The 55997-nt window shown below is 65.7% G+C and carries 54 protein-coding genes and 1 tRNA gene (1 of these 55 running past the window's edge); 33 read left to right on the top strand and 22 right to left on the bottom strand.

Annotated elements, in window-relative coordinates; genetic code table 11:
* The 3 genes in view from ACOJSI_RS03145 to ACOJSI_RS03135 are tightly spaced (each overlapping or abutting the next) and all read right to left on the bottom strand, a layout consistent with a single transcriptional unit that may run on beyond the window.
* Positions 1-128: the start of an AAA family ATPase gene (locus ACOJSI_RS03145; RefSeq protein ID WP_420136802.1), read on the bottom strand. Its footprint begins 829 nt before the window's first position; the window shows 128 of its 957 coding nt (coding positions 1-128); its start codon is at positions 126-128; the stop codon falls past the left edge of the window.
* Positions 125-1378: a hypothetical protein gene (locus ACOJSI_RS03140; protein ID WP_420136801.1), complete on the bottom strand. Its 1254-nt coding sequence runs from the start codon at positions 1376-1378 to the stop codon at positions 125-127. Before ACOJSI_RS03140 ends, ACOJSI_RS03145 begins: the two co-directional genes overlap by 4 nt.
* The gene (locus ACOJSI_RS03135) at positions 1375-2028 is read right to left on the bottom strand and encodes a DUF4129 domain-containing protein (protein ID WP_420136800.1); all 654 of its coding nucleotides are present in this window, start codon (positions 2026-2028) and stop codon (positions 1375-1377) included. Before ACOJSI_RS03135 ends, ACOJSI_RS03140 begins: the two co-directional genes overlap by 4 nt.
* A 284-nt stretch (positions 2029-2312) precedes the next feature.
* On the opposite strand from ACOJSI_RS03135, the gene ACOJSI_RS03130 reads away from it, so the two are divergent.
* The 3 genes from ACOJSI_RS03130 to ACOJSI_RS03120 are packed head-to-tail and all read left to right on the top strand — an operon-like array spanning position 2313 to position 4961.
* The gene (locus tag ACOJSI_RS03130; RefSeq protein ID WP_420136799.1) at positions 2313-3059 is read left to right on the top strand and encodes a hypothetical protein; all 747 of its coding nucleotides are present in this window, start codon (positions 2313-2315) and stop codon (positions 3057-3059) included.
* Positions 3060-3070: 11 nt separating this feature from the next.
* Positions 3071-3643: a DUF2585 family protein gene (locus tag ACOJSI_RS03125; protein ID WP_420136798.1), complete on the top strand. Its 573-nt coding sequence runs from the start codon at positions 3071-3073 to the stop codon at positions 3641-3643.
* 10 nt (positions 3644-3653) lie between these two features.
* Positions 3654-4961 carry an amidohydrolase family protein gene (locus tag ACOJSI_RS03120; RefSeq protein ID WP_420136797.1) on the top strand — a complete coding sequence of 436 codons (1308 nt, stop codon included), beginning with the start codon at positions 3654-3656 and terminating at the stop codon, positions 4959-4961.
* Positions 4962-4971: 10 nt separating this feature from the next.
* Here the strand turns inward: ACOJSI_RS03120 and pbpC are convergent, their stop codons facing one another.
* Together pbpC and ACOJSI_RS03110 are read right to left on the bottom strand one after the other, a co-directional pair.
* Positions 4972-7023: a penicillin-binding protein 1C gene (gene pbpC, locus ACOJSI_RS03115; protein ID WP_420136818.1), complete on the bottom strand. Its 2052-nt coding sequence runs from the start codon at positions 7021-7023 to the stop codon at positions 4972-4974.
* Between the two features lie 86 nt (positions 7024-7109).
* Positions 7110-12812, bottom strand: a complete 5703-nt coding sequence (locus ACOJSI_RS03110) for an alpha-2-macroglobulin family protein (protein ID WP_420136796.1) — start codon at positions 12810-12812, stop codon at positions 7110-7112.
* A 262-nt stretch (positions 12813-13074) separates the two neighbouring features.
* On the opposite strand from ACOJSI_RS03110, the gene ACOJSI_RS03105 reads away from it, so the two are divergent.
* Positions 13075-13290, top strand: coding sequence for a hypothetical protein (locus ACOJSI_RS03105; RefSeq protein WP_420136795.1), 216 nt, complete (start codon positions 13075-13077; stop codon positions 13288-13290).
* A 16-nt stretch (positions 13291-13306) separates the two neighbouring features.
* On the opposite strand, the gene fumC is transcribed toward ACOJSI_RS03105, so the two are convergent.
* Positions 13307-14695, bottom strand: a complete 1389-nt coding sequence (fumC, locus tag ACOJSI_RS03100; RefSeq protein ID WP_420136794.1) for a class II fumarate hydratase — start codon at positions 14693-14695, stop codon at positions 13307-13309.
* A 136-nt stretch (positions 14696-14831) separates the two neighbouring features.
* Between fumC and ACOJSI_RS03095 the strand changes: the two genes are divergently transcribed.
* From ACOJSI_RS03095 to ACOJSI_RS03085, 3 genes are read left to right on the top strand one after another with little or no spacing between them, the layout of a single operon-like run.
* Positions 14832-15224, top strand: a complete 393-nt coding sequence (locus ACOJSI_RS03095) for a PRC-barrel domain-containing protein (RefSeq protein ID WP_420136793.1) — start codon at positions 14832-14834, stop codon at positions 15222-15224.
* A gap of 5 nt (positions 15225-15229) precedes the next feature.
* Complete coding sequence (locus ACOJSI_RS03090; protein WP_420136792.1) at positions 15230-15904, top strand: HAD family hydrolase; 675 nt, start codon at positions 15230-15232, stop codon at positions 15902-15904.
* Between the two features lie 57 nt (positions 15905-15961).
* A complete protein-coding gene (locus tag ACOJSI_RS03085) occupies positions 15962-16957 on the top strand; it encodes a cupin-like domain-containing protein (protein WP_420136791.1) in 996 nt (331 codons plus the stop codon).
* Here the strand turns inward: ACOJSI_RS03085 and ACOJSI_RS03080 are convergent, their stop codons facing one another.
* Both ACOJSI_RS03080 and ACOJSI_RS03075 read right to left on the bottom strand, forming a co-directional pair.
* Positions 16958-17305 carry an antibiotic biosynthesis monooxygenase family protein gene (locus ACOJSI_RS03080; RefSeq protein ID WP_420136790.1) on the bottom strand — a complete coding sequence of 116 codons (348 nt, stop codon included), beginning with the start codon at positions 17303-17305 and terminating at the stop codon, positions 16958-16960.
* The gene (locus tag ACOJSI_RS03075) at positions 17302-17631 is read right to left on the bottom strand and encodes an NIPSNAP family protein (protein ID WP_420136789.1); all 330 of its coding nucleotides are present in this window, start codon (positions 17629-17631) and stop codon (positions 17302-17304) included. The genes ACOJSI_RS03080 and ACOJSI_RS03075 overlap by 4 nt, the downstream gene beginning before the upstream one ends.
* 111 nt (positions 17632-17742) lie before the next feature.
* Between ACOJSI_RS03075 and ACOJSI_RS03070 the strand changes: the two genes are divergently transcribed.
* Positions 17743-18417 carry an ArsR/SmtB family transcription factor gene (locus ACOJSI_RS03070; protein WP_420136788.1) on the top strand — a complete coding sequence of 225 codons (675 nt, stop codon included), beginning with the start codon at positions 17743-17745 and terminating at the stop codon, positions 18415-18417.
* Complete coding sequence (locus ACOJSI_RS03065; RefSeq protein WP_420136787.1) at positions 18401-19003, top strand: hypothetical protein; 603 nt, start codon at positions 18401-18403, stop codon at positions 19001-19003. Before ACOJSI_RS03070 ends, ACOJSI_RS03065 begins: the two co-directional genes overlap by 17 nt.
* A gap of 22 nt (positions 19004-19025) precedes the next feature.
* Here ACOJSI_RS03065 and ACOJSI_RS03060 read toward each other — a convergent pair whose 3' ends face one another.
* Positions 19026-19502 carry an SspB family protein gene (locus ACOJSI_RS03060; protein WP_420136786.1) on the bottom strand — a complete coding sequence of 159 codons (477 nt, stop codon included), beginning with the start codon at positions 19500-19502 and terminating at the stop codon, positions 19026-19028.
* A 74-nt stretch (positions 19503-19576) separates the two neighbouring features.
* Between ACOJSI_RS03060 and hisB the strand changes: the two genes are divergently transcribed.
* From hisB to ACOJSI_RS03025, 7 genes are all read left to right on the top strand, one after another.
* A complete protein-coding gene (gene hisB / locus ACOJSI_RS03055) occupies positions 19577-20173 on the top strand; it encodes an imidazoleglycerol-phosphate dehydratase HisB (RefSeq protein WP_420136785.1) in 597 nt (198 codons plus the stop codon).
* Positions 20166-20786 carry an imidazole glycerol phosphate synthase subunit HisH gene (gene hisH, locus ACOJSI_RS03050; protein WP_420136784.1) on the top strand — a complete coding sequence of 207 codons (621 nt, stop codon included), beginning with the start codon at positions 20166-20168 and terminating at the stop codon, positions 20784-20786. The genes hisB and hisH overlap by 8 nt, the downstream gene beginning before the upstream one ends.
* Positions 20787-21527: a 1-(5-phosphoribosyl)-5-[(5-phosphoribosylamino)methylideneamino]imidazole-4-carboxamide isomerase gene (gene hisA / locus ACOJSI_RS03045; protein WP_420136783.1), complete on the top strand. Its 741-nt coding sequence runs from the start codon at positions 20787-20789 to the stop codon at positions 21525-21527.
* Entirely contained in the window at positions 21524-22291 is a 768-nt protein-coding gene (hisF, locus tag ACOJSI_RS03040) for an imidazole glycerol phosphate synthase subunit HisF (RefSeq protein WP_420136782.1), read from the top strand. Before hisA ends, hisF begins: the two co-directional genes overlap by 4 nt.
* Positions 22292-22411: 120 nt before the next feature.
* Entirely contained in the window at positions 22412-22729 is a 318-nt protein-coding gene (locus tag ACOJSI_RS03035) for a phosphoribosyl-ATP diphosphatase (protein WP_420136781.1), read from the top strand.
* 60 nt (positions 22730-22789) lie between these two features.
* The gene (locus tag ACOJSI_RS03030) at positions 22790-23167 is read left to right on the top strand and encodes a histidine triad nucleotide-binding protein (protein ID WP_420136780.1); all 378 of its coding nucleotides are present in this window, start codon (positions 22790-22792) and stop codon (positions 23165-23167) included.
* A gap of 83 nt (positions 23168-23250) precedes the next feature.
* Positions 23251-24852, top strand: coding sequence for an amino acid permease (locus ACOJSI_RS03025; RefSeq protein WP_420136779.1), 1602 nt, complete (start codon positions 23251-23253; stop codon positions 24850-24852).
* 122 nt (positions 24853-24974) lie between these two features.
* Here the strand turns inward: ACOJSI_RS03025 and ACOJSI_RS03020 are convergent, their stop codons facing one another.
* Together ACOJSI_RS03020 and ACOJSI_RS03015 are read right to left on the bottom strand one after the other, a co-directional pair.
* Positions 24975-25988 carry an SDR family oxidoreductase gene (locus tag ACOJSI_RS03020; RefSeq protein WP_420136778.1) on the bottom strand — a complete coding sequence of 338 codons (1014 nt, stop codon included), beginning with the start codon at positions 25986-25988 and terminating at the stop codon, positions 24975-24977.
* Between the two features lie 91 nt (positions 25989-26079).
* Positions 26080-27075, bottom strand: coding sequence for an adenosine kinase (locus ACOJSI_RS03015; RefSeq protein WP_420136777.1), 996 nt, complete (start codon positions 27073-27075; stop codon positions 26080-26082).
* A 148-nt stretch (positions 27076-27223) separates the two neighbouring features.
* Between ACOJSI_RS03015 and ACOJSI_RS03010 the strand changes: the two genes are divergently transcribed.
* Positions 27224-27424, top strand: coding sequence for a zinc-finger domain-containing protein (locus ACOJSI_RS03010; RefSeq protein ID WP_420136776.1), 201 nt, complete (start codon positions 27224-27226; stop codon positions 27422-27424).
* A gap of 44 nt (positions 27425-27468) precedes the next feature.
* Here ACOJSI_RS03010 and ACOJSI_RS03005 read toward each other — a convergent pair whose 3' ends face one another.
* Positions 27469-27783 carry a GIY-YIG nuclease family protein gene (locus ACOJSI_RS03005; protein WP_420136775.1) on the bottom strand — a complete coding sequence of 105 codons (315 nt, stop codon included), beginning with the start codon at positions 27781-27783 and terminating at the stop codon, positions 27469-27471.
* A 226-nt stretch (positions 27784-28009) separates the two neighbouring features.
* On the opposite strand from ACOJSI_RS03005, the gene tldD reads away from it, so the two are divergent.
* Genes tldD through ACOJSI_RS02965 form a run of 8 tightly spaced genes read left to right on the top strand, consistent with a single transcriptional unit; the run spans position 28010 to position 37382 of the window.
* Positions 28010-29434 carry a metalloprotease TldD gene (gene tldD / locus ACOJSI_RS03000; RefSeq protein ID WP_420136774.1) on the top strand — a complete coding sequence of 475 codons (1425 nt, stop codon included), beginning with the start codon at positions 28010-28012 and terminating at the stop codon, positions 29432-29434.
* Positions 29434-29619, top strand: a complete 186-nt coding sequence (locus ACOJSI_RS02995; protein ID WP_420136773.1) for a DUF2007 domain-containing protein — start codon at positions 29434-29436, stop codon at positions 29617-29619. Before tldD ends, ACOJSI_RS02995 begins: the two co-directional genes overlap by 1 nt.
* A gap of 21 nt (positions 29620-29640) precedes the next feature.
* Complete coding sequence (locus ACOJSI_RS02990; RefSeq protein WP_420136772.1) at positions 29641-30489, top strand: patatin-like phospholipase family protein; 849 nt, start codon at positions 29641-29643, stop codon at positions 30487-30489.
* 37 nt (positions 30490-30526) lie between these two features.
* On the top strand, positions 30527-30856 hold the full coding sequence (locus ACOJSI_RS02985; RefSeq protein ID WP_420136771.1) for a hypothetical protein: 330 nt from the start codon (positions 30527-30529) through the stop codon (positions 30854-30856).
* A 57-nt stretch (positions 30857-30913) separates the two neighbouring features.
* Positions 30914-32170: a TolC family protein gene (locus ACOJSI_RS02980; RefSeq protein WP_420136770.1), complete on the top strand. Its 1257-nt coding sequence runs from the start codon at positions 30914-30916 to the stop codon at positions 32168-32170.
* A complete protein-coding gene (locus tag ACOJSI_RS02975) occupies positions 32167-33321 on the top strand; it encodes an efflux RND transporter periplasmic adaptor subunit (protein ID WP_420136769.1) in 1155 nt (384 codons plus the stop codon). The genes ACOJSI_RS02980 and ACOJSI_RS02975 overlap by 4 nt, the downstream gene beginning before the upstream one ends.
* Positions 33322-33324: 3 nt before the next feature.
* On the top strand, positions 33325-36537 hold the full coding sequence (locus tag ACOJSI_RS02970) for an efflux RND transporter permease subunit (protein WP_420136768.1): 3213 nt from the start codon (positions 33325-33327) through the stop codon (positions 36535-36537).
* Between the two features lie 20 nt (positions 36538-36557).
* On the top strand, positions 36558-37382 hold the full coding sequence (locus ACOJSI_RS02965; protein WP_420136767.1) for a protein phosphatase 2C domain-containing protein: 825 nt from the start codon (positions 36558-36560) through the stop codon (positions 37380-37382).
* A 1-nt stretch (position 37383) separates the two neighbouring features.
* Here the strand turns inward: ACOJSI_RS02965 and ACOJSI_RS02960 are convergent, their stop codons facing one another.
* Genes ACOJSI_RS02960 through ACOJSI_RS02945 form a run of 4 tightly spaced genes read right to left on the bottom strand, consistent with a single transcriptional unit; the run spans position 37384 to position 40070 of the window.
* Entirely contained in the window at positions 37384-38832 is a 1449-nt protein-coding gene (locus ACOJSI_RS02960) for a B12-binding domain-containing radical SAM protein (RefSeq protein ID WP_420136766.1), read from the bottom strand.
* Positions 38829-39110: a hypothetical protein gene (locus tag ACOJSI_RS02955; RefSeq protein WP_420136765.1), complete on the bottom strand. Its 282-nt coding sequence runs from the start codon at positions 39108-39110 to the stop codon at positions 38829-38831. Before ACOJSI_RS02955 ends, ACOJSI_RS02960 begins: the two co-directional genes overlap by 4 nt.
* Complete coding sequence (locus tag ACOJSI_RS02950) at positions 39107-39472, bottom strand: transcriptional regulator (RefSeq protein ID WP_420136764.1); 366 nt, start codon at positions 39470-39472, stop codon at positions 39107-39109. Before ACOJSI_RS02950 ends, ACOJSI_RS02955 begins: the two co-directional genes overlap by 4 nt.
* Positions 39459-40070 (bottom strand): hypothetical protein, encoded by a 612-nt coding sequence (locus ACOJSI_RS02945; protein ID WP_420136763.1) that lies wholly within the window; start codon positions 40068-40070, stop codon positions 39459-39461. The genes ACOJSI_RS02950 and ACOJSI_RS02945 overlap by 14 nt, the downstream gene beginning before the upstream one ends.
* A 278-nt stretch (positions 40071-40348) precedes the next feature.
* Here ACOJSI_RS02945 and ACOJSI_RS02940 point away from each other — a divergent pair, with 278 nt between their 5' ends.
* Together ACOJSI_RS02940 and ACOJSI_RS02935 are read left to right on the top strand one after the other, a co-directional pair.
* Positions 40349-40687 carry a P-II family nitrogen regulator gene (locus ACOJSI_RS02940; RefSeq protein WP_420136762.1) on the top strand — a complete coding sequence of 113 codons (339 nt, stop codon included), beginning with the start codon at positions 40349-40351 and terminating at the stop codon, positions 40685-40687.
* A gap of 16 nt (positions 40688-40703) precedes the next feature.
* The gene (locus ACOJSI_RS02935; RefSeq protein WP_420136761.1) at positions 40704-42164 is read left to right on the top strand and encodes an ammonium transporter; all 1461 of its coding nucleotides are present in this window, start codon (positions 40704-40706) and stop codon (positions 42162-42164) included.
* Positions 42165-42406: 242 nt separating this feature from the next.
* Here the strand turns inward: ACOJSI_RS02935 and ACOJSI_RS02930 are convergent, their stop codons facing one another.
* Positions 42407-42823 (bottom strand): TIGR01244 family sulfur transferase, encoded by a 417-nt coding sequence (locus ACOJSI_RS02930; RefSeq protein WP_420136760.1) that lies wholly within the window; start codon positions 42821-42823, stop codon positions 42407-42409.
* A 108-nt stretch (positions 42824-42931) separates the two neighbouring features.
* On the opposite strand from ACOJSI_RS02930, the gene ACOJSI_RS02925 reads away from it, so the two are divergent.
* From ACOJSI_RS02925 to ACOJSI_RS02905, 5 genes are all read left to right on the top strand, one after another.
* Complete coding sequence (locus ACOJSI_RS02925; protein ID WP_420136759.1) at positions 42932-43702, top strand: ImuA family protein; 771 nt, start codon at positions 42932-42934, stop codon at positions 43700-43702.
* On the top strand, positions 43674-45368 hold the full coding sequence (locus ACOJSI_RS02920) for a Y-family DNA polymerase (protein WP_420136817.1): 1695 nt from the start codon (positions 43674-43676) through the stop codon (positions 45366-45368). The genes ACOJSI_RS02925 and ACOJSI_RS02920 overlap by 29 nt, the downstream gene beginning before the upstream one ends.
* Positions 45365-48898, top strand: a complete 3534-nt coding sequence (locus ACOJSI_RS02915; RefSeq protein WP_420136758.1) for an error-prone DNA polymerase — start codon at positions 45365-45367, stop codon at positions 48896-48898. Before ACOJSI_RS02920 ends, ACOJSI_RS02915 begins: the two co-directional genes overlap by 4 nt.
* A gap of 31 nt (positions 48899-48929) precedes the next feature.
* Positions 48930-49006: transfer RNA gene (locus ACOJSI_RS02910), tRNA-Pro, on the top strand.
* A gap of 226 nt (positions 49007-49232) precedes the next feature.
* Positions 49233-49769, top strand: a complete 537-nt coding sequence (locus ACOJSI_RS02905; protein WP_420136757.1) for a cupin domain-containing protein — start codon at positions 49233-49235, stop codon at positions 49767-49769.
* Between the two features lie 56 nt (positions 49770-49825).
* Here ACOJSI_RS02905 and ACOJSI_RS02900 read toward each other — a convergent pair whose 3' ends face one another.
* The 3 genes from ACOJSI_RS02900 to ACOJSI_RS02890 are packed head-to-tail and all read right to left on the bottom strand — an operon-like array spanning position 49826 to position 54100.
* Positions 49826-50056, bottom strand: a complete 231-nt coding sequence (locus ACOJSI_RS02900; protein WP_420136756.1) for a hypothetical protein — start codon at positions 50054-50056, stop codon at positions 49826-49828.
* A 43-nt stretch (positions 50057-50099) separates the two neighbouring features.
* Positions 50100-52745, bottom strand: coding sequence for a DUF6493 family protein (locus ACOJSI_RS02895; protein WP_420136755.1), 2646 nt, complete (start codon positions 52743-52745; stop codon positions 50100-50102).
* Positions 52742-54100, bottom strand: coding sequence for an SWIM zinc finger family protein (locus tag ACOJSI_RS02890; RefSeq protein ID WP_420136754.1), 1359 nt, complete (start codon positions 54098-54100; stop codon positions 52742-52744). The genes ACOJSI_RS02895 and ACOJSI_RS02890 overlap by 4 nt, the downstream gene beginning before the upstream one ends.
* A gap of 91 nt (positions 54101-54191) precedes the next feature.
* Between ACOJSI_RS02890 and ACOJSI_RS02885 the strand changes: the two genes are divergently transcribed.
* Positions 54192-54677, top strand: coding sequence for a hypothetical protein (locus tag ACOJSI_RS02885; RefSeq protein ID WP_420136753.1), 486 nt, complete (start codon positions 54192-54194; stop codon positions 54675-54677).
* A 14-nt stretch (positions 54678-54691) separates the two neighbouring features.
* On the opposite strand, the gene ACOJSI_RS02880 is transcribed toward ACOJSI_RS02885, so the two are convergent.
* Together ACOJSI_RS02880 and ACOJSI_RS02875 are read right to left on the bottom strand one after the other, a co-directional pair.
* Positions 54692-54931: a DUF3253 domain-containing protein gene (locus ACOJSI_RS02880; protein ID WP_420136752.1), complete on the bottom strand. Its 240-nt coding sequence runs from the start codon at positions 54929-54931 to the stop codon at positions 54692-54694.
* A gap of 72 nt (positions 54932-55003) precedes the next feature.
* Positions 55004-55997 (bottom strand): autotransporter outer membrane beta-barrel domain-containing protein (locus tag ACOJSI_RS02875; protein ID WP_420136751.1); only part of this gene is annotated, 994 nt, incomplete at its 5' end.

The raw sequence follows: 55997 nt of genomic DNA, 5'->3' as shown, positions 1-55997 counted from the left end.
AAAAGGATATGGCCGCCTGCGAACAAGGCGACTAGCATCAGATCGACAGTCTCCTCCTGGCCGACGACCGCCTTGGCAACCTCGGCCCGGATGGAGGCGGCGAGCGCCTGTACTTCGTCGACCGTCACCTTTGTCTCTCCTTCTGCCACTTGTAGAGTGCCTGGGCCGCCTCGATCATCGCGGTGCGATCCGCCGCGTCCGTGGCAGCCCGCGCCAATTCGCTGAAGCGCCGGCCGCGCGGGCCGCTCAATTTGTCGAGATGCGCGTCCAGCGCGGCATCTTTCAGCCGGGTGGGTATGCCGAAGATCGCGACGGCCCGGTCGCGGATGACCTGCACATAGCGACTGCCCAACAGGCGTTCCCGCCCCGCGCGCCGGATCAGCTTGGCGCTGTTTTCGACCAGCACCGCTTTGCCGAAGCCCATCGTGCGGGTTCGCGGCCGCACCGGGCCGAACCGGCCGACCGCGTGCCAGCCGGTCAGCAGCAACACCACGACCAGCGCCAGGGTTGCAGCCAGGAAGGGCGGCGTGAAGGCGAGCTTGAGCGGGCTGGACGACCGGCCGAAGCCATTGGTCGTCACGTCGAAGGAGATGGACGAGGCATTGGTGGCGTTCAGCCAGTCCAGCATCGACAGCGTCTGTTCGACCTGACGCAGATTGGTGATCCCGGCGTTCGACATCAGATCCGGGTCGGCCAGCAGATAGAGCGGGCCGCGGCCGTAGCGGGCCAGCACGATCCCGCCCTGCCGGTCCGTCAGAAGAGGTATCAGGTCGGCGACCTCGCCGCTGCGCTGCCGCTGCCCGGTAATCACCTGCAGCACGCGGGGCGCCGCCGGGCGGATGGTCGGATCGAACCCGTTCGCGGGCAGAAGAAGGTCGCGCCCGCTCGTCCGCTTGCGCGCGATCTGGAAGAGGACTTGCGGCGCAAGCATCCGCGCCGGATCGGCGGCGGGCAGCAAGGCATCGACATGGACCCACCCGATATGCTTGCGATCCGGCGAAACAGCCCATTTTGGGAAGATGAGCAGGGTCGGCTTGCGAGACCGCCCCTGCAGCACCGGCGACAAATCCTGGATGCCATGATCGGGCGTCGCCACGAGCAGATCGCGCGTTCCCAGCTGGTGCACGTTGCGCACGATGACAGGATTGCGGCCGGTTTCCGCGGCGAGCCGGACGATGCCCTTGAAACCGTTCGCCGCATTGGAAAGCGCGTGGGCGCCGCCGTTCCGCCCCGAGCGCAGATCAGGCGAATAGGCGGCCAGGACAAGCATGCCGGCAAAGCCCAATATGCCGATGATCAGCATCAGCGCGACGGTGCGCGTCCGGAAGGCGTCGCCACCGCCGTTCCGCGCGGCGCGGCCGATCGGGACATCGCTCATGCTGCCCCCGTCCAGCTTGGCTGGCGCGCAAAGTCGGCATAGGCCGCGCGGCACGATGACCATTCGTCCGCTTCGACCGGACGCCCGCCAAACAGGCTGCGTTCGACCACCGCCGCGATCGTCGCGAACAATTCACGCGCCCGCGATGGCACGGCGGGGGCCTGCGCCAGATCCCGGCTCGTCAGCGCCGGCTTGACCAGGCCCGGCCGACGCTGGCCGATATCTTCAACGCTGCGCAGCAGCAGGTGGTGGGCTGCCTCGGCATAGAGCCCACGTGCCGCGAGCGCATCTGCCTCCTCCAGCCACGCACGCGCAGGCGCTGCCTCCGGTCGCCATTCCTCCTCGTGCGCCGCCTCCTCTTCGCCGGTCGCCTTGCGACGCCGCCATTTGGGCCAACGCCAGCCGCCCTCACGGATCCGTGTGACGATCATCCACAGCAAGGCCGCGGCCGCGGCGATCAGCACCAGCCACAGGATGATCTGCGCATAAGGCAGATCGGGAAAGATGCTGCCGATCCACCGGAAGAAGCGGTTGATCGGCGCGAAAAAATCCTCAAGCCATTGCGCGAAATGGCCCTTGCCCGCCGCGGGTGGCTTGGGCGGCGGAGGCCGCCGCTGCAGCGTGAATTGGATGTCGGGATCGGCGCGCAAGGCGCGGTGGGCCGCTGCCAGGCGTTCGGCGGCCGTCAGCTGATTCGGTTCCGCGATGACCTGCCCCCAAGCTCAGCTTGCAAGCCTGTGTATCGCAAGCCGGCCCGACCGCAACGTAGAAAATAGACACTATCCAAAAAAGCCGCAGAAAGTGCGTATGAATGGCGCCTTGCTGACCTCTCATTTTATGGGCAGATCACTGTTGGCAGCCTCGTCCTCCCCAACGTCGCGGTTGGCTTTGGAGAAGAAATCGGGTGGCAACGCAGGCTTCAAGCGGCGGAACGATGCTGATCAGCGATGTCATCCGCCGCACGACGAACCTCGTGCGGCACAATCCTTTAGCGGTGTTCGGCCCTGTCTGTCTGCTGGAAGCCCTGCAAGCCTTGATCGCTTCGGATCCCTACGCGCTTTTGGCCTATCAGGGTTTTTACGGCGGCAGCCTGACGGTCGCCACGCTCCTGTCCTTGCTGGCGATCCTGATCGGCCTGGTGACGCAGGCCGTGGTGCAAGCCTGTGTCACTGCGGCCATGTTGGCGGAGGGGGAGGGCCGCAAGGCGAGCCTGGCGGAGTGCCTGCGCCTTGCCACGCGCCGCTTCCTGCCCCTGATCCTTGTGAGCACGCTTACGTCGCTTGCCATCGGATTGGGCGTGCTGATGCTCGTGGTTCCGGGTCTGCTCATCGCGACCATGTGGTTCCTGGCCGCGCCCGTCACCGCCTTCGAAGACGCGAGCATCTCCAAATCCTTCAACCGCAGTCAGGATCTGACCCGCGGCTCCCGCTGGAAAATATTCGCGCTGCTCCTGATCATCCTCTGCGTGATGATCGTCCTTGCCGCGGTTGAGACGCTTCTGGAATCCTTTGTCGGGTTGATCAGTCCCAGCCTACGCATGATTGCCAGTCCGGTACTGACCGTCGTCCTGGCCTGCTTCACGACGAGCGTACCTGCCATCGTCGCCAGCGCCACCTATGTCGAGCTGCGCGATCTTCACGGCGGTGGTCCGACGGCCGTGCTCGGGAGGGTCTTCCAGTAACCCATATTTCCATGACCTGGGGCCGCAAGTCGCCCTCGCGGACATTTACTGCCGTCGCGATCCTGATCATTTTGCTGGCAACGGCGGCGATCCTGTTCGCGATGGGGCGGCCGCCGATCTGCACCTGCGGCCATGTCGCCCTGTGGCATGGCGCGATCGACGCCGGGAACAGCCAGCATCTGCTGGATTATTACTCCGCCAGCCACCTTATCCACGGTTTCCTTTTCTATGGCGCCGGCGCCTTGCTGCTCCGCCGCGTCGGTGCACCGCTCCGCCTGATCCTTGCCACGCTGGTGGAAGCGAGTTGGGAGTTGCTGGAAAATTCGCCGATGGTGATCGACCGCTACCGCTCCGCCACGATAGCGCTGGGGTATAGCGGCGACAGCATCGTCAACTCGCTGTCCGACATCGCCTTCATGATGGTGGGCTTCGCCCTGGCGCGGCGCCTGCCGATCTGGGCGACCATCGCCATTGCGGTGGTACTTGAGCTGGTGACTCTGGCGCTGATCCGCGACAATCTCATGCTCAATATTCTGATGCTGCTCTGGCCGATTGAGGGGATCCGGCAATGGCAGGCAGGATGAAGGGGGTAAGATGAAACTAAGTTTGGCAATCACCGGCGCGCTCGCACTGGTTCTGGCGGCATCGGCCTCGGCGAAGGATATCGTCATCCACGCGGGGACGCTGATCGACGGCACCGGCAGCGCGGCGCGGCGCCAGGTTTCGATCCTGATCCATGACGATCGCATCCAGGCGATCCAGCCGGGCTTCGTCACGCCCGCCGGCGCCGAGGTGATCGACCTGTCGCAAAAGACGGTGCTGCCCGGCCTGATCGATTGCCATGTCCACATCCTGTCGACCTGGCATGGCGGCGATCCGATCCGGCTGGCGGTGACGACCAGCGATTACGATATGCTGATCGATGGCGTGAAGGATGCGCTTGCGACCCTGCTTGCCGGCTTCACCAGCATTCGCGACGTCGGCGGATCGACCACGGCCGTGGTCGCGCTGAAGAAGGCGGTGAATGCCGGCAGCATTCCGGGCCCACGCATGTGGGTCGCCGGCAATCCGCTCGGGCCGACCGGCGGCCATGGCGATCCCGCCAACGGCCTCCTGCCCGAATTCGGCGATATTCCCGGCTGGCGGCAAAGCCTGATCGACAGCCCGGAAGAGGCCCGCACCACTGTGCGCCGGCTGTGGCGTGCCGGCGTCGATCTTATCAAGATCATGCCGTCGGGCGGCGTCATGTCGATCGGCGACGATCCCAAGCTGCAATTGATGGAGGATGACGAGATCAAGGCGGTCATCGAAACCGCCCATTCGCTCGGCATGAAGGTTGCGGCCCACGCCCATGGCAAGCAGGCGATCGACCATACGATCGCGCTCGGCGTCGATTCCATCGAGCATGGCAGCTATGCCGATGCCGAGAGCTATAAATTGTTCAAACAGCACGGCACCTACCTCGTGCCGACGATGCTGGTGGGTCAGCGCGTCTACGAACGCGCCAAGGTCCATCCCGAACAGCTCAACCCCTCCACCGCCGCCAAGGCGCTGATTATCGGCCCCTTGCTCCAGAAGAACCTGCACGATGCGCATGCGGCCGGCGTGAAGATCGCGTTCGGCACCGACACGTTCGGCCTGTCGGCGCATGGCGAAAACGCGCAGGAGTTCGCGATCGAGGTGGCCGCCGGGATGACGCCGATGGACGCGATCCTCACCGCGACGCGCAATGCCGCCGATCTGATCGGCGCCAGTGCGGACATCGGCTCGGTCCAGCCCGGCCGCTATGCCGACATCATCGCGGTCAGCGCCGATCCCCTGAAGGAGGTTCGCGCGCTGGAGCAGGTGGAGTTCGTGATGAAGGGCGGGGCCGTGGTGAAGGCGGGCGGCAAGCCGCTCTGACGCCGGCCGGCTATTTGATCGTGAAGAGGATCTGATCCGCCGCCTTGCCGTCGCTGCCGACCAGCGCGAGCCGATGCGCGCCGGGCGGCGGCAGGATGGTCGGGGTCTCCGTCGCGTCCCCCAGATCGTGGGCATCCAACCGCCAGCGTTGGCCGGGGCTTACCCCGACGGCGGCAAAGCGGATGCGCTGATGCGCGGTCGGGATATCCGGATCCAGTGCGTAGACGCTGCCCGAGACGGGGCTGACAATATGCGGCCGCCGCGCAGCTGGCGGCGCCTGGGCAAGGATCGTCTGCCCGGTATTGCCCAGGAAATATTCCGGGCGCGCCGGCTCGACCGCGCCCGCGAAGCGCACCATCCGCGCATGGACTTGCGGCACCATTGCCGGCGCGCGGCCCGGCCGGTCGCGATGCAGCGCCAGCATGATCTCCCGCCAGATCGGCGCGGCGCCGCTGGTGCCCGAGACATGCGTCATGCTGTCGCCTTCGGCATTGCCGACCCATACGGCAACGGTGAAGCGATCGGAAAAGCCGACGCACCAATTGTCCCGCATCGCCTTCGACGTACCCGTCTTGGTCGCCGCCCAGAAGGGCAGGCGCAGGGCGGAATCCAGACCGAACGTCACCGATCGGGCATTGGCGTCCGCCAGGATGTCATCGACGATCCAGGCCGCGCCCGGCGCCATCACGGGCCGGCGTGTGCCAACCGGATCATCCAGGCGCAAGCGTAGCGGCCGGTAAAAGCCGGCATCGGCCAGCGTGCGATAGGCCGCCGCCTGTTCGAGCAGGGTAACCTCGGCCGATCCGAGCGCCAGGCTGAAGCCGTAATAGGCGCCATCCTCGGTCAGGCCGCGATAGCCCAGGTCCCACAAGCGGTCCCGGAAATCCTCGACGCCATCGACCAACAGCGCACGAACGGCCGGCACGTTCAGCGATCCGGCCAAGGCGGTCCGCACGCTGACCGGCCCCTTATATTGATGGTCGTAATCCTTGGGCACATACAGGCCGGAAGCGGTGTCCAGTTCGACCGGCAGATCGTCGAGGATCGATGCGGCGGTCAGGTAGCCGCGCTCGATCGTATGTCCGTACAGAAAGGGCTTCAGCGTCGATCCGGCTTGCCGCGGCGCCGCGGCATTGTCGACATGCGACGCGGTGGAGGAGCCGCCGTCGACCCCGCCGACATAGGCCAGTACGTCGCCGGTGCGATTGTCTACCACGATGACCGCGCCGTCGCGCACACGCTCGCTCCCCAGACCTAGCAGTTGGTGCCGCAGCGCGGTGGCGGCGATCACCTGCACGCCCGTGTCGAGCGTGGTGGTCACGGTCTCGCCGGGCTTGGACAGAAGCCGCACCGCCAGATGCGGCGCCAGATTGGGATCGTCGGCGCCGCTTTGCATGCGCGCGACCATCCCTTCGGCCTCGGCCAGCATCATCGTGCAATCGGCGCGTTTGCCGATGCGGCAGGCGCGCCGCGCAATCCGTCCCGCATCGGCCTGCGGCGCGGGCAATTGTGCCGCCAGCAACAGCGCCTGATCGCCATCCAGCATGTCCGGCGCCTTGCCGAACAGCGCGCGCGACGCCGCCCCGATCCCCTGATTCTCCCCCCGGAAGGAGGCGAGGTTCAGATAGGCCTCCAGGATCTGATCCTTCGACCAGCCGGCCTCGATCGCGTGCGCTGCCCGGATCTGGCGAAGCTTGCCGCGCAGCCCGCGCGTCCCGGGGTCGCCCAGCTCCGGTGCGAGAAAGCCAGCGAGCTGCATCGTAAGCGTGCTCGCGCCGCGGGCATGGCGGCCCCGCACACTCGCCCAGGCCGATCCGATCATGCCGGTCCAGTCGACCCCGCCATGCGCCCGGAAACGGCGATCCTCGCCCGCAACGATCGCATCGCGCACCGCCGGGGCGATTTTGGCGAGCGGCACCCATTCCAGTCGCCGCACCGAATAATCAACCCGGATCATATCCAGCAGCCGGCCGTGGCGATCGCGCAGCCAGGCTTCGCTCGACCGCCAGTCGCTGCGCGCCTGTGCATAGTCCGGCATGGCCGGCGGGTGCGTCCACACCATCAGCCCGATGATCGCGAGCACGGGCAGCACCAGCCAAAGGGTCGGCCGGCGCCGCAGCCAACCCAGCCCGGCCAGGAGGGGATCGATCACGGCACGATGGTCAACGGCCGGTTGGGCAGGGCCGCGTGGATTTCGGGCGAATACATCGCCTCGACCTTGGTCGGCGGCAATTGCAGGCGCCCGGTGCCGTTCAGCCGTACCGCATATTCCACCGTCGATCGGCCCTTTGGCATCCAGCCGAAATAGCCGCGCCAGGCATCCAGACCCTGCTCGACATAGGAAGGATAGGCCGATCCGCCATTCGCCTGCGCCGCGAGCAACGCCGATTGGCCGCCATTGGCACCCAGGATCGAGGCGCCGGCGGGGATCGGATCCTCCACCACCACCCAGGTCCGGTCGACCGGTGCGTCCACCGTGATCCGAACGCGGATGACGTCGCCGCGGCTGATCTGGTCCGGGCGACGGCGCTGCAGGAAAGTCACCTCCCGGCTGACGCGATAGCCAGCGAACAGCGGGGCCTTCAGCGGCACTGCGGCGCGCACCGACACCGTCGCCCACGGACCGGCGCCACCATCATGGCGCAGCAAGAGCGATCCTGGTGCCGCGGGCAGCGGGAAGCGCAGGGTGGGCGGCTGCAGTCCGCTGCTGGTCAGGCTGCGCCCGCCCAGGCTGGCGGTCGTCAGGCCGCTCCCCGAACCGGGATAGGCGGTTGTGAACCGGTGGGCCGCAATCGTGCCCCAGGCATTGGCGGGCGTCGTATCCCAATGGCCTTGCCGTTGCCGCAGCGCCACGCCCACCATCATGCGTGCCGCTTCGGACTCCCACCCGGGGCGGCCGGTGACGGCAAGCAGCGCCTTGATCGCCATTTCGTCGTCGCTGACCATCATCCACCAGGGCGCGGCCGCCCCATCGGTCAGGTCGAGGCGCGTGCCTTCATAGACGATCCGGCTGCGTATCGCGGCTTCGGCGGCGGCGATCCGGGCCGGATCGACCCCGTTGGTGCGGCTCAGGGTCACCAGCCAGTCGGCGAGTGTCGCGGTCGGCATGTCGCCAAGCGGCATCGCCAACTGATCGATCATCCCCGGCGTGGCCGCTCCGTTGCGGGCGAGCGCCGCAAGCGCCGCGATCCGAAGCAGGCGGCTATCCCCACGATTGGTGCCGTCTTCGGTCACGCGGCCCTCGACGACGCCACGCAACGCCTCGATCAGGGACGCCTTGGGTCCATCGGGCCACGGCAGCCCGGCATCGGCGGTGATGGACAGGGCATAGGCCGTGAGCGCGATGGAACCCGGCTCTTCCGGTGAGGGCCAATAATGGAGCAGACCATTCCGCGCCACGTAGAGCGGCAGAGCATCCATCTGCTTGGCCCAGGCGGTGCGGTCGTTCAGCGCGATCGCCTTGGACAGCCGCTGCTCGAAGCACCCGTAAGGATAGGCCAGCATATAGCTGCGGACACCTGCCAAGGGCGGCGCCGGGGATGCCATCAACGCGACATCGACGCCGCCGCGACCGGGGAGCGATCCGCCGGGCGCGCCGACCGGCACGCTGGTGCCGCCGCCGACACGCACCAGCGTCGCCGCCCAGACCTGATCCGGCACGGCCGGCACGATCTGCTGATCGACCGCGACGCGATCATTGGCGCGTCCATCGGCCGATCGAGCGGTCACTGTCCAGCGCAAGCTCGCATGGGCCAACGGCGCGGTCAGCCGCCACGTCACCGGAACCGCGCCGCCCGCCGGCACTGTCACCGTCAGCGCACCGCCCCGGGCGATCGCCGGCGCCAGCGCGACGTTGGCGGTCACCGTCATCGGCCGGTCGGTGCCGTTACGCAGCGTGAAGGTCGCGCCGTAGAAGTCGCCTGATCGCACCAGCGGCGGCAGGCCGGCATAGATGGTCAGATCCTGTACGGTGCGGATGTTGGCACTGCCGGTGCCGAACAGATTGTCTCCCGCAGTGGCAATCGCGACCAGCCGGTAGGAGGAAAGCGCATCGGCAAGCGGCACATCCAGAAGCGCACGCCCCTGTCCGTCCAGCTTGACCCGCCCGCGCCACAGCAGCACCGGCCGGAAGTCCGATCGTGTCAGCGAAGACAGGTCCCCGCCGCCGCCGCCGCCGCTCGCAACCGCCTTCAAACCATAATGACGCTTGCCGACCACCTGCATCTGCGCGGTCGACGTCAGGACCGACAAGGGGCGTTCGCCCATCATCTTCGACAGCACATCCCAGGAATCGTTGGGCGACAGCTGCAGCAACGCCTCATCCACCGCCGCGAAGGCGATTTCAGCCGACTTGGGCGGTTTGCCGTCCGGTCCGAGCACACGCACGCCCACCCGGGCATGATCCCGCACACGATAGCGTGTATGATCGGGCTGGACGGAGACGCGTAGCTGGTGCGCCTCCCATCCGACCGCGACCTTGGCCATACCGATCCGGTAGGCGGGCTTGGCCAAGTCGACCAAGGCTGTTGGATAGGCGCCGTCTCGACTGAAGAAGGGCAGATTCCAACGCCGTGCCAGATCGGCGAGCCACAACCGCCATCCGGCAATCCGCCCCCGGACCGCCATGACAGAGATATAGACGTCGGGCGCGTAGGCGCCTGGCAGCGGCACATCCACCACCGGATCCTTGCCGGAGATGGTCGTGACGAAGGAGGAGAGCACGCCTTCGCGCTCCACCGTGACCAGCGCCGTCGCCTTGCGGAACGGCATGCGCACCTGGACATGCGCGGTCGCGCCGGCGCGATAGGATTTTGCATCGGCGATCACGTCCATGCGATCGCCATTATCGCCGCCGAACCACCAATCGTCATCGCCGGCGAGCCAGACGGAGGTGACCGCGCGTGCCTCATTGCCCTGATCGTCCTGGGCTGTCGCCACCGCGATCACCTCGCCGGACACGCCAGGATCCAGCGTGCATTCGGCCAGGCCCTGGGCATCGGTCTTGGCACTGCACTTCGCGCCGATCCGGGTCGTCTTCGCGCTATTGTCGAAGGCGTAGAAGCCGCCGATCAGCCGACGCCGCGCCGATATCACCTCACGCGTATAGAGCGTCACCGCGACGCGCCGGCCAGCCAGCACCTTGCCATCGGCGCTCAGCGCCACCAGCTTGAGGCGCATCTCGCCCTCCCGCTGCATCCAGCCGTCGGGCTTGACGCCAAGGCGCACGGCGGACGTATAAAGTGGAATCGTGGTCGAGGTGGTCAGCGTCTCGCCATTGGCATCGTCATAATCCATCTCGACCGTCATCTTGGTCGCATCGGTCAGCTTGGGCAGATCGATCGTGGTGCGCAGCGCGCCATGCGCATCAAGCGCGAGCGGTAAGGTGCTGGACGAAGGAGGTGTTGGCTGACCCAGATCATTCTGGTCGTCGTCCAGCGGGACCGTGCCTTCCTTCACCGCCGCGCCGCCGAAGGTCCAGCCATCCCATCCCGCCGGCGCGTCGGATAAGGTTTCATATGCGGTACGCAAACGCACGGGCGCATTGGCCGCCCCGCCACCCGACAGATACCCGACATACAGATCGAGTGGCAGGCGCTTGGGCTGGACCGCAGGTGTACGGGGGCCGCTGATGCTCGCCCGCATCGTCGGCAGACGATATTCGTCGACCCGGATCGATTGGCCGGTGCTCTCGCTCGCCTCGCCGATCTTTAACGTCAGATCATAGTCACCGGTGGGCGCCCCCTTGGGGGGCGTCCATGCGCTCTCGCCAATCCCGGCGCGATCGAGCGTGACCGGCACATCGAATTCCATGTCCGATCCGCGATGCTTGAACTGCAGCGTACCGCGCACCGCACCGCCGGAGCGGAATCCGGTGAGCGTCTGCCGACGATAGACATGCTTCATGTGCACGGTTTCGCCCGCGCGCAGCAGCGTCCGGTCGAAGATCGTATGGAGGATCGGTTCGGGCGCGCTCCAGCCATACGGAAGGTCGAAATTCCACGGCCGGATGCCGTCCCCCCAACTCGTCATCACGAACGACAAATCGCCGTCCTTGCGCGCCACGACGATCAGTGGCGACCCATCGCTATCGCACGAGTCGGTCGTCGACGGGTCGGGCAAGTTGCGGATCTGCAGGCGGCCGGTCTGATCCGTCTTGGCAGAGGCGAGTTTGCGACCGCTGCAACTGTCGGTCACGCTGATCAGCGCGTCCGCCACCGGCTTGCCCGTATCCAGCGCGGTGACCCAGGCGAGCGAAGTCCCCCGGCCCCATTTGAAATGGACCGCCATGTTGGTCACGAGCGCGGTTGCCGCAACATAGCGGGTCGCGCGTCGCCCGAGCAGCGCCTGACCCAGCTTCGGGCTGGCCAATTCGACGACGTAGAAGCCAGACTTTTCCAGCGGAATGCCGACCACTTCCATCTTGCGGCCGCCGGCGGGGAGCGGAAGAGTGAGCGGCGTCCCGCGATCGCGTCCGGTTAGAACGGGCCTGTCGCCGGTATGGTTTATCGCGACGCTTTCGCCGTCGCCCTTCTTTTCATATTTATAGTCATCCGCCTGCGCCTTGGTCACGCGCTGGAGCCAGCGGGCGATCGCGGCATCATCGTCGTCGGCCACACGAACCTTGGCGCCCGAGACCGCAGCGACATTGCCCATCAGGCGCGGCTCGACACTACGCACGGTCACCGGCAGCACGCCGCCTTCGCGCGCTTCCAAGATGCCGAACGGCGCAGCGAACTTCACGAGGGGCGGCGATTCGGCGATCTCGAAGTCGAGCGGAAACCGCTCGGCATTGGCGAGAGGTCTGCCGCTTTGATCCCGCAGGTCCGTGGGGACGATCAGCTTCGCGGTGATCGACGGCGGGAAGGGCGCGGCAAAGCTCACCGACTCCACTGTTGGCGTGCTCGATTTATCGGCGGTGGGCGCGACCTGCTTCTGCCCGGTCGCGATACGCAGCTTCATGGCATCGGCACGCGCGACCGGCGCGCTGAATTCGACCGTGATCGCCTCGACCGGGCTGCAGCCGGCATTGGCATTGACCCGCGAACAGGTCAGCCGCGCGGTGAACTGCTTGCGGACGCTGAAATCGAAGCGATGATCCTCGCCCACGGCATGGCCGCTCGGGCTGCGGATCGACGCGCCCCACACCAAAGCCATGTCACGCCCCGGCGGCAACGGCCGGCGACATTTCAGCGCGACGATATTGGCCAGCGCCGCCCGGCGCAGCTTGGGATCCTGGGGCAAAGGTTGCGGCAGGCCGGCCGTTTCCAGGAAATTCCGCGCCTGCCAGCTACTGCCCAGCGCCGGCAGGATCTTCCCCGGCGTGTCGGGGGGAAGCAGATCTACCGCGATCCGCTCGCCGATCCCGTCGACCGCACAATAGGCGCCGGCGGCGACGGAGGCGCGATCGACCGGTCCATTGGCAGCCACGAAGAAGGTCTGATTTTCCTCGATCTCGCCGCCGGACGGCAACAACGCCAATGCCGCTGGCCCACCGCTGTCGATCGGGAAACGGCGCGTGCCCGTTACACTGGCGCCGGTGACATCCGTCAGATCGTCGCGCAGCGTCGCAGCGCAGGACAGACCGGCCGGCAACGGCCGGGCAAATTCCCAGACGAAGGTCTGCGGATCGACCCAGCGTCCGCTCCCCTCCACCGGGCATGTCACGGTAAGCGGCGCCGGCCCCTGGCCTAACGGTACCATCGCGCCCGAAAAGCGCAGTGTGAAGCGGGTGATGCCGGCCATATCCCGGCCGATAATCGCGTTTATGACGCTGGGAGGGTTGCTGCCGAACACCCCCAGCGGCAGGATCAGAGCCAGCATCAAGATGACCCAGCTCAAGCCCTTGCGCATTCTATTCTCCCCCTGCGCGATCACCTTGCGCGCAAACGCTTTGCCCGTCTAGACGGCGAACCGTGTATTTTTAGAGACAGAATGCATCGATCGGGCCATTATCGTGGCAGCGCAACATGTTGGGAGAAACTCACTCCATTTGCGACAAGTCGTCGGAACTATCACGCTGCGACAGGCGCTTGTCAAAGCGGTGGCCTAGACCGGCTGCCTTATTTGTGGCGCGATGCCGCGCTAAGGCGCGGAAAAGATTGAAGGAGGCGGCATGGCTGACACGCGCAGCAGCGAAAACAGCAAGAGCGATGGACAAAGCGACAAGCGACGCTCTCGCAACAAGAATGTCGGCGCCGCGGCGACCGGTGTGGCGATCGGGATCGGATCGGCGGCACTAGTCGCAGCCTTGCTCTATGCCAACCGACCCAAGGATGACAAAAAGGCCGAGACGCTGACCGATCCGCGGTTCGAACCTCGCGAGTCCTGATGAATGTCGGCCGCGCCTAGCGGCCGATCATCCGCTCCGGCAGGACCACCCGGTCGAAGGTTTCCGCATCGACCAGCTCCAGCGCGAGGCCCGCTTCCTTCAGGGTCAGCCCTTCATAGTGGGCGTGCTTGGCGATCTTTGCGGCATTGTCATAGCCGATCTCCGGCGCAAGTGCCGTCACCAGCATTAGCGATCGATCGAGCAGCGAAGCAATCCGTTCGCGGTCCGGCTCCAGCCCCTCCAGCGCACGCTCGCGGAAGCTTTCCATGCCCACCGCCAGCAGCTCGACCGAGCGCAGCACGTTGGCGCCGATCAGCGGCTTGAAAACGTTCAGCTCCATATGGCCCTGCAGGCCGCCGACCGTGATCGCGACATTATTGCCCATCACCTGCGCCGCCACCATGGTCAGCATCTCGCACTGGGTCGGGTTCACCTTGCCCGGCATGATCGAGCTGCCCGGCTCGTTTTCCGGCAGCTTCAGTTCGCCAAGGCCGCAGCGCGGGCCGGAGCCCAGTAGCCGGATATCGTTGGCGATCTTGCTAAGCGCGACCGCCAGCACATTGAGCGTGCCCGAAAGATGCACCAGCGCGTCGTTCGAAGCTAACGCTTCGAACTTGTTGGGGGCGGTAACGAAGGGGAAGCCGGTGATGGCCGCGATCTCGGCGGCAATCTCTTCGGCAAAGCCTGGGGGTGCGTTCAAGCCGGTCCCGACCGCGGTGCCGCCCTGTGCCAATTGATACATGCCGTTGGTGATGACCGGCTCGATCCGCTTGCGGCTGCGCGCGACCTGCGCCGCATAACCGGAAAATTCATCCCCCAGCGTCAGCGGCGTCGCATCCTGCAGATGGGTGCGGCCAATCTTGATGATATCGTCCCAGGCGCGGGCCTTGTCCTCCAGTGTCGCCAGCATGCCGTCCAGCGCCGGGAACAACCGGTCGTTCACCGCGCGCGCGGCAGCGATGTGCAAGGCCGTCGGAAAGCTGTCGTTGGACGACTGGCTCATGTTGACATGATCATTGGGGTGGACCGGCGTCTTGCCGCCGCGCGTACCCGCCAGTGCCTCGTTGGCGATCCCCGCGATCACTTCGTTGACGTTCATATTCGATTGGGTGCCGGAGCCGGTCTGCCAGATTACCAGCGGGAATTGATCGTCATGCTGGCCGGCAACGACAGCCGCAGCCGCCTGCTCGATCGCGTCGGCAATCCGGCCGTCCAGGCCATGCTTGCGATTCACCCGCGCCGCCGCCTGCTTCACGATCGCCAGCGCATGGATGATGCCGATCGGCATCTGCTCGCGCGGGCCGAACGGGAAATTCTCGATCGAGCGCTGGGTCTGGGCGCCCCAATAAGCGTGGGAGGGAACTTCGATTGGGCCGAAGCTGTCGGTTTCCGTGCGTGTGGTCATAAGGGTCCCTCGCGATCCTGGGCTGCCTTAGGTAGGTCATCCCTCGCCAATGGCGAGGACAAAAAGCACTAACCCCCGATCCCGCTGCCGGGAACACGGCCGAGCGCCCACAGTTGAAGCGGCGAGGAGACCAAGGATGGACCAGAGCGAGAGCAGCGCGCCGCAAACCGAACCCGCGGTGGCGGCGACCGAGACATCGTCACTGATCGCGTCGAACCGTATCGAAGGAACGAAGGTGTTCGGACGCGACGGCGACAAGATTGGCGTCGTCCACAATTTCATGGTCAATAAACGCACCGGACAGGTCGCCTATGTCGTTATCTCGACCGGCGGCTTCCTCGGTCTCGGCCAAGCCTATCATCCCCTGCCATGGTCGGCTTTTTCCTATTCCGAAGACCAAGGCGGCTATGTGGTCAAGCTCGACAAAAGGATGCTGGACGGCTCGCCCAGCTTCCGGATCGATAATGCCCCGGTGTTCGATGATGCATATGGCCGCCGCATCACCGATTATTTCGCCGGAGCGATCTAAGCATCGTGGGAGAGGCCCCCAAGACGATCCGCGCGGCGCTGTTCGATATCGACGGCACGCTGATCGACAGCAACGACCTGCACGTCTGCGCCTGGCAGGACGCGTTTGCCGAGGAGGGCCTCGTGATGCCCTCGGACCGAATTGCCGGGCAGATCGGCAAGGGCGGCGACAATTTGGTGCCTGCGCTGGCCCCCGACCTCGACGAAGCAACGCAGAAGCGGCTCGGTACGCGGGAAGGCGACATTTTCAAGCAGGGTTATATCGGCCGGGCCAAGCCCTTCCCGCATGCGCGCGACCTGCTCGCCCGGTTGTGCGACGCCGGCGTGAAGGTCGTCTTCGCCTCCTCGGCCGCACAGGAGCAGCTCGATCATTATCTCGATCTGATGGAGGCGCGCGATCTGGTTACCGCCACGACCAGCATCGACGACGTCGAAACTTCCAAGCCCGCACCAGACATTTTCGCGGTCGCGCTCAAGAAACTAGACGGGCTGCAGCCCGACCAGGTTCTGGCGGTCGGCGACACACCCTATGATGTCGCCTCTGCCGGCAAGAGCGGGATCGGCACGGTCGCCGTTCTATCGGGCGGCTTCGATCGGGAGGCGCTGGCAGACGCGGTCGCGATCTATACCGATGTGGCCGATCTGCTCGACAACTTCGAGACCTCGCCTCTGGCACGCTGATCCGGCAGGGCTGGCGCCGCGCCGCCCGCGCGATACAAGGTTCCGAGGGAGGGCGGCGTGCAGATTCAGGATCATCACGACATCGACGCACGTCGGTTCCGCGAAGAGATCATGCCCGCCGCACAGCCGGCGGTCTTTCGCGGCCTTGCCGCCGACTGGCCCGCGGTCCGGGCTGCCACGTCCGCCGAAGGCATAGCCGCCTACCTCACCGACCACGCCGCCGACCATGCGTGCGACATGCTGATCGGGCCACCCGAGATACATGGCTGCTTCTTTTACAATGCCGACATGAGCGGCCTCAATTTTGAGCGCCGTCCGTCGAGCCTGCCGGAAATCGTCGCGGCGCTTATGGCCGCGCTGCACGATCCAGCTCCACCGGCGATCGCGGCCCAGGCGATCGAAGCGCGCACCACCCTCCCCGGCTTTTCCGATACCCACCGGCTCGATCTGATCGGCATACCGGTGGCGCCGCGCCTGTGGATCGGTAACCAGGTGGTGGTCAGCGCGCATCACGACATGTTCTCGAACATCGCGGTGGTGGTGGCGGGCAAGCGCCGCTTCACGCTCTTCCCCCCCGATCAGGCCAGCAATCTCGCGATCGGCCCGTTCGAGTTCACGCCCGCGGGTACGCCGGTCAGCCTGATCGATTTCGACGCGCCCGACCCTGCGCGTTTCCCTGGTTTCGCAGACGCGCTCGCCGTGTCTCAAACCGCCGATCTCGCGCCGGGCGATGCCATCTACATTCCCTATATGTGGTGGCATCATGTCCGTGCCACCGAGCGCTTCAACATGCTCGCCAATTATTGGTGGAATGAGGCGCCGCCGGCGCAGCCTGGGCTCCAACCGATCGATGCCCTGGTTCACGCCTTCCTGGCCTTTTCGGGTCTGCCTGCCGAACAGCGCGCCGCCTGGGCGCCCATGTTCGAACAGCTCGTGTTCGCCGAAGATGCCGCTGCCCATGTGCCAGCGGAAAGGCGCGGCATCCGAGGCACGCTCGGCGAAGACGTCAAGCACCGCATCCGCCAGCAACTGGGCGGCCTGATGACGCGCTGATCAGCCGCCGTGCGCGGCGCGGCTGTCGTCCGGCGCCTGGGTACGATCCCGCATCCCATAATCGCGCAGGACGGCTGCGATCCGCAGCCGATAATCGCGGAACACGCCGTGCTTTCCGGCATCCTGGCTGGCGCGATGCCGCGCATGGTTACGCCATGCCGCGACCGCGCGTTCATCCTCCCAGAAGGACAGCGACAGCAGCTTGCCGGGCTGGGACAGGCTTTCGAACCGCTCGATGGAAAGGAAGCCGTCTACGCCCTGCACGTCCGGCAGCAGATCGGCCGCAAGATCCAGATAGTGGGACCTTTCCCCTTCGGCAGGCAGCACTTCGAACAGGACCGCGATCACCGCCGCACCAACGGCGCATGCGGTAGTGAGATATTCCGCAAGAACAGCCGGTCCTCGCGCCGGATGAACTGTTCGCGCCGGCTTAGCGCGTAATTGTCCCGGCCGATCGGATCGCCAGCGAGTCGCGTCCGATAGGCCTCATATGCAGTAAGATCTTCGATCGTGTAGACGCCGTACGCCGTCGTTGCGGACCCCTCATAGGGCGCGAAATAGCCGATCAGGTCAGCACCGCAGCGTGGGATCGCTTCGCCCCAGGCGCGGGCATAGTCCTCGAACGCGTCGATCTTGTAAGGATCAAGCTCGTAGCGGATGAAGCAGGTAATCATGGCCAGTCTCCCTTCTCCACCTGCCCTAAGGGACTGCCGCCGGGCGACGTTTCGGTCGCGACCGAACCATTTGGCCGGCAGCATCGATAAACGCCACGCGAGGAGGGCGTGGTGAGCATTACCGGGCTGGCCGAAGCTGCGGCATTGATGGGTGAGCCGGCGCGCACCGCGATGCTGGTCGCGCTGATGGACGGCCGCGCCCTGACCGCTGGGGAACTGGCTCGCGTCGCCGGCGTGCGTCCGCAGACCGCCAGCGGCCATCTTGGGCGGATGGTGCAGGCGGCGTTGCTGGCAGGCGAGCAGCAGGGGCGGCATTGTTATTACCGGCTGGCGTCGCCAGCCGTTGCGAAGATGATCGAGGCGATGATGGTTGGCGCCGCCCCGCCCCCGATCCGCACCGGTCCACAGGATGCGGAGATGCGACATGCGCGCACCTGCTACGATCATCTCGCCGGTGCTACTGCCGTGGCTCTCGCCGACACCTTGATTGTGCGCGGACTGATCGCGGTGGGGGAGGATGGCGCGCTGCTGACCGAAGGCGGGCGGACATGGCTTGCTGAGCTCGGTGTCGAGATCGCACCCGCGCCCGGTACGAGCGTGATCTTCTGCCGCTTATGTCTCGATTGGAGCGAGCGGCGTCATCACCTAGGTGGCGCGATCGGCACCGCGCTTTACCGCGCCTTCGCCGCGCAAGGCTGGATCCAGCGCGTCGCCGGCAGCCGATCGGTCACGATCACCATATCCGGCAAACGAGCAATGCAGCACTATTTTGGGATCGATGCTTAGCCGGTCCCGCGACTACGGGACGTTGATTCAGGAACAGAAGGACCGTCGGTTAGGCCTTGATCGTGGCGAGACCTTCGCCTGGAAAGTAACAATGCGTATACGTAACGCCCTCCTTGCACTGCTGATTGCCGCGGGACCATCTTTGGCGGCAGTCCCACCGCTCACGCCGATAGTGGGGGCCGGCAAATGGATGATGGTGCAGGACCTGCCGTTCATCGCACGGCCGCCCTGCGTGGCCCGGCTCGAAGGCTCGGACATCAACACGTCGCTGATGCTAAATAAGGATGGCAAGCTGATCCTGGTCGGCGGCCATGAAGATTGGTCGATGGGGACGGGCGAGGTACATTTTCAATTGCGTATCGACGATGATCCGCCGCGCGTCATGCAGGCTAGCTTGCTCAACAATATAATGCTGGCGCCTATATTCGACGAGCAACTCGCCGCCCGACTGGCCCGCGCCAAGACGCTATCGTGGGAGGCTTCGCAAGCGCGCATCCGCACCGATGTAACGGGGATCGGCATTGCGCTGGACGCGGTGCGCGCCTGCGCGGCACGCCAGAGGGCAGCGCAGGCGAAGCAAAAATAAATGACGGAGCGTCGCCCGGCGCTTATTTCTTGCGGGTGAAATCCACCGAGACGACGTTGGAGCCGTCTTCCGCCGGACGGACGATCGGATCATTTTCCGCTTCCGCAATCTCTTCCGGCTGCTGATCCTCAACCTGGGCCGAGAAGTGGAGCGCGAAGTCGACCGCTGGATCGTGGAAGGCGGTGATCGCCGCGAAGGGGATCGAAAGCTTCGATCCGACCTGGTTGAAGGACAGGCCGACCTCGAACCCGGTGTCGCTGACGCGCAGATCCCAATAGCGATTCTGGATCACGATCGTCATCTCGTCCGGATAGCGATCGGTCAGATGCTTCGGAATGTCGACGCCCGGCGCACCGGTCTTGAACGTGATGTAGAAATGGTGGTTGCCGGGCAAGCCGGCGGTCTCGGCCTGACCCAGCACGCGACCGACCACGGCGCGCAAGGCGTCCTGGACGATCTCGTCATAGGGAATCAAGCTATCGGGCGCGCCCTCAGTCATATCGCCCAAGTGAACGGAGCCGCGACACGGGTCAAGCGTTGCCTGTCACCGGTTCGGCGCTATAGCGACCGTCCATGCGCACCGCCTCCATCAGCCGCAACACTGCCGAGACCGCGATCGACGTCGCGGTAAACCTTGACGGGTCGGGCATTTACGACATCAAAACCGGCATTGGTTTTCTCGATCACATGATCGAGCAATTATCGCGGCATTCGCTGATCGACATCCAGCTGAAGGTGGATGGCGATCTCCATATCGATCAGCATCACACGACGGAAGATTCGGCGCTGGCGCTGGGCCAGGCGATCGCCAAGGCGTTGGGCGATCGGCGCGGCATCACCCGTTTCGGTACGGCCTATTCGCCGATGGACGAGACGCTGAGCCGGATCGCGATCGATATTTCGGGGCGCCCCTTTCTCGTCTGGAAGGCAGAATTCACCCAAACCAAATTGGGCGAATTGGATACCGAGCTGATCGACCACTGGTTTCACAGCTTTGCGGGCGAAGTGGGCATGACGCTCCACATCGAGACGCTCTACGGCCGCAACAACCATCATATTTGCGAGAGCATCTTCAAGGGCTGCGCACGCGCGCTGCGCCAGGCGATCGAGATCGATCCGCGCAAGGCCGACGCTATCCCTTCCACCAAGGGGACGCTCGGCGGTGCCTGAGGGCCTTGCGCTGATCGATTACGGCGCCGGCAACCTTCGTTCGGTCGAAAACGCGCTTCGCACCGCCGGCGCCACCAACGTGCGCGTCACCGCAGAGCCGGAGGATGTACTGCGGGCCGAACGGATCGTCCTGCCGGGGGTCGGCGCCTTTGCCGCCTGCATGGGTGCCCTGTCCGCCATTCCGGGCATGGTCGATGCGCTCAATAGCCGCGTCATCCAGCAGGGCGCCCCGTTCCTTGGCGTGTGCGTCGGGATGCAATTGATGGCGGATGCGGGCGAGGAGTTCGGCACCCACCCGGGTCTCGGCTGGATCCCCGGCACGGTCGCCAAGCTCGAGCCGGCCGATCCTCAGATACGCGTACCCCATATGGGCTGGAATGATGTGGTGCCCGTCATCGCGCACCCCCTTATCGTGCCGGGTGAGGCCTATTTCCTGCACAGCTTCGCCTTCCGCACCACCGAAGAAAGTACGCTCGCCGCCACGACCGATCATGGCGGCACCGTTACGGCCGCCGTAGCGCGCGACAATCTGGTCGGCGCGCAGTTCCACCCCGAAAAGAGCCAGGCTTATGGTCTCGCCTTTCTCGCCCGCTTTCTCGATTGGCGCCCCTGAATGAGCATCATTGTCTATCCCGCAATCGATCTGAAGGGCGGCAAGGTCGTCCGCCTGTCCGAAGGCGACATGGATCGCGCCACGACCTATAATGACGATCCGGTCGCGCAGGCCAACGTCTTTCACGAGCAGGGTGCGGATCATCTCCACGTCGTCGATCTCGACGGCGCCTTTGCCGGTGCCTCGGTCAATGGCGCGATCGTGGCCGAAATCGTGCAGAACTTCCCCGGCAAGGTGCAGGTCGGCGGCGGCATTCGTGATCGCGGCGCGGTCGATCGCTGGCTGGAACGCGGCGTGTCGCGGGTGGTGATCGGCACCGCCGCCCTCCACGATCCGGATTTCGTTCGTGCTGCCGCAGCCGCACTGCCCGGCCGCATCGTCGTCGCCGTCGACGCGCGCGATGGCATGGTCACCACCCACGGTTGGGCGGAAACCTCCGATATGACGGCGGCGGAGCTGTCGAACCGCTTCGCCGACGTTGGCGTTGCTGCCGCCCTGTTTACCGATGTTGGCCGCGACGGTTTGCTCAAAGGCTGCAACGTGCGCGCCACCTCCGAACTGGCGCGCAACACCCGCCTGCCCGTCATCGCCAGTGGCGGCGTCAAGGGCCTGGTCGATATTGCCGATCTCGCCCGCCACGCCAGCGAAGGCATCGAAGGCGTGATTTGCGGCCGCTCGCTCTACGAAGGCAAATTGGATCTGCGCAAAGCGCTGCGGCTCGCCCGCGACGAGAGCCTGTGACCGTCCGCGTCCGCGTCATCCCCTGCCTCGATGTGGCGGGTGGGCGCGTGGTGAAGGGCGTGCAGTTTCTGGACCTCGCCGATGCGGGCGATCCGGTCGAGCAAGCCAAGGTCTATGACGCCGCCGGGGCCGACGAGCTTTGCTTCCTGGATATTACCGCGAGCCATGAAGCGCGCGGCACTATCCTTGACGTCGTCGCCCGCACGGCCGCGGTCTGTTTCATGCCGCTCACGGTCGGCGGCGGGGTCCGTACACCCGAAGATGCCCGCGCTTTGCTCCTGGCCGGCGCGGACAAGGTCGCCATCAACTCCGCGGCCGTCGCCCGGCCGGAACTGGCGGCGGATCTTGCCGATCGCTTCGGCGCGCAATGTGTCGTCGGCGCCGTCGATGCCAAGGCCGTCGGGCGCGGCCGCTGGGAGATCTTCACTCATGGTGGCCGCCGCGCGACCGGCATCGATGCGGTCGAACATGCCGTGCGCCTCGCCGAACTCGGCGCGGGCGAGTTGCTGGTCACCTCGATGGACAATGACGGTACCAAAGGCGGCTATGATCTCGCCCTCACCCGCACGATCGCCGATGCAGTCGCCGTTCCCGTCATCGCCAGTGGTGGCGTCGGCACACTCGACGATCTCGTCGCGGGTGTGACCAAAGGGCATGCCAGCGCCGTTCTCGCGGCGTCGATATTCCATTTCGGCGAGCATAGCGTTGCCGAAGCGCACGCCGCGCTGGCCGAAGCCGGTTTGCCGGTGCGGCGCGTCCCTTGAACTTCGCCGTTCGGGTCGAGTAGGGTTCGAGCATCGCCGAGAGCCCGTATCGAGACATCCCTCGATACGGGCTCTCGACAGGCTCGACGGCTACTCGGGACGAACGGAATTTTTACACCCATGTCCGACACGCTCGCCCGCCTCGAAGCGACCATCGCCAGCCGCAAGGGGGCCGATCCGGCGTCGTCTTATGTGGCAAGCCTGTTCGCCAAGGGCCGCGGTCGGATCGCCCGCAAGCTGGGCGAGGAAGCAGTCGAGACGATCGTCGCGTCGCTGAGCGAAGATAAGGCAGCGCTGACAGGCGAAGCCGCCGACACGATCTTCCACCTTCTGGTTCTGCTGGCGGATGCCGACGTGCCCCTTTCCGATGTCCTCGCCGAACTGGACCGCCGCGAAGGCGTGTCCGGCCATGACGAGAAAGCCGCGCGCGCGGTGTGATCTTGTTTCGGGGTCTACTCCGCGGCTAGGCACAGCCCTTGCGGTTGACGAGGACCTAGCATGCCGATCGACGCCACCTTGCCTTATGACGACAGCAACATCTTCGCGCGTATCCTGCGCGGCGAGATACCGGCCAAGACCGTCTATGAAGACGAGTTTGCCCTCGCCTTTCATGACATCAATCCGCAGGCGCCCCTCCACATCCTCGTGATACCCAAGGGACCTTACGCGTCCTGGGACGATTTCTCCGCGAAGGCGTCCGAGACTGAGATTGCGGGTTTCGTGCGGGCGGTCGGCACAGTTGCGCGGGACAACGGGCTGGTGGAGCCCGGCTATCGCCTGCTGGCCAACACCGGCGGCCATGGCGGACAGGAGGTTCCGCACCTCCACGTCCATCTATTCGGCGGAAAGCCGCTCGGACCGATGCTACCATGGTAAGGCACGCTATTGCGCTGTGAGCGCAAGCCGTTAGGCTCCTCCGCATAAGCAGGCGCTTCGAACGCCGTCGCAAGGGGATCTTCATGCTTTTCGACCGCGTCAAGCCACTCGACGCTATCATGCTTACCGCCGAGAAAAAGGGTCTGCATCGCACCCTCGGCGCTTTCCAGCTCACGATGCTCGGCATCGGCGCGGTCATCGGCACCGGTATCTTCGTGCTTACCTCGGAAGCCGCGCAGAAGGCCGGCCCGGGCATGCTGCTGTCCTTCATCGTCGCGGGCGCCGTCTGTGCGGTGGCGGCTCTGTGCTATTCCGAATTGGCATCGATGGTGCCGGTATCCGGATCGGCCTACACCTACAGCTATGCCGTGGTCGGGGAATTGCTCGCCTGGATGGTGGGTTGGGCCCTGATCCTGGAATATGCGGTCGGCGCGAGCGCGGTCGCGGTCGGCTGGTCAAACCACGCGGTCGGCTTGCTGAACGGCCTGGGCTTCCACTTCCCGGCTGCTCTCAGCAATGCCGACGCGCTGATGGCCAAGGTGCAGCTCGCCTTTGGCGCGACGCCGTCGAAGGACCTTACCATGGCGCTTCAGGTGGGCGGATGGGTCAACGTTCCAGCGATTATCGTGTGCGTATTCGTGACCTGGCTGCTGATCATCGGCACCACCGAAAGCGCGCGCTTCAACGCTGTGCTGGTCGCGATCAAGATCCTTGCCCTGACAGCCTTTGTCATTCTCACCCTGCCGGTATTGAATGCGACAAATTTCGATCCCTTCATGCCAACCGGCGCCACCGGCGTGATGGGGGCTGCCGCATCGATCTTCTTCGCTTATGTCGGCTTCGACGCGGTTTCGACGGCGGCGGAGGAGACCAAGAATCCGCAGCGCAATGTGCCGATCGGGCTGATCGCCAGCCTCTTCATCTGCACGGCTTTCTATATCCTGGTGGCGTCGGGCGCGATCGGCGCGATCGGCGCGCAGCCCCAAATGGGGCCGTCCGGCGTGCCTTTGGCGCCAGGGTCGCCGGAACTGGCCGGCCGCTGCGCCTCCGTCGTCGCAAGCGGTGCGCTCGAGCCCCTGGTCTGCTCCAAGGAGGCCCTGGTCCATGTTCTGGATACGCTCGGCTGGCATAGTATCGGCCGCCTCGTGGGCTTGGCAGCAGTGCTGGCGCTGCCCTCCGTCGTGCTGATGATGATGTTCGGTCAGACCCGCGTCTTCTTCACCATGGCCCGCGACGGCCTGCTGCCGGAGAAGCTGGCATCGGTGCATCCGCGCTATCGCACGCCGCATGTCGTCACCATCGTCACCGGCGTCGCCGCCACCATTGCCGCCGCGATCCTGCCGGTCGGCAAGCTTGCCGATTATTCCAACTCCGGCACGCTCTTCGCCTTCCTGATGGTCGCGATATCGGTGATGGTGCTGCGCAAGATCGATCCGACCCGCCATCGCCCGTTCCGTATGCCATTGGTGTGGATCATCGCCCCGCTGGCGATCTTCGGCTGTCTATATCTCTATATTTCGCTGCCATGGACGGCGATCCTGGTTCTCCCCGCCTGGGGCGCAATCGGCCTGCTCGTCTACTTCCTCTACAGCCGCAGCCGCAGTCATGTCGGTCTGGGCCTTGTCGAGGTACCGGAAGAGGATGCCTATCACGGCACCGAACCTTCACAGCCGGGCACCCGATGATCCGACACCATGCGCCGCCGGCCGCCTGACGGCAGCCGGCGGCGATCCAAAGCACCCTGAAATAAAGTGAGGGGTGCTGAAGCCTCTTTAGAGAATTCGCCCGCTAAGGCGGCAACCTCAGCCTACGGCCCGCCACGGCCACCCGTCGCGCCGAAGATCTGCCCGGTCGAATAGCTATCTTCCTGCGAGGCCAGCAGCACGTAGAGCGACGCCAGTTCGGCCGGCTGACCTGGCCGGCCCAGCGGCGTATTCGCCCCGAACTCGCCCATCTTGCCCGGCAATTGCCCGCCCGCTACCTGCAGCGGTGTCCAGATCGGCCCCGGCGCCACGCCATTCACCCGAATGCCCTTCTTGGCGAGCTGCTTGGCCAGCGCCTTGGTGAAGATCATGATCGCGCCCTTGGTGCAGGCATAATCGAGGATTTCGGATTCCGGCTCATAGGCGTTGATGGACGTCGTGTTGATGATCGCGGCGCCCGGCTGCAGGTGCGGCACCGCCGCCTTGGTGATCCAGAAGGTCGCATAAATGTTGGTCTTGAAGGTGCGGTCGAACTGCTCGTCACTGATGTCGAGGATCGACTCCTTGCTCTGCTGGTAAGCCGCATTGTTGACGAGGATATCCAGCCCGCCCAGCCCGCGCATCGCGTCGGTCACCAGCTTCTGGCAGGCGCCCTGCGTGCGGATGTCGGCCGGCAACGCCACTGCCTTGCGGCCAGCCTGACGGATCAGGTCGACCACCTCGCGCGCATCCGGTTCTTCGGTCGGATAATAATTGATCGCCACGTCGGCGCCCTCCCGCGCGAACGCGATCGCGGCGGCACGGCCGATCCCGGAATCACCGCCGGTGACAAGCGCCTTGCGCCCTGCCAGCCGGCCGGATCCTTTATAGCTGGTTTCGCCATGGTCCGGGCGCGGCGTCATCTTGGACGCCAGCGCCGGCCAAGGCTGGCGCTGTTCGGGCAAAGGCGGCTTGGCGTAATTGGCCGTTAAAGGCGCTGTCGGCGCGCCGGGCGCGTGCTTTTCCGGCTGATCCTGCTGTTGCTGTGCCCTGGCTGGAACCGCGGCAGCGGCCGCTATCCCGACAGCGGCCACGCCAAATACGTCACGCCGGGACGGCGCGCCTGTCTCGTCTGCCATGCCCAATCTCCTGTTCGGGACTGGATGCAGAACCCTCCGGATCACCGGAAGGTTCAGCGGCGGACGAGAAAAAGCGTTTCTTTAACGCAGGTTAGCCAAGACGGCTTGCGATCAGCTGGTCCAGCTTGGCCTCGGGGCGAGCGCCGTAATGGGAGATGACTTCCGCCGCGGCGATCGCGCCCATGCGCAAGCTGTCTTCCAGCGAGCGACCTTGGGCCTGCCCCGCCAGGAAGCCGGCCGCGAACAGATCGCCCGCACCGGTCGTATCGACGATCCTCTCGATCGGCTCGGCTGGCACCGACGCGGTTTCGCCCTTCTGAATGCCGACCGCACCGGCCGCGCCGCGGGTGACCACCAGCGTCTCGACCTGCGCGGATACGCTGCCCAGCGCCGCGTCGAAATCGCTGTCGCCGGTCAACGCCAGCAGCTCACTTTCATTGGCGAACAGGATGTCGATCGTGCCTTCGGCGATCAGTTTGCGGAAATCGTCGCCATGGCGTGCGATGCAGAAGGTATCGCTGAGCGTGAAAGCGACCTTGCGGCCCGCATCATGCGCGATCTGGATGGCGGCCCGCATCGCGGCGCGCGGCTCTTCCGGATCCCACAGATAGCCTTCCAGATACAGGATTTTAGCAGACGCGATCAGGTCGCGATCCAGCGCGGATGCCGGCAGATATTGCGATGCGCCAAGAAAGGTGTTCATCGTCCGCTGCGCATCCGGCGTGACCAGGATCAGACAGCGGGCCGTGCTCGGCTGGGCCGGGCGCGTGGGTGTATCGAACGCCACGCCATTAGCGCGAATATCGTGCTGGAAAACGGCGCCCAGTTGATCGTCGGCGACCTGGCCGATGAAGCCGCATTTGCAGCCCAGCATTGCCATGCCGGCCACCGTATTGGCGGCCGATCCACCGCTAATCTCGCGTCCCGGGCCCATGCGCGAGTAGAGGCTGTCGCTGGTCGCCTCGTCCATCAACCGCATCGATCCCTTGGCCACGCCCTCCGACGTGACGAAGGAATCGTCGGCCTGGGCGATGACGTCGACAATGGCATTGCCGATCGCGACGATGTCGAGCGTGGGTTCGGTCATGTGTGGGAAATCTCCTGGAGCGGAACTCGGCGGGCGCAACGAAAAGGGCATGGACACCCCGCGCTCATGCAGCGCGCTCTAGATAAGCACACGCACCCGCGCAACCGCCGTTGATCTTCCTGCACTAGCCTTGCTATCGCCATCCGCGATGCAGCCAGCCCCCGAAATCTCCCGAGTCGCAACCGCCCGCGTGGCCTGCGATGGTGCCACCGACATCCCGGGCGGAGCCGCCCTCGGCCACCCGCGCGTCTATCTGGAGATTGACGAGAAGGGCTATGTCGACTGCGGCTATTGCGACCGCCGTTTCATCCTGATCGGCGGCCCCGCGGATACCGAAGCCGCGCACTAGGTCTGGCATCGTCATGCTGAACGTGTTTCAGCATCCATCGAGCCTCAGACACTGACGAGCGGGGCAAATCCCAAGGCCACCGCAAGGTCGGCCCAATCGGGATTATCCTGTTCGATCAAATTGATCTTCCAATCGCGATGCCAGCGCTTGAGCTGCTTCTCCCGGGCGATCGCGATGGGCGTGTCTTCGAACAGCTCGTAACGGACCAGCCGCTTTACGTCGTGTTTTCGCGTGAACCCGTCGGTCAAACCTTCCCGGTGCTGATGAAGCCGCACCATCAGATTGGATGTCACACCGATGTACAGAGTACCGAGGCGACCGCTCGCTAGAATATAGACGCACGGCTGCCGCTCCCTCATCGCCGCAGATTGCCTCTCGATGGATGCTGAAACAAGTTCAGCATGACGGAAGTTTGTGCTGGAGCGTTTCTATACTCCACCGTCACCCTGAACTTGTTTCAGGGTCCATCTCACCACCAACGACCAATAAGCAATAGCGGACACCGGCCACCCTCGCGCCCACCCCGCCCCTGAAACTTCACCATCACCGCTTTCGAGCGGCGGCCAAGCCTCCTATATCTCCGCCATGACCATCATCGCTGATCCCCGCCGCTTCCTCTACCGCGATCTCGATCCGGAGGCGGCGATCCGCCTGACCGGCGATGCCTTGCGCAATTGCGATGATGGCGAACTCTACCTCCAATATATTGCAAGCGAGTCCTTCGGCTTCGACGATGGCCGGCTGAAAACCGCTGATTTCAACACCCAGACCGGCTTCGGCCTGCGCGGTCTGTCAGGCGAGACCACCGCCTTCGCCCACGCCAATGAGGTGAGCGAAGCCGCGATCATCCGCGCCGCCGAGACGATGACCCTGCTCGATCCCGCCCAGCCCGGCCGTGCCGCGCCGCCACGGCGGACCAATGCACAGCTCTACACCGGCGAGGATCCGCTCTCGGCTATCCCGTTCGCGCGCAAGGTCGCGCTCTGCCAGCAGGTCGATGCCGCCGCCCGCGCGCGCGATCCCCGTGTGCAACAGGTTTCGGTCGGCCTGTCCGGCTCGTGGAGCGTGGTCGAGATCGTGCGGCCCGATGGCTTCGTCGCCCATGACGTGCGCCCCCTCGTTCGCCTCAACGTCTCGATCGTGGTCGAGCAGAATGGCCGGCGCGAGACCGGCTTCTTCGGCCTTGGCGGCCGCTACCTCTATGATCAGCTGTTCGAAGCCGCGACCTGGAACCGCGCGATCGATCAGGCGCTCGCGCAGGCGCTGGTCAATCTGGACAGCGTTCCCGCACCAGCCGGCGAGATGACCGTGGTATGCGGCCCCGGCTGGCCCGGCGTGCTGCTGCACGAGGCGGTCGGCCACGGCCTGGAAGGCGATTTCAATCGCAAGGGCACCAGCGCCTTCGCCGGCCGCATCGGCGAGCGCGTTGCCGCCCCCGGCGTCACCGTCGTCGACGACGGCTCGATCGAAGGCCGCCGCGGCAGTCTCACGATAGACGACGAGGGCACGCCAACGCAGACCAACGTGCTGATCGAAGACGGCATCCTCAAGGGCTATATCCAGGATCGGCTGAACGCGCGGCTGATGGGCGCCGCGCCCACCGGCAATGGCCGCCGCGAAAGCTTCGCGCACGCGCCGATGCCGCGCATGACCAATACCTTCATGCATGGCGGCAAGGACGATCCGGAGGAAATTCTCAGCCGGGTCAAGAACGGCATCTACGCCAAGTCGTTTGGCGGCGGCCAGGTGGACATCACCAGCGGCAAGTTCGTGTTCAGCTGCACCGAGGCGTACAAGATCGAGAACGGCAAGCTTGGCGCCCCGATCAAGGGCGCGACCCTGATCGGCGACGGCCCGACCGTGCTGACCAAGGTTGCTGCGATCGGCAACGACATGGCGCTGGACGAAGGGGTCGGCATTTGCGGCAAGGGCGGTCAGTCGGTTCCCGCCGGCGTCGGCCAGCCGACCTTGCTGATCGACGGCCTCACCGTGGGCGGCACCGCCGCCTGATGCCCTTGGTCGAGCTCGCCCGCTATACCGACCGGGGCGAGATCGCCATTGCCCGCTCGCTGCTCGCCAGCGCCGGTATCGAAAGCTTCATCTTCGATCAGGAGATGATGCTCGTCCCGGCGCGGCTGATGGTACTAGACGAAGACGATGCCGCCGCGCGTCAGGTGTTGCGCGAAGCCTCCTGATACGCGCTGTCTAAACAAGCCATGTCCGACGCGACAACTAAAGGTATAACATTGGCGCTGGGCGGCGGCGCGGCCCGCGGTTGGGCGCATATCGGCGCGCTGCAGGTTTTGCGGGAACACGGCGTCGGCGTGGGTGCGATCGCCGGTACGTCGATCGGCGCTTTGGCGGCGCTCTGCCTTGCGACCGAACGCCTGGATGTGTTGGAAACGATCGCCCTCGGCACCACGCACCGCCGCGTCCTGGCCTATCTCGATCCCAATCTCGGTCGCGGCGGCTGGCTCGGTGGCCGCCGCATCGCGCGCGAGCTATCCGAGCATTTCGCCGATCTACAGCTGGAAGACGTGCCGATCCCGATCGCGCTGGTGGCCGCCGATCTCCACACGGCCGAAGAAGTGCGCCTGATGTCGGGCCCGGCGATCAGCGCGGTCCAGGCCTCGATCGGCCTGCCCGGCATCTTCAAGCCGATCGCGCGCGATGGGCGTCTGCTGATTGACGGTGGCATGGTCGCCAATGTGCCGATCGGCGCCGCCCGGGCGCTTGCCCCCGCGCGTCCATTGGTCGCGATCGATCTGATGAGCGATTATGCCGGCTATATCCGCGCGAGCAGGGAGGCGGGCGAGGGCAGCGCGTTCGGCACGCTGCGATCCGCCTTCCTGATGATGGTCACCAATCAGACGCGGCAGGCGGTCGCGCTCGACCCGCCCGAAGTGCTGATCACGATCCCGATCGGCCATATCAGCACCGGCGCCTTCACCCGCGCGATCGAACTGATCCAGCTGGGCCGCGATGCGGTTACCGCAGCCTTGCCCGCCATCCAGGCGGCATTGGAACGATCCCGCAGGGCAGTCGCCGCCTCACCCATCGCCTAGGTTCCGAAACCCGGCGCCGCATGCTAAGCCGCCGGCCGTGCGCAAGCTGCTGCCCATCCTCGCCTGCCTGATGCTGGTTCTCACCGGCTGGTCCGGCATGGCGCATGCGGCAGAAGCGGCCGGCGGGCGTATCGGCAGTGTCGCCTTCACCGTGCACATGCCAGGCGATGGCGACGAAGTGCCGGGCGATAGCGACAATGCCTTGCCTCACCATCATGGCGGCTGTCACGGCCATGATGTCGGCGCGCCGATCATCGCCCCGCCGCCCACCTTCTATTGCGTTGACAAGGACGCCGCCCCCAGCTGCGCCTCCCCGATCCTCGCCGCTATTTCTCCCGGCGTCGCCGCGAGGCCGCCCCAAGCCTGACGAACGAAGCGGGTGCGCACAGCGCGCCTTTCGTCGATCTTCGTCAGGAGCATCTTCATGTATCGCATCATCGCGGCCGCTTTGGCCGCTGGCGTCTGCGCATCGTCGCTGCAGGCGCAGACGGACCCGTCCGCGCGGCCGGGCTCGGTCCTTACCTTATCCGAAGCGCTGGAACGTGCCGGCGCCGTCTCGCCCGCCCGCGAAGCTGCCGCCGCCGGTATTCAGGCAGCCGCAGCGCAACGCCGGATCGCCGGGCTGCGTCCCAATCCCTCGCTCATTGCCGAGAGCGAGAATATTGCGGGCAGCGGCCTCTATCGCGGCCTCAGATCGTCGGAAACGACGGTCAGCCTGGCGCTCCCGGTCGAGCGCGGCGGCAAGCGCACCGCTCGCCTGGCCGTTGCGGACGCGGAGACCCAGCGCGCCGCGCTCGACGCCGCCGTCGCGCAGGCGGACCTGCGGCTGCGCGTCACGCAGGCCTATAACGAGGCCGCCGCAACCCGGCCGCGCGCGGCGATCGCGCGTGAACAGGTCACGATTGCGACCGAGGGCCTGCATGCCGCGCAGGTCCGCGTCAAAGCGGGCCGGGCCTCGCCGCTCGAGGCGCAACGCGCCGATGTCGCGCGGATCGCCGCCGAAGGCGCTGCCGAGCGCGCCGAGCGCAATGCCGCCCTCGCGCTGCAGGCGCTCGGCCGGCTGACAGGCGCACCGATGGGGGGGATCGATCTCGACTGGTTCGATCGCATTGCCGGGCCGGGCCCGCTACGGCCAATCGCGCCGGCAGGAACGCTCGCGGCGGCGGCGAGCCAGACCGATGTCAGGGCGGCCGCCGCGCAGATCCGCCTCGCCCAAAGCCAGCGTGTCCCCGATCTGACGCTCACCGCCGGCGCGCGCCGGCTCGAACAAACGAACGATATGGCGGCGGTCGTCGGCATCTCGATCCCGTTACCGCTCTCCAATAGTGGCCGCGCGAGTGTCGATCTCGCCTCCGCCCGTCGACGGCAGGCCGAGGCGCAACGGCGCGCCATCTTGGTCGATGCAGCCCAGGCAATCGCCAGCGCCCAGGTCGAAGCGGACAATGCCGCCGGCAACGCGCGCACGCTGGCCGGGCCGGCGCTCGCCGCCGCCCGCGAGGCCGCGCGCATTGCCCGTATCGGTTATCGCGAAGGCAAGTTCGGCCAGCTCGACCTGCTCGATGCGGAGCGCACCCTTGCCGACACGAGGCGCGCGGCGATCGATGCGCTCGCCGCCTTCCATGACGCCCAGGCCCGGCTCGATCGGCTGACCACGCCCGCGCCCGAGGAGAATAACCCATGACGTACCGCTTTGGCTGGGCCGCCTTGCCCGCCGCCGCCCTGCTCGCCTCTTGTGGATCTTCCGAAGGAGAAAAATCCAAGACAGCCGCGCCATCCGGGCAGACGCGGGAGAAAGCCGAACCGTCGCACGATATCAGGCAGGTCATCCTGTCCGATCAGCAGATTGCCGACGCCGGGATCGAGGTGACCCGTCCCAGCATCGGCGGCGTGGCTGGTGCCGTCGAGCTGCCCGCGACGATCGAGGCCGACCCTGCCGACGTGTACGTGGTTCCCGCTGCAATCGGTGGACGGCTGGTCCAGCTCACCCGCAATCTTGGCCAACCTGTCGACCGTGGCACTGTGCTGGCCGTGATCGAGAGCCGCGACGCCGCGACCCTGCAGGCAGAGATCGCCGCGACGCGCGCTCGTGCAGCCCTCGCCCACGCCAATCTTCGCCGGGAACAGCGCCTGTTCGCCGAACGGGTCTCGCCCGAGCAGGACCTGATCGCCGCCCGCACCACCGCAGCGGAAGCGGACATCGCGCTCCGGCTTGCCCAGCAGCAGCTTTCCGCCACGGGTGTCGGCGGCGGCGCGCTCAACCGCATCGTGGTGCGTGCGCCCGCCAGGGGTCAGGTCATCGCCCGCTCGGCCATGTTGGGGCAGCAGGTCGCGGTCGATGCCGAGCTGTTCCGCATCGCCAATCTGCGCCGGGTCACCGTCACCATGTCGCTGGTGCCGGCCGATGCCGGGCGCGTGCGCCCCGGCACGCAGGTCGAAGTAACCGCGACGGGCCGACGCCAGGCCGGGCGGGTCACCTACATCTCGCCGATCGTAGATGAGACGACGCGGCTCGTGCCGGTCATTGCGACGCTCGACAATGATGCGAGTCACTGGCGACCCGGCGAAAATGTCGCGGTGTCCGTGCTGTTGTCGGCGACCGGCGAGCGCACCATCGCCGTACCGTCCGCGGCGGTTCAGATGATTGCGGACAAGCCGCACATCTTCGTCCGCATGCCTACCGGCTTCCGTGCGACGCCGGTCGCGCTTGGCCGCACCCATGGCGGCTCGGTCACCATAACCAAGGGCCTAACCGGCAACGAGCGGATCGCCTCGACCAATTCCTTCATGCTCAAGGCCGAGCTCGGCAAGAGCGCCGCGCAGGATGAGGACTGAGCCATGATCAGCCGCACCGTCACCCTCGCCGTCGAGAAAAGATGGCTGGTCCTTATCTTCACCGCCGCCGCAGCCTTGCTCGGCCTGGCGACGCTCCCGCAGCTGCCGATCGACGCCGTGCCGGACATCACCAACAATCAGGTGCAGATCAACGTACGCGCGCCGGCGCTCTCGCCCGACCAGGTCGAAAAGCAGGTCGCCTTCACCATCGAGACCGCACTCGCCGGCATTCCCGGCCTCGATCACACCCGCTCGCTCAGCCGCAACGGCTTCGCCCAGATCACCGCCGTCTTCAGCGAACGGACGGACATCTATTTCGCGCGCGCGCAGGTCGCCGAGCGGTTGCGCGCGGCCGAGGAGAGCCTGCCCGACGGCACCGTGCCGGAGATGGGACCGATCGCGACCGGCCTTGGCGACATCTTCATGTGGACGGTCGAATATCGCGAGCTCGACCGCGTCCGCCACCGCGATGGCGAGCCCGGCCTGCAACAGGATGATAGCTATATCACCCCGGAGGGCGATCATCTCGTCAGCCCGGCGGACAAGGCCACCTATCTGCGCACCGTGCAGGACTGGATCGTCGCACCGCAGCTGAAGGGCCAGGCGGGCCTTGCCGGCATCGACAGTCTCGGCGGCTATACCAAGCAATATCTGGTGCAGCCCGATCTGCAGCGGCTCGCCGCCATGCGGCTCAGCCTGCAGGATCTCGCCACCGCGCTGGAGCGGAACAATAGCAGCATCGGCGCGGGTGTCGTCGATCGCAATGGCGAGGCGCTGACCGTGCGCGCCGATGGCCGGCTGCGCACGCTCGACGATCTCGCCCGCACCGTCATCGTGACGCGCGAAGGCGTACCGATCCTGCTTAATCAAGTGGCGACCGTCCGGACGGGCCAAGCATTGCGCACCGGTTCGGCCTCGGAAAACGGCCATGAGGTCGTCGTCGGCACCGCCGTCATGCGGATCGGCGAGAATAGCCGCACCGTCTCCGCCGGTGTGGCGACGCGCCTCAAAGACATCGGCCGAACGCTGCCGACCGATGTCATCGTCAAGCCGGTGCTCGATCGTACTCAGCTGGTCGATGACACCATTGCCACGGTTGGGCGCAACCTCGCCGAAGGCGCGCTGCTCGTCATCGTCATCCTCTTCCTGCTGCTCGGCAATGTGCGAGCCGCGCTGATCGCCGCTCTGGTCATCCCGATCACGATGCTGCTGACCGGCATCGGCATGATACGCGCCGGCATTTCCGCCAATCTGATGAGCCTCGGCGCGCTCGATTTCGGCCTGATCGTGGATGGCGCGGTCATCATCGTCGAAAATGCGCTGCGACGGCTCGCCGAGGCCCAGCATGGCCGCCCAGACGCTCTGCCCCGCACCGACCGGCTCGCCATCGTCGCTGCTGCCGCGCGGGAGATGATCCGCCCGTCCGTCTATGGCCAGGCGATCATCATCCTCGTCTACGCGCCCCTGCTGACCTTCAGCGGAGTCGAGGGCAAGATGTTCGAGCCGATGGCGCTCACCGTCATCCTCGCCTTGCTCTGCGCCTTCATCCTCTCGCTCACCTTCGTGCCCGCCGCCATTGCCTGTTTCCTCACCAGACCGGTGCGCGAGGAGGAGGGCCGCATCGTCGCCTGGCTGCGGCGCCATTATCAGCCCGGCCTCACCCGCGCGATGGCACGGCCTCGCGCAACCATCGGCGTCGCGCTCGGCGCGCTCGCGCTGGCAGCCGCTGCCTTCGCGGCCCTCGGCCAGGAATTCCTGCCCCAGCTGGATGAGGGCGATATATTGGTGCAGGCGGTGCGCATCCCCGGCACGTCGGTCGATCAAAGCCAGGCGATGCAGTTTCGCGTCGAGGGGGCGCTGCTGCGTGAGCCGGAGGTGCGGTTCGTTTTCTCGCGCACGGGCACGTCCGAAATCGCAAGCGACCCTATGCCGCCCAATGCGACGGACACATTCGTGATCCTGAAGCCGCGCAAACAATGGCCTGATCCGGGTCTGCCGAAGGCAGCATTGGTCGATCGTATCGAACAGCGGCTCGCTGGCCTGCCCGGCAATGCCTATGAGATCACGCAACCCATCCAGATGCGCTTCAACGAATTGATCGCCGGAGTGCGTGGCGACATCGCCATCAAGCTGTTCGGCGATGACTTCCGCGCCATGAATATGGCGGCGGAGCAGATCGCGACAGTGCTGCGCCAGACGAAGGGCGCCGCCGACATCCGGGTCGAGCAGACCCAGGGCCTGCCGATGCTCGACATCCGCCCCAATCGCATGGCGATGTCGCGCCTCGGCATGACCGCCGGCGACGTGCAGGATGTGGTTGCGGCCGCGATCGGAGGGCGTGACGCCGGCATGATCTTTGAAGGCGATCGGCGCTTCCCGGTAACGATCCGGCTCGCCGACGCCGCCCGCGCCGATCCGACCCAGATAGCGCAACTGCCGGTCCCGGCGGCCGGCGGCGTATTCGTGCCGCTCTCGACCGTTGCCGACATCGCGGTAGTGGAGGGGGCCAATCAGGTCAGCCGGGAAAATGGCAAGCGCCGGATCGTAGTGCAGGCCAATGTCCGCGATCGCGATGTCGCGAGCGTCGTCGCCGATGCCAAGGCCGCTATCGACGCGCAGGTTGCGTTGCCCCCGGGAACCTATCTCGCATGGGGCGGGCAGTTCGAAAATCTGGCATCGGCCCGCGCCCGGCTCGCCATAGTCCTACCCGTCTGCGGCGCGATTATCCTGCTGTTGCTTTACGGCGCGCTGGGCTCGGTGCGGGACGTGGCGATCGTCTTCACAGGTGTTCCGCTGGCGCTCATTGGGGGCGTTCTCGCCTTGTGGCTGCGCGGCATGCCCTTCTCGATCTCGGCCGCGGTCGGCTTCATCGCGCTGTCGGGGATCGCCGTCCTCAATGGACTGGTGATGATCGGCGCGATCCAGGATCTGGTGGCACGCGGCGTCGATCGCGCCACCGCCGCGCGAGACGGCGCCTTTGCCCGCCTGCGCCCGGTCGCGATGACCGCTTTGGTCGCCAGTCTCGGCTTCGTACCGATGGCGCTCGGCCACGGTGCGGGTGCGGAGGTGCAGAAGCCGCTCGCCACGGTGGTGATCGGCGGGCTGATCTCCGCCACCCTGCTGACCTTGTTCGTACTGCCGACACTCTACGCCCGCTTCGGGCGCGGATCGGTCGGCCCATCCCGAACGGACCAAGCGCATTCCCAACCGTCATAAACCTCGCTTAGACCCGTGGCATGCACTTCGATCTGATTCAGTCGCTCAGCCTCGCCGGCTCGTCTTCGACCCCCAACGACGATCGGGCCGGTTCTGCCGACAATCGCGCCTGGGTGATCGACGGCGCGACCGATCTCGGGCCGCCCGGGCTGGTCGGCGCCCGCGGCGGCGCCGCCTGGCTGGCGGCGGAGGCGCATGCCACGCTGGTCGGGGCCGACGACGCGCCGATCGGCACGCTCTGCACCGCGCTCGCTGATACGCTCGCCGCGCGCTTTGCCGCCGTCTGCACACGCGCGCCGGAAGGTCGCTGGGAATTGCCGATGGCGTCGATGCTGCTGGTGCGGCTCGAGGAAGGCGAAATGGACTGCGCCTGGCTCGGCGATTGTGCCGCCATTCTGCGCAGCGGCAAGCGCATCACCCGCCTCGGGCCGCCGGGCTACGGCAAGGATGCCGAAGCGCAACAGGCGGCCAGCCTCGCCCAGCATGGCCTTGGAAATGTGAAGCGTAGCGCGCCAATATTGGAAGAACTCCGCCGCTCGCGCAGCGGCGCCGGCAAGCGCATCCTGGGCGTCGAGCCGGCGACGATGCAAGGCATCGAGACCGCGACCCTGCCCTGTGCCGTGGGCGACGATCTGCTACTCATGACCGACGGCTTCGCCGCGCTGGTGGATGGCTATGCCCTGATGGACGAAGCCGCCTTGATGGCCGCGCTCGACACCGATGGCCTCGCCGCCCTCGCGCTCCGCCTGCGACAAACCGAGGCCGCCGACGCCGCCTGCGAACGCTTCGCCCGGTTCAAGACCTCCGATGACGCCACCGCCTTGTGGCTACGGATCGGTGGCTGAGTCACGGAACGACCGCAGCAACATGTGCCTTTGCGCCGGTCGGCAAAGCTGCGCCTGCGGTTGCGGCGGGTGACCCAGTCGTCTTCCGCCCCGACACTTTCGACAGCACCGCCTCCAGCATTGGGGTCATCACGCCCAGCCGCTTGGTCTTGATTACCAGATCCCACAGCGGTTCGAACTTCTTCCAGCCGGCGGCATAGCCGAAATGCTTGGCGCGATGCTTAAGGCTGTCATGCGCCACCGAGGCGCGCAGGATGTTGCCCCAGCCGTAAAAGTTGCGATAGGCCCGGTCGTAACCTGCCTTCAGCGCCGCCGGGCTCAGCTTGGCCGGCTGATAGACGACATGGCGCGTATCGTAGCGATCCCAGTCACGGCAGGTGATCCGCCCCTGCGCCTCCATCGCCTGATAGAGCCGCGTCCCCGGATAGGGCGTCTGGATATGGAAGGTCGCGGTGGTGACGCCGTGCCGCACCGCCCAGTCGACGGTCTGGTCGAACACGTCGGTCTCGTCATCGTCCATCCCGAACACGAACGATCCGTTGATCATGATGCCGAGGTCGCTCAGCCGCGTCGCCACTGCCGCATAATCCTTCGCCAGATTCTGCTTCTTGTTGCTGCCAAGCAGATTGGCCGGGCTGAACGTCTCGAAGCCGACGAACAGGCTGCGCAGGCCTGCCTCCGCCGCCTTCTCGATCAGGTCGCCGCGCAACACGCTGTCGACGGTCGCCGCGCCCTGGAACAGCCGCCCCATGCCGCGCATTCCCTCGAACAAAGCCTCGGCGAAACGCCGATCGCCCAGCAGATGATCGTCGAGGAAATACAGATGCCGACCCGGCAGCCGCTCGATCTCGGCCAGCGCCTCGTCCACGCGTTGCGCGTAGAAGGATCGCCCGCCCGCGAAAAAGGCATCCTTGTAGCAAAAGTCGCAATGTTGCGGGCAGCCGCGCGTCACCACGATCGAATTGGGCACCAGATAGCGGTTGCGCTTGATCAGGTCGCGCCGCACGGGGGGAATACCGTGGATCGTGCGTCCGCCGCTGGAAAGGTAGCGGGGTTGCGGACAGCCCGCGCGTAGATCCGCCAGGAAAACCGGAAAGGTCTGCTCGCCCGGTCCGATAAAGATCGTGTCCGCATGTGGCGCCGCCTCGTCCGGCAATGACGTCACGTGCAGCCCGCCGAGCGCGACATGGCAGCCCTTGGCGCGATACTGGTCCGCCAGCGCATAAGCGCGATAGGCGTTGGTGATATAGACCTGGATCACTACCAGATCGGGGCAGTCGTCGGTGCGCAGCGGCTCGACATGATCGTCGATCAGCTCGACCTCATCGTCCGGCGCCAGAAATGCCGCGAGCGTGGCCAGCCCCAGCGGCGGGAACAGCGAATATTTGATCGGCCGCCAGAACGGGCTTTTCGCCTCGGTCAGCGCCGGCAGGATCATCTTGACGTTCATGCGATCACTCCCGCCAAAACCAGCAGCGACGGCCCGGTCAGGGTCACCGCGATCGCGGCAGCGCCACGGGCATCGGTGCGGCAATATCCCTCCAACAGCCCGATCAGCTGATAATAGCGTGACGGGCGGAGTGCCTCGACGGTGATGATCCCCGTGCTCGGGTAGCGACCCGCCTCGATCAGGCAGACCAGCCCCCTGTCCTGCCGCAGCGACTGCGCGATCCGTGGGCCATCAGTACTTTGCAATGCAAAGTCAGCAGGCAAAATAGAAGCCGTCATGCCGGGCGAGCTTTCAATGTGGAGCTGCCGGTGTCGGCGGTGGCGCGCGATGCCTTCTTCAGCACGTCGCTTAGCACGTCGAGATACGCAGAGAAGCGGTCGCGTCCTAGTTCGGTCAGGTGACAGCGCGTGAATGGCCTCTTGCCCTCATAGCCCTTGTCGAGCGTCACGAAGCCGGCTTCCTCCAGCACCTGCAGATGACGGCTGAGATTGCCGTCGGTCAGCCCGCACAAGGCCTTTAGATCGGCAAAGCCAAGCCCCTCGGCATGACCGGCCAGCGAGGTCACGATGCCGAGCCGCGCGCGCTCATGAAACACGCGATCCAGCCCGTCATAGGCGAAGGGCGCCTCAGTGCGTGCCATCGGCCGCCCCCGCCCGGCGCAGGATATAGGCTGTCAGCAACTGGCCGACCCCGAACGGTATGCCCATCATCCAGGCGGTCGGCGCACCCGCATTGGCCGCCAGCGCCATCGTCACCAGCGCACACAGGAAATACCACGAAGCCGGCCAGATGATCGTCCGCGGCAGCGTGCCCACCGCCGAAAAGCCCGTCAGCGCGATCAGCATCTGCCATAGTCCCGGCAGGATCCAGATCACGTCCGGCGCCGCGCGTACGATCACGAAGGTGATCGCCGCACCGGCAGCGAGGAACGGCAGCAGCAATCGCAGCGTACTCGTCAGCATCCGGTCCGCCATGCCGGCATGCAGCCGCCGCGCACGCCCCAGTGCCTCGACCGCGATCAGGCTCGCCGCCGCGCCTGCCGTCGCGATCCAGGTCGGCACGAACGGCCAGACCGGCAGTCCATAATCCGGCCCCGCATCCTCGATCGCCGCAACGATCAGCGCCATGGCGCCGGTCGCCCCCATCGCGAGAGGCGCCAGCCCGCGAAAGCGCGTGCTCGCCGCCATTCGATCCTGGATGAAGGCCAGCTGAGATAGGGCATGATCGAGTTCGCTCATGGAAACTCCTTTGCAATACAAAGTGCCGCATGCTGAACTACCCGTCAATGGGGTATTCGGCTGAGCAACTTGGTAGCCAATTTGTCGCATTTGCCTGTCATGCTTGCGATCGGACGAAGAAAGTCCGAAATGCCCATGATCTCTGCTTAAAATTTAGGCACATACCGCCATCTGCCTAAGCGCTAGGCGTTTAACTCTTCCAGCGTCCTTGACTCGCGCCTTCCACCGAATTGGCACGCTTTTTGCGACGCAGCATCGGGGAAGAGCAGGGAGGCGGAATGAAACTCGTTATAGCCATCATCAAACCGTTTAAGCTCGACGACGTGCGCGAGGCTCTGTCCGCGCTCGGCGTTCAGGGCATGACGGTGACCGAAGTGAAAGGCTTCGGCCGTCAGAAGGGCCAGACGGAAATCTATCGCGGTGCCGAATACAGCACCAACATGGTGCCCAAGATCAAGATCGAGGTGGCGTGCAGCACCGATCTCGCGCCGCGCGTGGTCGAGGCGATCCAGCAATCCGCCAACACAGGCGCGATCGGCGACGGCAAGATCTTCGTGCTCGACGTCGGCCAGGTGGTGCGCATCCGCACCGGCGAGACCGACGAGACGGCTCTCTAAGATGCAAGGGGGACACATGAAGCTTTCGACCAAGATAATGGCCGGGCTGGGAATAGCGGGCGCCGCGGCGCTCCTGGCCCACCCCGCGCTCGCGCAGGCCGCTGCCGCGCCTGCTGCCGCCTCGCCTATTCCGGCTGCGACCGTCAACAAGGGCGACACCGCCTGGATGCTGGTCTCCTCCTTGCTGGTGCTGATGATGTCGGTACCGGGCCTCGCCTTGTTCTATGGCGGCCTTGTCCGCACCAAGAACATGCTGTCGATCCTCACCCAGGTGCTGATGATCGTCTGCATGGTCGCGGTGATCTGGGTCACCTGGGGCTATTCCGAAACCTTTACCAGCAGCGGCAGCCCCTTCGTCGGCGGCCTGTCCAAACTGTTCCTGAAGGGCGTCGACGCGAATTCGCAGGCAGCGACTTTCTCCAACGGCGTCTACATTCCTGAGCTGGTCTACGTCTGCTTCCAGATGACCTTCGCCTGCATCACGCCGGCGCTGATCATCGGCAGCTTCGCGGAGCGCGTGCGCTTCTCGCCGCTGATGCTGTTCGTAGCCCTGTGGGTGACCCTGGTCTATTTCCCGATTGCCCACATGGTGTGGTTCTGGGGCGGTCCGGATACGGTCGCCGCGGCGGCGCTGAAGGGCAAGGAAGCGCTCGACGCCGTCAACGGCGACGTGGGCTACCTGTTCGGTATGGGCGCGCTCGATTTTGCCGGCGGCACGGTCGTGCATATCAACGCCGGTATTGCGGGCTTCGTCGGCTGCCTGATCTTCGGCAAGCGGATCGGTTATCCGCGTGAACCGATGCCGCCGCACTCGCTGACCATGACCATGATCGGCGCGTCCCTCCTGTGGGTGGGCTGGTTCGGCTTCAACGCCGGCTCCAACCTGGAATCGAACGGCGTCACGGGCGTTGCCTTCATCAACACCTTCGTCGCCACCGCCGCTGCCGGCCTGTCGTGGGTGCTGGTGGAGCAGCTGGTCAAGGGCAAGCCGTCACTGCTGGGTGCGGCCTCGGGTGTGGTCGCCGGTCTCGTAGCCGTCACCCCCGCCTCCGGTTTTGCCGGCACGATGGGCTCGGTCATCCTCGGCCTGATCGTGTCGCCGATCTGCTTCTTCTTCGTCAGCACGGTGAAGAGCAAGTTCGGCTATGACGACACGCTCGACGTGTTCGGCATCCACTGCATCGGCGGGATCATCGGGGCGCTCGCCACCGGCATCCTGGTCGATCCGGCGCTCGGCGGTCAGGGCATCGCCGATTATGCCTCGCACCCCGGCACGGCGGTGTTCGGTTACACCAGTTACGGCGCGCAGCTCTTCATCCAGGCCAAGGCGGTGATCATCACCCTGCTCTGGTCGGGCATCGGCTCCGCGATCCTCTTCTTCGCGATCGACAAGACGTGGGGCATGCGGGTCACGCCGGAAGTCGAACACGAGGGTCTCGACATCGCCGAGCATGGCGAGCGGGCCTACCATTATTGACGAGATCGGGGCGGGCACGTCGCCCGTCCCACCACAGGTTCCTCCTGCGAACGCCTGGCCGACGGAGCAATCCGTCGGCCTCTTTTTTGTGATTGATGAAGCCGCCGACATAGCGGGCAAGGTTGCGGGAGTAGCTCTCGCACCTTGAGCGGGTGGCGGACAGCGCCGGTAGTGACTTTTGACCCAGACACGCGTTCGCGCGCCTGCAACGATCCGTTGCCCCGGCGGCGCGAAAATGCCGGTTAGGGATTGATCAAAATCGGTCGGATCGGGCTCAGATCATAGCCCGCCTGCGCTGCCTTCGCGATCAGCGCGTTGCCCTCGTCTCCCAGGGTCTTGCGCGCCAACGCCCACAGGAAGGTCGAACGCGTGCCCGATCGGCAAAAGGCCAGCACCGCTCCTGGCGCCGCCTGCAGCGCGTCGGCCATCGCATCCACCTGCCACTGCGCGAACCCCGAATGATCGACGGGAATCGCGACATAGGTCAGGCCGGCGTCGCGTGCCGCGGCCTCTATCTCGGCGCCGCTCGGTTGACCGGGCTGCTCGTCGTCGGGGCGATTGTTGACGATGGTGGTGAAGCCCTGCGCCTTGGCCGCGGCGATGTCGCCAGGTTCGATCTGGCCGAACACCGAGATGGACGGATCGAGCGTGCGGAACATGGGCATCTCCTGATGATGGGGCGCCCTCATAGCCGCCCCGACCGCGATGGAACAGCCGCGCTTGACTCTGGTTGAGCCAACAGGAGAATGAGAACATATAGAGAACTAATGACGTGCGAGTCGCAACCCTCCCCTGCGCGCGAGCGCTCAGCCGGCGCCTTGTCGGCCATCGCGTTGACGCATGCCGAGCAAATTGTGCCGCCGGTCCGCTTCACGCTGGGTTCCGACCGGCTGGATGCGATGCTCGGCGGCGGCCTGGCGCGGGGACGCTTGCACGAACTATGGCCTGCCGCTGCCGAGGACGGGCCGGCAGCGGCGGGCTTTGCGCTGATGCTGGCGGCGCGCGCGGCCGAAGAAAGGGCGACGATCATCTGGATCGATCAGGACCATCCGCGCCAGGGTGCGCTCTATCCGCCCGGTTTGGCCGAGCTCGGCATCGATCCGGCCCGCATCCTCTTCGTCACCACCCCGGACGAGAAAGCATTGCTGCGCAGCGCGGGCGATGTCGTGCGTTCTCCCGCGGCGGCGGTGGCGGTGATCGCACCGGCCGGGCCCGCCGCCACGTTCGACCTGACGGCGACCCGTCGCCTGACCTTATTCGCCGAGCGCTCGGGCACGACGGCCATCCTGCTGCGCGATGCCGATCCGCACGCGCCATCGGCGGCGGCTACACGCTGGCGGGTGGCTTCGGCCTTGTCCCAGGCGCTGGACGCCAATGCGCCCGGCCCGCCGGCCTTTGCGATCGATCTGGTCCGTCAGCGTGCCGGCGCGCCGGCGCCCGGCTGGCGGCTGGAGTGGGATCGTGACCGCGCCCGCTTCGCGGCGCTATCTCGCGCTGTGGCTGCCGACGATGGCGGAGGATATCTGGCGACTGGATAACCCTCTCCTCCCCGGCACAGGGAGGGGGACCGCCGCCGCAGGCGGTGGTGGAGGGGCCGCGCCACGAGCGCCTCGCCCAGCCGCATATCCCCTCCACCGCTCTACGAGCGGTCCCCCTCCCCGTGCCGGGGAGGAGACGCCCGTAGTCTTCGTCGAGAAACTCAACAATGCGATGCGGCTGACCGCACTGTCGCGGGCCGCGATCAAGCTTGGTCTAGCCCCCAATCTCACGCTCGCAGATGCACGCGCACGCGTGCCGGACCTGGTGGCGCTCGATCGCGATCACGCCGCCGAGGCGCGCCTGCTCGCACGCATTGTCGCTGGCTGCACGCGCTACACCCCGATGGCCGCCGCCGAGCCGCCCGACGGCGTCATCCTCGACATTACCGGCTGCACCCAGGGCTTTGCGGGCGAAGCCGGACTCAAGGCCGATCTCGCCGCCCGGCTCGCGCGCTTTTCCGCTAACCCACCCGCCGTTCGTGCTGAGCGAAGTCGAAGCACGCGGGCAAACGCTCGCGACCCGTCCGTCGACTTCGCTCAGGACGCACGGCTGCATGCGAGCGATAGGGGCATCACCGCCCATCTCGCCTTCGGCAACACACCCGAACAGGCGCGCGCCCTGGCCCGCTTCGGCCGCGATGGTGGCGACGTACGCGCCTTGCCGGTCGAGGCGCTGGAAGCGGAACCGGCGGTGACGCTCGCCTTGCGCCGCGCCGGGCTCAAGACGATCGACGCGCTCGCTCGCCGCCCGCGTCGTATGCTGGCGGCCCGTTTCGGCGATCTCGCCATCCGCCTCAGCCGTCTGCTCGGCGAGCAGGATCGCCACATCACACCCGAGCGGCCCTTACCCCCGATCTTCGCCCTGCGCCGCTTCGCCGAGCCGATCGCCCGCGTGGAAGACGCGCTCGCCTGCCTCGAAATGCTCGGGGCCGAGGTCGCCGTCACCCTGCGCGAGCGGCACGAGGGCGGCCGCCGCTTCATCGCGCGATTATTCCGCAGCGACGGCGCCATCCCCTTGATCGAGATCGTAACCGGCCAACCCACGCGCGATCCCGCGCTGCTCGGCCGGCTGTTGCGCGAGCGGATCGATGCACTTGCCGACCCGATCGATCCCGGTTTCGGCTTCGACCTGATCCGGCTCGATGTGCCCGCAACCGAGCCATTGGCGGCGCGTCAGGAAGATTATACCGCGACCGCGCATCAGGCGGAAAAGCTGGCTGAGTTGAGCGATCGTTTGTCCGCGCGGCTTGGCGCACGGCGCATCTATCGCGTCCGCCCCGAGAACAGCCATATCCCGGAATGCGCGGCCGCCCCGTGCGCGCCGGCATCGTCACCGGCCTGGGATTCACCCGCTGTGGAGGAACCGCCGTTCCGCCCGCTGCGGCTGTTCGATCCACCCCAGCCGATCGGCGCGGTGATGTCGGAGGTGCCGGACGGTCCACCGATGCGCTTCACCTGGCGGGGCCGCAGCTATAGCATTGCGCGCTGGGAGGGGCCCGAACGGATCGCGGCCGAATGGTGGCGGCGACGCGACCGCGGCGGGCGTCCGCGCGATTATTACCGGGTCGAGGATGCGCAGGGCCACCGTTTCTGGCTGTTCCGCCACGGCCTGCATAGCACCGACGGCGACGAACCCGGCTGGTATATCCACGGTTTGTTCGCATGAGCAAAGCTTATGTCGAGCTGGCGGCGGCCAGCAATTTCTCCTTCCTGTACGGCGCCAGCCACGGCAGCGACCTGCTCGCCCGCGCCCTGCAGCTGGGCCATGCCGGGTTCGGCATCGCCGATCGCAACACCGTCGCCGGCGTGGTGCGGGTCTGGAAAGCGCTCAACAATGCGCGCGAGGAATTCCCCCACGATGCCCAGTTGCGAGACTTCAAGCTTGTCACCGGCGCGCGCCTGATCTTCGCCGATGGCACGCCTGACATCATCGCTTATCCCGCAACCCGCTACGGCTGGGGGCGGCTGTGCCGCCTCCTGTCGACCGGCAATTTGCGGGCCGACAAGGGCGATTGCGTGCTGCGCCTGGACGATCTGCTCGCCTTCCAGGAGGATTTGCTGCTGATCATTCTGCCCGAAAGCACGCGGCGCGAGGGCGAAGGCGTGGCGCGCGCAGCGGAAAAACAAACCCTCCTCCCGCGCGATGATGCGCCGCAGGACGGATATGTTACCCTGTTCCCCGGCCAAGGCCCGGGCTCAGCCCCATCGGAAGATCCATATGACGGCGCAGACGCGTCTGCGCGCGCACCATCGGCTGATCGGCACCTTGGCCTTGGCGGGGAAACAGGGGGTGACAATGTCATCTCATTCCCTCCGCGACCTGCCCAAGACAAGCTGGCGCGCACGCTCGCCACCCTCCGCGCCACGGCACCTGACCGCATCTGGCTCGGCGCGGCGATGCGGCGTTCGGGCACCGATCACCGTCACCTCGCCAAACTCGCGCGTGTCGCCGATGCCGCCGGCGTGCCGCTGATCGCAGTCAACGACGTGCTCTACGCCGCCCCCGAAGACCGTCCGCTGCAGGATGTGCTCACCGCCATTCGGCTCGGCATTACCGTCGCCGAAGGCGGCAAAAGGTTTGAGGCCAATGGTGAGCGCCACCTGAAACCGCCCGCGGAAATGGCGCGGCTGTTCCGTAGCCATCCGCGAGCGATCGAAGAGGTCTCGCGCTTTCACGCGCGGATCGACTTCGACCTCCGCCAATTGCGCTATGAATATCCGCATGAGCCGGTGCCGCCCGGCTGGGAGCCGATCCGCTGGCTCAAGCGACTGGTGGGCAAGGCCGCCGGGAAAAAGTGGCCCGACGGGCTACCGCTCAGGGTGCAGGAGATGCTGCGTGAAGAGTTCGAGCTCATCGCCCGGCAGAATATCGCTTATTATTTCCTGACCGTGCACGATCTGGTGCGGTTCGCACGGCGCCAGAAGCCGCCGATCCTGTGTCAGGGCCGCGGCTCCGCGGCCAATTCGATGGTCTGCTATCTGCTCGGCGTAACCTCGATCGACCCCGCGGAGCATAATCTGCTCTTTTCGCGCTTCCTCTCGGACGAGCGCAACGAGCCACCCGATATCGACGTCGATTTCGAACATGAGCGGCGCGAGGAGGTGATGCAATATATCTACCGGCGCTATGGCCGCCATCGCGCCGGCATCGTCGCCACCGTCATCCATTATCGCTCGCGCTCCGCCGTGCGCGAGGTCGGCAAGGCCCTGGGTCTGACCGAGGATATCACCACGCGCTTGGTCAGCACGGTGTGGGGCAGCTTCTCCAACAAGATGGAGCAGGAGCGTTTTCACGAAACCGGCTTCAGCCTCGACAATCCGGAGATCGAACGGCTCAACCATTTCGTCACGCAATTGCTCGACAGCCCCTTTCCGCGCCATCTCTCCCAGCATGTCGGGGGCTATGTGCTGACCGAATATCGGCTGGATGAGACGGTGCCGATCCACCATGCCGCGATGGAGGATCGCACCTTCATCGAATGGGACAAGGACGATATCGACGCGCTCGGCCTGATGAAGGTCGACGTGCTCGCGCTCGGCATGCTGACCTGCCTGAGCAAGGCGTTCAACCTGATCCGGGACGATGGCGGCCCGGATTACACGCTCGCCGGCCTGCCGCCCGAGGATCCGGCGACCTACAAAATGCTCCAGCGAGGGGACAGTATCGGCGTCTTCCAGGTGGAAAGCCGCGCCCAGAGGAACATGCTGCCCCGGCTCAAGCCCAAGGAATTTTACGATCTGGTGGTGCAGGTCGCGATCGTGCGGCCCGGCCCGATCCAGGGCGACATGGTCCACCCTTATCTGCGCCGGCGCACCGGTCTGGAAGAGGCGGAATTCCCGTCCCCCGACCCTGATCACGGGCCGGCCGACGAATTACGCCAGCTGCTCGGACGCACCTATGGCGTCCCCTTGTTCCAGGAACAGGCGATGAAGCTCGCCATCACCGCCGCCCAGTTCACGCCCGCCGAAGCCAATCAATTGCGCCGCGCGATGGCGACCTTCCGGCATGTCGGCGGCATGGATAATTTCCGGGAAAAGATGGTCCAGGGGATGACCCGGCGGGGCTATCAACAGGATTTTGCCGAGCGCTGCTATCGCCAGATCGAAGGGTTTGGCAGTTACGGCTTTCCCGAAAGTCATGCGCTGAGCTTCGCTTTGCTGGTCTACGCGTCGGCCTTCATCAAGAAGCATCATCCGGCTGCTTTCTGTGCCGCTCTGCTCAATTCGCAGCCGATGGGCTTTTACGCGCCGGCGCAGATCGTCGGCTGCGCGCGCGACCATGATGTCGAGGTGCGCGCGATCGATGTGTCATACAGCGATTGGGACAATAAGCTCGAACCCGGCAAGCCCCGCTCGGCCGTGCGACTGGGCTTCCGCCAGATCGACGGGTTCAAGCAGGCCTGGGCAGAAGCGATCATGGTGGCGCGAGGGACCATCCCCGCCGGGGATCCCGCGCGCCGGGTCGAAGCTTTGGCACGCGCCGCCCGCCTCCCCTCCCGCGCCTTGCGTCTGCTCGCCGATGCGGATGGGTTCCGCTCCTTCGGCTATGATCGGCGCCAGGCCTTGTGGGAGGTGCGCCGAACGCCCGGCGATGCCCTGCCCCTGTTCGCTGCCGCCGACGCGCGCGAACTAGGCGAAGAGGAGGATGCCGAGCTTCCCGCCATGCCGCTTAGCGAGCATGTCGCGGCGGATTACCAGATGACCCGACTGTCGCTGAAGGCCCACCCCATGTCCTTCCTGCGCCCTCTCTTCGCCAGCGAAGGCGTGTTGAGCAGCCGCCAGATGCGGGAAGCCAAGGATGGCACACGCGCCACCGTGGCGGGCGTCGTGCTGGTCCGTCAGCGTCCAGGTGAGGGCAAGGCGATCTTCGTGACGCTGGAGGACGAAACCGGCGTGGCCAATATCCTGCTTTGGGCACGCGATTTCGAAAAATATCGCCGCCCGGTCATGGCATCGCGTCTGATGCAGGTACGCGGCGTGATCCAGAAAAGCACGGAAGGCGTGGTGCATCTGATGGGTGCGCATGTCGTAGACCGTACGTACGAGCTGGAGCGCCTGTCCGAAGATCATCCAACCCGCACCACCTTGAGCCGCGCCGACGTCTTCGAACACCCCCAGGCGCCGCGTCACGCCGTCCCCCGCGGCAGCCATCCGCGCAATGTTCGCGTGCTGCCCCCCAGTCGCGACTTTCACTAATCGATTTGCTACGCTAGGGGCTGTCGCGCGTCGGGGAGTGGCGCAGTCTGGTAGCGCACCTGGTTTGGGACCAGGGGGCCGCAGGTTCGAATCCTGTCTCCCCGACCAGCATCGTTCTGCAGGCCGTGCAAAACGCCTCTGGCCGAACGCCAACCTTACCCCCTCCCCGATCGAACGACTCTACCCAGGGCGGCAATGCCGGGAGAAGTGATCGCGCGCGGGTGAACGCCGTTCCAATCGGTTTGAAGACACATCAATATCTCTGCCGGCAGGCAGAGGCGTAAGGCACCCTCGATCGCAGGCTATCGCGCAGCGCACAGCGGCCCGGCCGACCGTGACCCTGCCGAAATGCGCCAGGAAAGCAGACCCGAGGAGCAAGGGAATGACCATCATCACCAATGATCTTGAGCCGTCCCCGCTCAACGATGTCCTGGGACCGCTCATCCGCTTCACGACGCCTCTGACCCAGGATGAGGGATATTGCCTGCTGCAATCCGTCGTACCCGCGAACGTTGTCGTGCCGCTGCACAGCCATGCGGATCGGGAAACGATGTACATCCTCGAAGGCCAACTAGAATGCTTCCTCGATACCAGCTGGCAAAGCTGCGGGCCCGGCGACGTGATCGATATTCCTCCCAATGTGCGGCACGCGTTTCGCAACGCGTCCGGCCGCGGCGTTAAGATGCTGCTCATCACCACCATGGAGATGGGGCGTTTCTTCGGTGAGATCGCCACTCCAGCCATCGCTGGCCAACCTTCCCCGCCCACGCCTCAGCGACTGCAGCAATTCGTCAGCGCCGCGCAGCGCTACGGCTACTGGCTGGGTAGCCCGAAGGACAATGAATCGATCGGCCTCGCACTGGCCGCATGATTGGTGATGGCTGAGCGGGACAGCAGAATGGGCTTCCGCTCTTCCCGTAGAGACCCTCAGCAATTCTGGGTAAGCTGCCGCGCCACGCGGCCAGCCTTGGCGTTGCCGGTAATGCTCTCGAGCATATGGCGGGCTGGCGCCTGAAGCGACTTTCCCGTCGCCGCCTGCGTTTCGACCAGCACCTCGAGGACCTGAAACGCATTCTTACGATGCGGGTCGAAGTGCGGCATCCAAAGCTGCAGAGCGTCATCCACCACTGCTGCATGCAAGGTCGAGACCTGGATCACCGCTTTGAGGCTGTCGCCTAAACGGTTGAGCTTGAGCCATTTGCTACTCCGCCAATCGCACGAGGATCGACGCGAACATGGCCGGATCGAACAAGCGAGCATCGATGCCGTCGATCGCGGCGTCGACGGCAAGCCCGCGGGTGTCCGCATCTCTCGAATTCAATCCGATGCACAGGAGCAAATGGCCCAGTTCACCCCAAGGTCGTCCCCGCTGAAACAAGGGTTGCAAATATCCGGAACCCAATTCCCAGCCCGGACTATTGTCGTTGACCCAAGCCGTCAGCTTCATCGCGCCATGTCGATGGAAAGCCGCCTGATTTTGCGGCCACAGGAAGGAGAGCCACTGCACCGTCCAGGCGGCGCTCACGCCATGAAACCAATCCGAGCGCTTCTCGAGCCGGCGGTTAAAGGCAACGGTCGGCAAGCGCCGCCAATCGATCGCTGCTCTCCCCGTCAAACCAGCGATCATCCGACTTACGAAGCTGCCATCGCCCCACCCCGCCCCCGCTTTAGAATGATCGCTATCAACCGTAGCGGCGATGTGAAGCAACCATAGCGGCGTCTGATCCTTGGTGTCGAAAGTCTGCGATAAAGACCAGCTATACCGGGCAGGACGGAGACCATCTGGACATCGACTGCCGACTTTCAGCAGCGCTAATTCCTCACGCCAATCCCGATGCGGATCGCGCGCCCGCGCCGCCGTGATCCAGGCCGCGTAGCGCCTTCGATCCGCACTCGTGGGCCTAGTGTCGCCGCCCAGTGTGAACTCCACGATCTCGCGTAACGGCGTTTCCAAGGCGGCTGCATGATGTCGTGCCTGGCCCTGACCGTCCGGGGCGAGCCGCAGCAAGGACAGCCGAAAATCCACGCTGTCGACGATCGACTTTGCCTTCAGCTGCCGCAGACGCTCGACCCAGACCAAGGGATCGATCCAGCCGCCTTTGTGGGTAGGCGCCGAAAGGAGGATCCGGCTTTCGCCGCGCTGGACCCGCCAGGCGATGGCACGGACATGCGCTGTCATCGGAGCGAACGCCGTTGTCGGCAGTCCATGGGTAGTTTCGATATCGGCCCTCCAGCGATGCAGGCCCTTCACCCACACGAGCATCAGGTGCCGTAGCGCGCCGGCAACGCCCGCCCCGCCTACCACGATGCTCTCCGCTTCGGGCCTGCCCCGCATGCGATGAAGCAGAGGCGCGACCTGCGCTCGGAAATCGGCCGGTCGGATGGCGCCCAAGCGCGACATGCCATCGATGATGCGCTCGACCTCATCCAGTGAATCGACCTTCTCCACCGCGTGCAGGACCGCGGCGATCAGCGCGTCCACCGTGTCGATCGGTATGATCGCATCCTCCGGCCTCAATATCGGCCCCACGACCTGACCGCCGGTGATGGGCTGATAGGAAAGCGCCTCGGCAATGTTCGGAAGCAAGCCTGTCGCTGCAGCGCTGCCGGAACCGGCCGCCGTGCCGAGCAGCTGCGCCAGACGGGCGCGCGTGCTGGCCGCAGCAAAGGCGGTCATCTCGTGCAGCGCCGACAGAGCCTCTGGTGCGATATGCGCGCTATTTGCGTCGAGGATATCCAGCGCCGCCGACTGCACGTCAGTGTGCGCATGCCGCAGAGCTTCGCCGACCGCCATGAGCGCAGCTGACCGATGTCGGTCACGCCCGCCTATGCGCTTGAGCAGCTTCAGGGCAGCAAGTGCGTTGCCTTTCCCGTCGCGTGTGAACACGATCGGCAATTCACGAAGCGCATATTCGATATCCAGCGCATCCTGCTTTTCGCTGATACCGAGCATGTCGATCGCGAACTTTACGACATGGCTGGCGGGATGGCACAGCAGCTCAACATAGCCGCGCTGATCGCGGCAAAGCTCGGCTCCGGTCGGCGCCATCCGACGATAGAAAGCGCAGAGCCCGCCGAGCTGATCCTCGCCGACATCGCAATGCAGCCCGTTCAGCGCGGACTGCATCAAACCAGCACGGTCGAGCTGGCCCTCCGCCGACAGCTTGAACAATGCCTCCGGCCAGGTTTCATAGCCTGACTCCGCAAGGCTGTTCGCCCAGCCACGGCTATGAAAAGCGATATTGCCGACCCTGAAGAGGCCCTCGATATCGGACAAAAGCGCTGGATCGGCCCACAGCTGCGCCGTGATCGTCTGGACCTCTCCTGTCGCGCTATCGCGGTGAGGATAGAGGAGGGAGGCGGCGAAGCTGCGGTAATAGCCATCCGCAACCGGCTTGGCGCAGATGCCGTCCTTCACCCATGTTCGTAGCCGCGGGAAGTCGGGGAAGTGGGCCTCATTATCGAGCTGATGGGCAATCCAGCCGTCGAGCCACGCGGGGCGGCGGTCCCGGATGATCCGGTCCCATACGGGCATATGTTCGGCCGTGATGTCGACATCGCGCTTCTTGACAGAGGAGAGTGGCCCCACCGCGAACAATGCCAGTCGGGCGTGACAATTCTCGGCCGAGTTCGAAGGATTGCGCGCACTCTGGCTCCGTAGCCACAGCAGAAGCTTGAGGCGCTTGGAGGCGCCCGGTGCGGCTTTGCCGGTGCTCAGTTGCCGATACAGAGCCTGCGCCGGCACGGAGAGCTTCGCGCGTGCCCTCTCATCAAGCGGTGCAAAAGCACGCTGCAATGCCCACGCATCCTTACGCAGCACCAGCTGCTCAAGCGCATCATAGATCATCCGGCGGCGGTCGCATCTTCGACGAGGATCGAGGCGGCCAGGATATGTTTACAAGGTCCGCGCTGGCCCTGATATTTGCTGAACCACGGGCAGCTGCAACTCTGCTGCTCTCCGGCGATGCGGGTGCGATGGATCGTGCCTGTGCCCTGCACCTCGAAGATTGCGACATCCCCGCGGCTGTCTTGCAGCCGCCGGACCATCCCACCCTCGATCAGCTTGCGCGCATCGGACAGGCGCGGCTGCATCTCTTCGACCTTGGCGAGATCGAATGGCAGCTCGCGATGGAAATAGCGGCGTCGATCCACGTCATAGCCCGCAAGGCCGCGGCTCCCGAGCACCCCAAGTGCCGCCTCCACCTCCGTGCTGTGTAGATCGAGTTCCCGCGCAAGCCGGTCGGGATCAACCTGGGATTGCCATGTCAGGCTCGCCCGCACCTTTGCGAGAACCACATCAGCCGGCGGCTTGGCCAGCGTAGCAAGCGCCTGACCCTCTCCGGAAAAGCCACGGAATACCTCAGGGCTGATCATCAGGAAGAAAGCGCCGACCGGATAGCGCACCTCCCAGCCGCTGGCGCCGCTCTCTTCATCGCACCAGACGCGGAGGCTTTGCGCACGCAGCAGCAGCGGCTCGATCACCTTGACGCGGTGCGTGCCCAGAATGGGAACTGCCCCCGGTTGCGCGCGCTGGCTCAGCCGGACCGACCGCCCGTGAGACACGGCATAGCTGGGCGTCTTGGGTGGCGCGCCTTTGGGCAGGCTGCGGACGAACCGCAACGCTTCCGCGGCGCTCGCCTCCATCATCAATCGCAGGCGCGGCTGATAGGCCTGGACCTCGCTGAAGCCTTTGATCCAGCGAAGCGGGAGTTTGACCTTCTTCTCGATGGTCTTCTCATCGCCCTTGCTGAGCATGACCTCGTCCCTGCCGACGGCGAAACGCACATCCTCCTCGTCACGCAAGCGGAGCAACGCGCTGCGCATTGGCTGGTTGAAATCGACGTTCGTCGTACCACGCCCATGGCACTCGCCATCGAATGCTTCCGCCGGCAGATCCACACGCGCATAGACGCCGCAGCAGCCGCTAAACCCCTCCAGTCGGAGCCGCTCCTCGTTGCTGGTCAGCACGGGATCCAGAATGGCCGGCCGCGGCAGGAAGAAGTGGGTCCGCACGACATCGCTCAACGTGTACAGCATCTCACCAAGTATGCGCGGGTGCCTGGCGCGGCCATCGAAGAAGTAAGGACGCTGCTGATCGGCATTACAGGTCGCGAGCGACAATTGCGGTCGCCCGGCGGGCGTCGCCACACCGGACGGAAAATCGTACCGATAGGTGTAATCCAGCGCAGCCGACACAATCATATCTCCCCCGCGCTCTTTCTGCAGCGAGAAAGACTGTCCCGCAACTGGCAGCTGGTGGACGGGGTGGGTTGTTAGATGCAGGGGAGACAAGATGAAGGGAAAGATTTTGGCGACGCTGCTGGCGGTTGCAACGACAAGCATCCTGTCAGCGGCCGCTCCGCCCTCTGCCAATACCGTAAGCAGGCCGCACGAATATTATGTGCTGATCGACCAGGAAGGTTATGCGGAGGCGGGCGGAGGCTGGGCGCGCGTGGCCGCGGGCGGCTTCGGCGCGAAGTCCCAGCGCAAAAGCTGTCAACCGGGTGCCATCGCCAGTTTCACGCCGCGCCTGGCGCAGGGCGGCCGCTATCGCATAATCTTCTGGAGCGGCGACGCCGACGAAGACCGCACCCTGCGCGCCGTGATCAAGAGCGAAAAGACGGTGCAACGCCCGGTCGTGCTTGCCGCCGGTCGTGGGCAATGGGTGGATCTGGGTATCTACGATTTCCGCCAAGGAACCATCGGCAGCCTGTCGATCCAGGGAAGCGGCCGGGGCTGCGTGCGGGCGAGCGCCGCGAAGTTCGTGCGGGCGGCCTGATCCGCTCTAGGCGCCTAGCGCGGCCACCCAATCCGATAGGGGCCGGCGCGGGTCGGGCGCGCCTCGCCTTTCCAGCTGAGCCGCACCGCGCCCGCCGCCACCAGCGCATCGACCGCGTCGTGCACCGCGGGCATGGCGGCGCGCCAATCCTCGGCGGGCGCTTGCGCGCCGGCGGCAGCGACCAACGCCCGCGCCACCTCGCTCGGGCAGAGGGTCGCGCAGGGCGCACGCTGTGCCAGCAGGCGAAGTGTCATGCTCCGCGCGTTCATGATCGTGCGTTCCCTCTCCTCATGGCGTGGAGAACGCACGGCGCGGCGCGAAGGCCGCTAGAACCGCCAGTTCAGCTGGGCGCGCACGCCATTGTCGCTGTTACGCTTGGCGAACTGGCCGGCATAGCTGATGCCCAGGGTCAGCCGCTGGCTGAGATCCGCCTCCACGCCGAGATCGCCGACAAAGGCCGTCCGGGCGAGCGGGGCGCCCGCGATCCGGAACGGCTGGCCTTGCGTGAAGCTCAGGTCCGCCGTCGGGACCCGGCCATGCAGGAGCTGACGTACCGCGCCGGAGCCGACCACGCGCATGTCGATGCCGCCCAGCGGCACGCCTGTGCGCATCCGCAGGCCGGCATTCGCGTAGCTGGTGTCGAGCCGATCGGAGCGCCCCTGGAGCGCCGCCGGCCCGCCGGTTTCGCGCAGGGCGCCACCGGACAGACGGACGATCGCGGCACCGGCAAACGGTTCGAACTGCACCTGGCCGAGCTGGGTGCGCCAGGCGACCTCGCCAAAGCCCTGCAGCGTGTGCAGATCATAATCCGCACTCAGGCTGTTCGCGAAGCTGCCGATCGCAACCGTGCGCTGCGACCGCACGTCGTGCCAGCCATAGCTGCCTCCCAACTGCACGGTGAACCGATCGAACGTCCCGCTGATATAGCTGCCCGCCTGATAATTCTTGCTCTTGAGATCGGCGCTGCCGCGCGAATGCAGTTCGCTGGTGCCATAGCCGAGCACGGCGCCGACGCGCCAATGCTCACCCACCGCGCCGTCAAAGCCGGTGAGCAGGCCCTTGTTCGACCTCTTGTAGCCGGCGGCATTGCCGTCGCTGTCGACATCGCTCCACGAGCCCACGACCTGCCCCCACACCGCCATGCCCGCGCCCGCCATGTCGGGACCGCGCGCCAGCACCGCCTGGCGCAGGAAGCGCGTATCCTCGATCAGCATGCCGCGCAGATTGGCATGTTCGTCGCCCGACAGGGCTTCGAAGGCCGCCCGCGCGCCGTCCGCCGATTGGCCGAGCACGGCATCGTACACCGGATTGCGGAAGCCC

The sequence above is a fragment of the Sphingomonas sp. genome, assembly GCF_048595155.1.
Lineage (GTDB): Bacteria > Pseudomonadota > Alphaproteobacteria > Sphingomonadales > Sphingomonadaceae > Sphingomonas_I.
The sequence above is the reverse complement of the archived record's forward strand: the minus strand, read 5'-3'. Positions and strand labels throughout refer to the sequence as shown.

Excerpts from the sequence above, each read along its gene's own strand:
- ACOJSI_RS02895 (WP_420136755.1), bottom strand. The coding sequence starts at position 52,745 with ATGATCTATGATGCGCTTGAGCAGCTGGTGCTGCGTAAGGATGCGTGG.
- ACOJSI_RS03010 (WP_420136776.1), top strand. The coding sequence starts at position 27,224 with ATGCAGCCAGCCCCCGAAATCTCCCGAGTCGCAACCGCCCGCGTGGCC.
- ACOJSI_RS03140 (WP_420136801.1), bottom strand. The coding sequence starts at position 1,378 with ATGAGCGATGTCCCGATCGGCCGCGCCGCGCGGAACGGCGGTGGCGAC.
- ACOJSI_RS02995 (WP_420136773.1), top strand. The coding sequence starts at position 29,434 with ATGCCCTTGGTCGAGCTCGCCCGCTATACCGACCGGGGCGAGATCGCC.
- ACOJSI_RS02915 (WP_420136758.1), top strand. The coding sequence starts at position 45,365 with ATGAGCAAAGCTTATGTCGAGCTGGCGGCGGCCAGCAATTTCTCCTTC.
- ACOJSI_RS02945 (WP_420136763.1), bottom strand. The coding sequence starts at position 40,070 with ATGAGCGAACTCGATCATGCCCTATCTCAGCTGGCCTTCATCCAGGAT.
- ACOJSI_RS02975 (WP_420136769.1), top strand. The coding sequence starts at position 32,167 with ATGACGTACCGCTTTGGCTGGGCCGCCTTGCCCGCCGCCGCCCTGCTC.
- ACOJSI_RS02935 (WP_420136761.1), top strand. The coding sequence starts at position 40,704 with ATGAAGCTTTCGACCAAGATAATGGCCGGGCTGGGAATAGCGGGCGCC.
- ACOJSI_RS03110 (WP_420136796.1), bottom strand. The coding sequence starts at position 12,812 with ATGCGCAAGGGCTTGAGCTGGGTCATCTTGATGCTGGCTCTGATCCTG.
- ACOJSI_RS02885 (WP_420136753.1), top strand. The coding sequence starts at position 54,192 with ATGAAGGGAAAGATTTTGGCGACGCTGCTGGCGGTTGCAACGACAAGC.
- ACOJSI_RS02930 (WP_420136760.1), bottom strand. The coding sequence starts at position 42,823 with ATGTTCCGCACGCTCGATCCGTCCATCTCGGTGTTCGGCCAGATCGAA.
- ACOJSI_RS03005 (WP_420136775.1), bottom strand. The coding sequence starts at position 27,783 with ATGAGGGAGCGGCAGCCGTGCGTCTATATTCTAGCGAGCGGTCGCCTC.
- ACOJSI_RS03030 (WP_420136780.1), top strand. The coding sequence starts at position 22,790 with ATGCCGATCGACGCCACCTTGCCTTATGACGACAGCAACATCTTCGCG.
- ACOJSI_RS03035 (WP_420136781.1), top strand. The coding sequence starts at position 22,412 with ATGTCCGACACGCTCGCCCGCCTCGAAGCGACCATCGCCAGCCGCAAG.
- ACOJSI_RS02920 (WP_420136817.1), top strand. The coding sequence starts at position 43,674 with ATGGCGGAGGATATCTGGCGACTGGATAACCCTCTCCTCCCCGGCACA.
- hisA (WP_420136783.1), top strand. The coding sequence starts at position 20,787 with ATGAGCATCATTGTCTATCCCGCAATCGATCTGAAGGGCGGCAAGGTC.
- ACOJSI_RS02970 (WP_420136768.1), top strand. The coding sequence starts at position 33,325 with ATGATCAGCCGCACCGTCACCCTCGCCGTCGAGAAAAGATGGCTGGTC.
- ACOJSI_RS02980 (WP_420136770.1), top strand. The coding sequence starts at position 30,914 with ATGTATCGCATCATCGCGGCCGCTTTGGCCGCTGGCGTCTGCGCATCG.
- ACOJSI_RS02960 (WP_420136766.1), bottom strand. The coding sequence starts at position 38,832 with ATGAACGTCAAGATGATCCTGCCGGCGCTGACCGAGGCGAAAAGCCCG.
- ACOJSI_RS03015 (WP_420136777.1), bottom strand. The coding sequence starts at position 27,075 with ATGACCGAACCCACGCTCGACATCGTCGCGATCGGCAATGCCATTGTC.
- ACOJSI_RS02880 (WP_420136752.1), bottom strand. The coding sequence starts at position 54,931 with ATGACACTTCGCCTGCTGGCACAGCGTGCGCCCTGCGCGACCCTCTGC.
- ACOJSI_RS03130 (WP_420136799.1), top strand. The coding sequence starts at position 2,313 with ATGCTGATCAGCGATGTCATCCGCCGCACGACGAACCTCGTGCGGCAC.
- ACOJSI_RS02950 (WP_420136764.1), bottom strand. The coding sequence starts at position 39,472 with ATGGCACGCACTGAGGCGCCCTTCGCCTATGACGGGCTGGATCGCGTG.
- ACOJSI_RS03125 (WP_420136798.1), top strand. The coding sequence starts at position 3,071 with ATGACCTGGGGCCGCAAGTCGCCCTCGCGGACATTTACTGCCGTCGCG.
- ACOJSI_RS03020 (WP_420136778.1), bottom strand. The coding sequence starts at position 25,988 with ATGGCAGACGAGACAGGCGCGCCGTCCCGGCGTGACGTATTTGGCGTG.
- ACOJSI_RS02965 (WP_420136767.1), top strand. The coding sequence starts at position 36,558 with ATGCACTTCGATCTGATTCAGTCGCTCAGCCTCGCCGGCTCGTCTTCG.
- ACOJSI_RS03060 (WP_420136786.1), bottom strand. The coding sequence starts at position 19,502 with ATGACTGAGGGCGCGCCCGATAGCTTGATTCCCTATGACGAGATCGTC.
- ACOJSI_RS02955 (WP_420136765.1), bottom strand. The coding sequence starts at position 39,110 with ATGACGGCTTCTATTTTGCCTGCTGACTTTGCATTGCAAAGTACTGAT.
- fumC (WP_420136794.1), bottom strand. The coding sequence starts at position 14,695 with ATGACCACACGCACGGAAACCGACAGCTTCGGCCCAATCGAAGTTCCC.
- ACOJSI_RS03105 (WP_420136795.1), top strand. The coding sequence starts at position 13,075 with ATGGCTGACACGCGCAGCAGCGAAAACAGCAAGAGCGATGGACAAAGC.
- ACOJSI_RS02890 (WP_420136754.1), bottom strand. The coding sequence starts at position 54,100 with ATGATTGTGTCGGCTGCGCTGGATTACACCTATCGGTACGATTTTCCG.
- ACOJSI_RS02990 (WP_420136772.1), top strand. The coding sequence starts at position 29,641 with ATGTCCGACGCGACAACTAAAGGTATAACATTGGCGCTGGGCGGCGGC.
- tldD (WP_420136774.1), top strand. The coding sequence starts at position 28,010 with ATGACCATCATCGCTGATCCCCGCCGCTTCCTCTACCGCGATCTCGAT.
- ACOJSI_RS03120 (WP_420136797.1), top strand. The coding sequence starts at position 3,654 with ATGAAACTAAGTTTGGCAATCACCGGCGCGCTCGCACTGGTTCTGGCG.
- hisB (WP_420136785.1), top strand. The coding sequence starts at position 19,577 with ATGCGCACCGCCTCCATCAGCCGCAACACTGCCGAGACCGCGATCGAC.
- ACOJSI_RS02940 (WP_420136762.1), top strand. The coding sequence starts at position 40,349 with ATGAAACTCGTTATAGCCATCATCAAACCGTTTAAGCTCGACGACGTG.
- ACOJSI_RS03025 (WP_420136779.1), top strand. The coding sequence starts at position 23,251 with ATGCTTTTCGACCGCGTCAAGCCACTCGACGCTATCATGCTTACCGCC.
- pbpC (WP_420136818.1), bottom strand. The coding sequence starts at position 7,023 with ATGGTGTGGACGCACCCGCCGGCCATGCCGGACTATGCACAGGCGCGC.
- ACOJSI_RS02925 (WP_420136759.1), top strand. The coding sequence starts at position 42,932 with ATGACGTGCGAGTCGCAACCCTCCCCTGCGCGCGAGCGCTCAGCCGGC.
- ACOJSI_RS03075 (WP_420136789.1), bottom strand. The coding sequence starts at position 17,631 with ATGATTACCTGCTTCATCCGCTACGAGCTTGATCCTTACAAGATCGAC.
- ACOJSI_RS03095 (WP_420136793.1), top strand. The coding sequence starts at position 14,832 with ATGGACCAGAGCGAGAGCAGCGCGCCGCAAACCGAACCCGCGGTGGCG.